The sequence below is a fragment of the Coleofasciculus sp. C1-SOL-03 genome, assembly GCF_040220555.1.
Lineage (GTDB): Bacteria > Cyanobacteriota > Cyanobacteriia > Cyanobacteriales > Coleofasciculaceae > Coleofasciculus.
Window position 1 is genome coordinate 1 of sequence record NZ_JAVJUO010000065.1, and the last position, 57,671, is coordinate 57,671.

42 protein-coding genes and 1 pseudogene (1 of these 43 running past the window's edge) are annotated in these 57,671 nt (G+C 45.4%); 18 read left to right on the forward strand and 25 right to left on the reverse strand.

Going from position 1 to position 57,671, the window contains the following annotated elements; translation table 11 throughout:
* Positions 1-893 precede the first annotated feature (893 nt).
* The gene (locus RIE73_RS10055) at positions 894-2,948 is read left to right on the forward strand and encodes a PAS domain-containing protein (RefSeq protein WP_446401059.1); all 2,055 of its coding nucleotides are present in this window, start codon (positions 894-896) and stop codon (positions 2,946-2,948) included.
* Positions 2,949-3,035: 87 nt separating this feature from the next.
* On the opposite strand, the gene RIE73_RS10060 is transcribed toward RIE73_RS10055, so the two are convergent.
* Together RIE73_RS10060 and RIE73_RS10065 are read right to left on the reverse strand one after the other, a co-directional pair.
* Positions 3,036-4,388 (reverse strand): radical SAM/SPASM domain-containing protein, encoded by a 1,353-nt coding sequence (locus tag RIE73_RS10060; protein WP_446401060.1) that lies wholly within the window; start codon positions 4,386-4,388, stop codon positions 3,036-3,038.
* A 263-nt stretch (positions 4,389-4,651) separates the two neighbouring features.
* Complete coding sequence (locus tag RIE73_RS10065) at positions 4,652-5,380, reverse strand: PEP-CTERM sorting domain-containing protein (protein WP_446401061.1); 729 nt, start codon at positions 5,378-5,380, stop codon at positions 4,652-4,654.
* A gap of 371 nt (positions 5,381-5,751) precedes the next feature.
* Between RIE73_RS10065 and RIE73_RS10070 the strand changes: the two genes are divergently transcribed.
* From RIE73_RS10070 to RIE73_RS10095, 6 genes are all read left to right on the forward strand, one after another.
* Positions 5,752-6,378: a sigma factor gene (locus tag RIE73_RS10070; protein ID WP_446396444.1), complete on the forward strand. Its 627-nt coding sequence runs from the start codon at positions 5,752-5,754 to the stop codon at positions 6,376-6,378.
* A 48-nt stretch (positions 6,379-6,426) separates the two neighbouring features.
* Complete coding sequence (locus RIE73_RS10075) at positions 6,427-7,428, forward strand: DUF1822 family protein (RefSeq protein ID WP_446396445.1); 1,002 nt, start codon at positions 6,427-6,429, stop codon at positions 7,426-7,428.
* 334 nt (positions 7,429-7,762) lie between these two features.
* Positions 7,763-9,544, forward strand: a complete 1,782-nt coding sequence (locus tag RIE73_RS10080) for a CHAT domain-containing tetratricopeptide repeat protein (RefSeq protein WP_446401062.1) — start codon at positions 7,763-7,765, stop codon at positions 9,542-9,544.
* Between the two features lie 25 nt (positions 9,545-9,569).
* On the forward strand, positions 9,570-9,881 hold the full coding sequence (locus RIE73_RS10085; protein ID WP_446401063.1) for a hypothetical protein: 312 nt from the start codon (positions 9,570-9,572) through the stop codon (positions 9,879-9,881).
* Between the two features lie 161 nt (positions 9,882-10,042).
* Positions 10,043-11,344 carry a tetratricopeptide repeat protein gene (locus RIE73_RS10090; protein ID WP_446401064.1) on the forward strand — a complete coding sequence of 434 codons (1,302 nt, stop codon included), beginning with the start codon at positions 10,043-10,045 and terminating at the stop codon, positions 11,342-11,344.
* A gap of 148 nt (positions 11,345-11,492) precedes the next feature.
* A complete protein-coding gene (locus RIE73_RS10095) occupies positions 11,493-16,739 on the forward strand; it encodes a CHAT domain-containing protein (RefSeq protein ID WP_446401065.1) in 5,247 nt (1,748 codons plus the stop codon).
* A gap of 255 nt (positions 16,740-16,994) precedes the next feature.
* Here RIE73_RS10095 and RIE73_RS10100 read toward each other — a convergent pair whose 3' ends face one another.
* Positions 16,995-17,741 carry a DUF4058 family protein gene (locus RIE73_RS10100; protein WP_446401066.1) on the reverse strand — a complete coding sequence of 249 codons (747 nt, stop codon included), beginning with the start codon at positions 17,739-17,741 and terminating at the stop codon, positions 16,995-16,997.
* 149 nt (positions 17,742-17,890) lie between these two features.
* Between RIE73_RS10100 and RIE73_RS10105 the strand changes: the two genes are divergently transcribed.
* Positions 17,891-18,766 carry an alpha/beta fold hydrolase gene (locus RIE73_RS10105; RefSeq protein ID WP_446401067.1) on the forward strand — a complete coding sequence of 292 codons (876 nt, stop codon included), beginning with the start codon at positions 17,891-17,893 and terminating at the stop codon, positions 18,764-18,766.
* Between the two features lie 387 nt (positions 18,767-19,153).
* Here RIE73_RS10105 and RIE73_RS10110 read toward each other — a convergent pair whose 3' ends face one another.
* From RIE73_RS10110 to RIE73_RS10120, 3 genes are all read right to left on the reverse strand, one after another.
* Positions 19,154-24,484 carry a CHAT domain-containing protein gene (locus RIE73_RS10110; RefSeq protein WP_446401068.1) on the reverse strand — a complete coding sequence of 1,777 codons (5,331 nt, stop codon included), beginning with the start codon at positions 24,482-24,484 and terminating at the stop codon, positions 19,154-19,156.
* 108 nt (positions 24,485-24,592) lie between these two features.
* The gene (locus RIE73_RS10115) at positions 24,593-25,045 is read right to left on the reverse strand and encodes a Fur family transcriptional regulator (RefSeq protein WP_446401069.1); all 453 of its coding nucleotides are present in this window, start codon (positions 25,043-25,045) and stop codon (positions 24,593-24,595) included.
* A gap of 44 nt (positions 25,046-25,089) precedes the next feature.
* Entirely contained in the window at positions 25,090-25,239 is a 150-nt protein-coding gene (locus tag RIE73_RS10120) for a hypothetical protein (protein WP_446401070.1), read from the reverse strand.
* Between the two features lie 223 nt (positions 25,240-25,462).
* Here RIE73_RS10120 and RIE73_RS10125 point away from each other — a divergent pair, with 223 nt between their 5' ends.
* On the forward strand, positions 25,463-25,954 hold the full coding sequence (locus tag RIE73_RS10125) for a CRR6 family NdhI maturation factor (protein ID WP_446401071.1): 492 nt from the start codon (positions 25,463-25,465) through the stop codon (positions 25,952-25,954).
* Positions 25,955-26,354: 400 nt separating this feature from the next.
* On the opposite strand, the gene RIE73_RS10130 is transcribed toward RIE73_RS10125, so the two are convergent.
* Positions 26,355-27,317, reverse strand: a complete 963-nt coding sequence (locus RIE73_RS10130; protein ID WP_446401072.1) for a glycosyltransferase family 9 protein — start codon at positions 27,315-27,317, stop codon at positions 26,355-26,357.
* Between the two features lie 260 nt (positions 27,318-27,577).
* Here RIE73_RS10130 and ispD point away from each other — a divergent pair, with 260 nt between their 5' ends.
* Together ispD and RIE73_RS10140 are read left to right on the forward strand one after the other, a co-directional pair.
* Positions 27,578-28,273 (forward strand): 2-C-methyl-D-erythritol 4-phosphate cytidylyltransferase, encoded by a 696-nt coding sequence (ispD, locus tag RIE73_RS10135; protein WP_446401073.1) that lies wholly within the window; start codon positions 27,578-27,580, stop codon positions 28,271-28,273.
* Positions 28,274-28,353: 80 nt separating this feature from the next.
* Complete coding sequence (locus tag RIE73_RS10140) at positions 28,354-29,238, forward strand: sulfotransferase family protein (RefSeq protein ID WP_446401074.1); 885 nt, start codon at positions 28,354-28,356, stop codon at positions 29,236-29,238.
* Between the two features lie 254 nt (positions 29,239-29,492).
* Here RIE73_RS10140 and RIE73_RS10145 read toward each other — a convergent pair whose 3' ends face one another.
* Positions 29,493-31,382: an ATP-binding protein gene (locus RIE73_RS10145; protein WP_446401075.1), complete on the reverse strand. Its 1,890-nt coding sequence runs from the start codon at positions 31,380-31,382 to the stop codon at positions 29,493-29,495.
* A 1,124-nt stretch (positions 31,383-32,506) separates the two neighbouring features.
* A complete protein-coding gene (locus RIE73_RS10150) occupies positions 32,507-34,987 on the reverse strand; it encodes a tetratricopeptide repeat protein (RefSeq protein ID WP_446401076.1) in 2,481 nt (826 codons plus the stop codon).
* A 599-nt stretch (positions 34,988-35,586) separates the two neighbouring features.
* On the opposite strand from RIE73_RS10150, the gene RIE73_RS10155 reads away from it, so the two are divergent.
* Complete coding sequence (locus RIE73_RS10155) at positions 35,587-35,793, forward strand: hypothetical protein (RefSeq protein WP_446401077.1); 207 nt, start codon at positions 35,587-35,589, stop codon at positions 35,791-35,793.
* 291 nt (positions 35,794-36,084) lie between these two features.
* Positions 36,085-36,543: a dTDP-4-dehydrorhamnose 3,5-epimerase gene (locus tag RIE73_RS10160; protein ID WP_446401078.1), complete on the forward strand. Its 459-nt coding sequence runs from the start codon at positions 36,085-36,087 to the stop codon at positions 36,541-36,543.
* A 44-nt stretch (positions 36,544-36,587) separates the two neighbouring features.
* Here RIE73_RS10160 and RIE73_RS10165 read toward each other — a convergent pair whose 3' ends face one another.
* The gene (locus RIE73_RS10165; RefSeq protein WP_446401079.1) at positions 36,588-37,961 is read right to left on the reverse strand and encodes a cytochrome P450; all 1,374 of its coding nucleotides are present in this window, start codon (positions 37,959-37,961) and stop codon (positions 36,588-36,590) included.
* Between the two features lie 131 nt (positions 37,962-38,092).
* On the opposite strand from RIE73_RS10165, the gene RIE73_RS10170 reads away from it, so the two are divergent.
* The gene (locus RIE73_RS10170; RefSeq protein WP_446401080.1) at positions 38,093-38,719 is read left to right on the forward strand and encodes a restriction endonuclease subunit R; all 627 of its coding nucleotides are present in this window, start codon (positions 38,093-38,095) and stop codon (positions 38,717-38,719) included.
* A gap of 298 nt (positions 38,720-39,017) precedes the next feature.
* Here RIE73_RS10170 and RIE73_RS10175 read toward each other — a convergent pair whose 3' ends face one another.
* From RIE73_RS10175 to RIE73_RS10220, 10 genes and pseudogenes are all read right to left on the reverse strand, one after another.
* Entirely contained in the window at positions 39,018-39,821 is an 804-nt protein-coding gene (locus RIE73_RS10175; protein WP_446401081.1) for a M48 family metallopeptidase, read from the reverse strand.
* 60 nt (positions 39,822-39,881) lie between these two features.
* A pseudogene (locus tag RIE73_RS10180) lies at positions 39,882-40,172 on the reverse strand (transposase); the annotation flags it as partial.
* A gap of 68 nt (positions 40,173-40,240) precedes the next feature.
* Positions 40,241-40,939 carry a TIGR00266 family protein gene (locus RIE73_RS10185; protein WP_446401082.1) on the reverse strand — a complete coding sequence of 233 codons (699 nt, stop codon included), beginning with the start codon at positions 40,937-40,939 and terminating at the stop codon, positions 40,241-40,243.
* A 78-nt stretch (positions 40,940-41,017) separates the two neighbouring features.
* Entirely contained in the window at positions 41,018-41,695 is a 678-nt protein-coding gene (locus tag RIE73_RS10190; RefSeq protein WP_446401083.1) for a TIGR00266 family protein, read from the reverse strand.
* A 24-nt stretch (positions 41,696-41,719) separates the two neighbouring features.
* Positions 41,720-42,382, reverse strand: coding sequence for a TIGR00266 family protein (locus RIE73_RS10195; RefSeq protein ID WP_446401157.1), 663 nt, complete (start codon positions 42,380-42,382; stop codon positions 41,720-41,722).
* A 203-nt stretch (positions 42,383-42,585) separates the two neighbouring features.
* Entirely contained in the window at positions 42,586-43,614 is a 1,029-nt protein-coding gene (locus RIE73_RS10200; RefSeq protein WP_446401084.1) for a serine/threonine protein kinase, read from the reverse strand.
* 210 nt (positions 43,615-43,824) lie between these two features.
* A complete protein-coding gene (locus RIE73_RS10205) occupies positions 43,825-44,901 on the reverse strand; it encodes an MAE_28990/MAE_18760 family HEPN-like nuclease (RefSeq protein WP_446401085.1) in 1,077 nt (358 codons plus the stop codon).
* A 3-nt stretch (positions 44,902-44,904) separates the two neighbouring features.
* Positions 44,905-46,080: a DUF262 domain-containing protein gene (locus RIE73_RS10210; protein WP_446401086.1), complete on the reverse strand. Its 1,176-nt coding sequence runs from the start codon at positions 46,078-46,080 to the stop codon at positions 44,905-44,907.
* 130 nt (positions 46,081-46,210) lie between these two features.
* Positions 46,211-46,420: a helix-turn-helix transcriptional regulator gene (locus tag RIE73_RS10215; RefSeq protein WP_446401087.1), complete on the reverse strand. Its 210-nt coding sequence runs from the start codon at positions 46,418-46,420 to the stop codon at positions 46,211-46,213.
* A 48-nt stretch (positions 46,421-46,468) separates the two neighbouring features.
* Entirely contained in the window at positions 46,469-46,681 is a 213-nt protein-coding gene (locus RIE73_RS10220) for a helix-turn-helix transcriptional regulator (protein WP_446337038.1), read from the reverse strand.
* 175 nt (positions 46,682-46,856) lie between these two features.
* Between RIE73_RS10220 and RIE73_RS10225 the strand changes: the two genes are divergently transcribed.
* The gene (locus tag RIE73_RS10225) at positions 46,857-47,057 is read left to right on the forward strand and encodes a hypothetical protein (RefSeq protein WP_446401088.1); all 201 of its coding nucleotides are present in this window, start codon (positions 46,857-46,859) and stop codon (positions 47,055-47,057) included.
* Between the two features lie 165 nt (positions 47,058-47,222).
* On the opposite strand, the gene RIE73_RS10230 is transcribed toward RIE73_RS10225, so the two are convergent.
* Positions 47,223-47,444 (reverse strand): helix-turn-helix domain-containing protein, encoded by a 222-nt coding sequence (locus RIE73_RS10230; protein ID WP_446341286.1) that lies wholly within the window; start codon positions 47,442-47,444, stop codon positions 47,223-47,225.
* A 114-nt stretch (positions 47,445-47,558) separates the two neighbouring features.
* Between RIE73_RS10230 and RIE73_RS10235 the strand changes: the two genes are divergently transcribed.
* Together RIE73_RS10235 and typA are read left to right on the forward strand one after the other, a co-directional pair.
* On the forward strand, positions 47,559-47,996 hold the full coding sequence (locus tag RIE73_RS10235) for a hypothetical protein (RefSeq protein WP_446401089.1): 438 nt from the start codon (positions 47,559-47,561) through the stop codon (positions 47,994-47,996).
* Between the two features lie 283 nt (positions 47,997-48,279).
* Positions 48,280-50,070: a translational GTPase TypA gene (gene typA, locus RIE73_RS10240; RefSeq protein WP_446401090.1), complete on the forward strand. Its 1,791-nt coding sequence runs from the start codon at positions 48,280-48,282 to the stop codon at positions 50,068-50,070.
* Between the two features lie 259 nt (positions 50,071-50,329).
* Here the strand turns inward: typA and RIE73_RS10245 are convergent, their stop codons facing one another.
* Together RIE73_RS10245 and iscB are read right to left on the reverse strand one after the other, a co-directional pair.
* Positions 50,330-51,406: an ATP-dependent 6-phosphofructokinase gene (locus tag RIE73_RS10245; RefSeq protein WP_446401091.1), complete on the reverse strand. Its 1,077-nt coding sequence runs from the start codon at positions 51,404-51,406 to the stop codon at positions 50,330-50,332.
* Between the two features lie 107 nt (positions 51,407-51,513).
* Complete coding sequence (iscB, locus tag RIE73_RS10250) at positions 51,514-52,821, reverse strand: RNA-guided endonuclease IscB (RefSeq protein ID WP_446401158.1); 1,308 nt, start codon at positions 52,819-52,821, stop codon at positions 51,514-51,516.
* A gap of 666 nt (positions 52,822-53,487) precedes the next feature.
* On the opposite strand from iscB, the gene RIE73_RS10255 reads away from it, so the two are divergent.
* The gene (locus RIE73_RS10255; protein ID WP_446401092.1) at positions 53,488-54,261 is read left to right on the forward strand and encodes an HAD-IIA family hydrolase; all 774 of its coding nucleotides are present in this window, start codon (positions 53,488-53,490) and stop codon (positions 54,259-54,261) included.
* A 177-nt stretch (positions 54,262-54,438) separates the two neighbouring features.
* On the opposite strand, the gene acs is transcribed toward RIE73_RS10255, so the two are convergent.
* Positions 54,439-56,409, reverse strand: coding sequence for an acetate--CoA ligase (gene acs / locus RIE73_RS10260; RefSeq protein WP_446401093.1), 1,971 nt, complete (start codon positions 56,407-56,409; stop codon positions 54,439-54,441).
* A gap of 175 nt (positions 56,410-56,584) precedes the next feature.
* Positions 56,585-57,671, reverse strand: the end of a protein-coding gene (locus tag RIE73_RS10265) for a WD40 domain-containing protein (RefSeq protein ID WP_446401094.1). 2,798 nt of this gene lie beyond the right edge of the window; only the last 1,087 of its 3,885 coding nucleotides appear in the window; the start codon falls outside the window, past its right edge — the gene reads right to left on this strand; it ends in the stop codon at positions 56,585-56,587.

Consider the following 57,671-nt stretch of genomic DNA (forward strand, 5'->3'; position numbering starts at 1 on the left):
AAGGCTGGAACCCTTACTTAATAAGAGATCCCCCCTAGCCCCCCGATTAGATCCTCATAAGGGTAGGTTTTTTAAGATTGGGGTTGAGGTAAGACTTAGAAGACAGGTAGACCAGTAGACAAGGAAGAGTGAGAACGAAAAATCGGGCGTTTCGGCTTTTAGAAGTGAGTTTGACCGAACAAGATTCTGTACGGTTTTCCTTCCTTGTCCTCTTGTCCACCTTGCCCTCCTTGTCTTGCCCTAACCGCACAGTAAAAAACCTACACCTGTCAGGTGGGGGGTAATACCCCTCATCGACTAAACTAAGATAGAGTAATGCACCCTAGACCAGCGCCCAGCCTGGGCGTTTTTCGTGGTCGGTTGGCGAGGTTCAACCCAAAATTGTGACGAATCATTACGCTAATCCACGTAAAGATTTAAGACATATTGCTGAGGCATCTTAATAGACGGAGAAAAGAAAATTGAACAAGAGCACCGAAACCCATTCTCAGGACTTACGCACAACCTCGCTTAGAGGGTTAACCATGAATCCTGCATACGAACAAAACAGGATATCGGTAGCACAAAAGCGTAAGTCCTGTTTTTTTGGAAAGCATCTATCCTTACCAATCCTTTCAGGGTGTATCTGTAGCCAACTAGGAGATTGATCAACTCTAGTAATGGTGTAATACTGTAATACCACAGATGCCGAGAACGGCTATAGTGGAAGCAATGGGCAATCCTGGTTAGCTCGACCACTCCGAATCAAAATAAAAAGCGGTTTTGGGAATTCAAGGAGTTTAACCCACGACATTTGTACAATCAGCTAACGCGAAAATTTCTCAATCAACAGCAGAAATCCAGCGTCCCGCCCTTGTACAACGGTAAACTCGATAATTTAAATCGACTAAAAAATGGTCAGTAAAATAGCAACATTTAGACTTCCAGAACAACTAAGTCAGGAAATTCGGTCTCGGGCTGAGGCATCAGGTCGCGATCGGACGGCGGTTGTGATTGAGGCACTCAAGCAGGCATTTGGTTTCCCGCTTGAGGAATCGCACTCAACCACGATTGAGGAACTTCAGGAACAACTCAGTACATTAGACAAAAAATACAAGCAGTTAAAAGAACAGCTTCATCAACTCAGCCAAAAGACTCAGACAGCAAATCAACCCGATCAAGGGGTTCAGCAAGCCATCCCTGGCACGTTGGTGACAGGAACGATTAATCATCAAATTGGGGATACGGATCAAGCCTGGAACACTCCTAGCCAAGTCGCCCAACTGGATCTGAATGATCCGATCATTGCCCAGGAACAGGATGAGTCAGAACTGCGGGAACTGGCGACGCGAATTCAGCAGCAAGCGCGAATCTTTGACCAAGTTCTCTCGGCGTCTCCTGATCCCATCTGCGTCTTGGATCGCATGGGACGATTTACCTACGTCAATCTGGCGATCGCGCAACTGTTTGGCTTATCCCAAGCGGAAATTTTGGGCAAAACGGTACAGCAGTTAAACCTACCGCCTGAGGGACTCGAACTATTTAATAATCAACGGGAAGTCGTCTTTGCCACTCGACGCCCTTTGACCGATGAAATCAGTTATCCAACTCTTGGCGGTGTGCGTCATTACGAGTACATCCTGAGTCCGATTCTAGGGAACCACAATAGCGTGGAAGCGGTAATCTGTACGGCGAGAGACATTACCGAACGCAAACGAGTTGAAGAATCGCTGCGGGAATCGGAAGCGAATTATCGTCACTTATTTGAATACGCCAATGATTCCATCTTCATTATTGACCTATCTACCAGTCGCATTTTAGATGCCAATCAGAATGCCTCCAGACGACTGGGATACACCCGCAAAGAACTGCTGAATTTGAAGACTCGCGATATAGATGTGCCGATTGGGGAGGATCGCCAACGCACCATCAGTCAACGGATGCAAGCAACGGGGAGTATTATTTTTGAACATGCGCTGCGGCGTAAAGATGGGTCTCCGGTGCAGGTAGAAATTAGTTCGCGGGTGATTGAATATCGCGATCGCTTAGTGTCCCTGAGTTTTGTCCGTGATATTACCAAACGCAAACAAGCCGAGGAACGGTTGCGGTTATTAGAGTCGGCGGTATTCAATGCCAATGACGCGATCGTGATTACTGAAGCCCAACCCATTGACAAACCCGGTCCTCGGATTGTCTATGTTAACCAAGGCTTTACTCGGATGACAGGGTATACGGCGGATGAAGTAATTGGCAAAACACCGCGCTTCTTACAAGGTCCCAAAACCGATCGCGCCCAAGCGGACAAAATTCGCGATACCCTATGCCGATGGGAACCCGTGCGGGCGGAATTGATCAACTATCGCAAAGATGGTTCCGAGTTTTGGGTGGAACTAAATATTGTCCCCGTGGTTGATGAGAATGGGGACTATACCCACTGGATGGCGATCGAGCGAGATATTAGCCAGCGCAAGCAGCTAGAAACCGCCTCAGCTAAACGGGATCAGGAACGAACCGCTCAACTGTCTCAAGCCAATACCTTGCTACAAGAACAATTGGCGAAACAGGAGCAAATGGTTGCCAATCTTCGCAGCCATGAGGAACGCCAAGCGATCGCCTTAAAAGCGGGTAACGTGGGAATTTGGGATTGGAATCTGGAGAATGATGAATTCTATCTAGCGTCCAATTTGAAAACCATGCTGCGCTATGAGGATCAGGAGATTGCGAATAGTAAAGCGACTTGGTTAGACCTGATTCATCCCGATGATCGCCAACAGGTTGAAAATGAAATCAATGCTCATTTAGAGGGGTCAACCACTCACTATGGCATGGAACACCGGATGGTGCAAAAAGATGGCACGATTCGCTGGTTTCTTTCCCGTGGTGTAGCGGTGCGAGATGATCAGGATAAGCCTTATCGTTTGATTGGTTGTAGCGTTGATATCACAGAATATAAACAGATAGAAGATTAAGTCTCCCTATTTCCGTATCTCCCAACTAAAACCCCGACGTCTTCAAGACCTCGGGGATTGGGTTGCCACCCGCCTTAACTACTTTTGCTAGCATCGGGTCATATCTCTTATCGGTTTATCTAAACATGAAATGTACTCAACTGAGTTGCAACCTGCTAGATTTCCCAGGGAGACGAGAGCTTCCTGCTCGTGCCGACGAAAACAGTACGACCCAGGAATTATGCGCCCGATTTCTTCAGCGACTTTGTTCGCACGAGACCACAAAGTCGCTAGTCCCTCTTCATATATGCTGCCATAGGTATTTTGGGCGAAGGGGCAAGGTGAGAATGACCCATCGGCGTGAATCACACAAGACGAGCGTCCACAGCTACATTCTGGAATGTGAATAACATCAAGATCTGAATTGCAGCAAGAAGCAATTTTGTCTCTCAACTGGCTCTGCTGTTCACGGGTCATTGTTGCCAAACCGGGTACAATAGAGGTGTTGGCAGTTGCCCGTAAAGGCGAGATATAGACCTCACGTATTTGTAGTTGCTGACAAAACTCTGGCAAATAATCTAGCTGTTCAAAGGTTCTGTGGGATACAGTAAGGCTGAGACTTACTAGCGGCACCCGTTGCTTTAGCATATCAATCGCCATAAGAGTCTGATCAAAAGCCCCTTCACCCCGGCTCAAGTCATGTGTTTCTCGGTCTAGTCCATCAAGGGAAACGGCAACCTGATTTACACCCGATTCACCAAGCTGCGCGGCATTTTTTTCAGTGACAAGTATGCCATTGGTAATCACTTTAACAAAAATACGATGGGAACGAAGTTTACGAATAATATCCATTAACTCGCTGTGGCATAATGGTTCACCACCAAGTAAAGTTACCCAAGGTATCTTGTTGGTAATTAATTCATTAATAATGTATTCGTACTCCTTAGAACCCGGATCATTAATAGCAATCTCATCCGGCTGATAACAAAAGAGACACCGCTTTTTCAGGGGACAACGTTCTGTTATTTCCCACAATACAAACCACGGAGATTTTAGAGTCAGCTTATCGAATTGATACTGCCAAGGGTCTTGGTATAAACCGATACTCGCTGCATCAAGGATTGGCTCGATCTTCACAGGTGGATGACATTGAATGAAGCCATTATGTAGCATGTATGCAAAGGTCGTTCGCAATCTGTTGTCCCAGTCATCCCTGAAAATATCATCAAGTAACGCTGGATTCTCGATTCGATTCCATAATGAGATGGCGGGTTTGTTTAAAAGCTGTACGATAGGTTGTTGTCCCTCGTTTGGCTTTAGAAGAAACAGAAAATCATCACTTTCAAGCCTAGAAAAAACATCCTGAGAGCGGGAAATTATTGATTGCATAGCTTTCTCATCCTTTTTATGGTGGCGTTGATGAACTTGGCAAATCTCTGCTGAGATATCGGCGGCATTCACCAAAGTTTCGCAATCCCAGCAAAATCGTTACAAACCTTGACATAAAATCCCAAAGGGTTGAAGATATCGTTGAATAAACCGGATTCCGTAGGGGCACGGCATTGCCGTGCCCTACATAAAAATGTCAGACTAACAATAATTATGTGTACTATTGATGCGAGTAGGCATTTTCTATTAAAACTGAATTTATTTCATTTAACAATTAGATCGACAATGCCTACTATACGGAGGCGGCGATTGCTCAAGCAGGTTAATTGTTTGCCTCAGCTTTTCTTCTGCTTTCGGGACTGTTGCCGCTTGAACAAAGCACCAAAACCTAGAGCTGTGGCTGAACCGAGAATTGTTAGAGGTTCAGGAACGCCTTCTATCTCTAAGGTGGCATTATAATCTACCTTGATCGGAGTGAAATCATTCGATGAAGAGCCAAGCTCAGGATAAGCACCACCAAAGTAAAGTAGATACTCCCCAGCGCCCAACTGTGTTTCCTGAAGTTGCAGGCTGACTGTTAAATCTTGAGATACAGGAGGTAAAGGTAATACCTGTTTAGGAGGTAAGGGAACATCGAAATATTCGGTCTCACTAAAGATAAGGTTTCCTTCTCCCGCCAGACTAATGAGACTGACGTTTAAACCAACTTCTCCCGACTCTATGTCAAACAATTCTTCAGGTAATGAAAATGTAATGTTTGACTGGAATAAGGAAGACCAAGGCAGCGTAAACTTGTACACATCCGCTTCATCTCTATCAGGATGGCTAGGCATAAAACCTGGGTTATAATTAATATTCGACAAAGATCCTTGTACCGTACTGATTTTTGTCTGACCCGGTTTAGCAATCGGCAAATCTAAATATTGAGCCTCTTGTGTTGTCTCTCCAGCGTCACCTATTTCTGTAAAAGTGGCAGCTTTGCCAGAGTCAGTGAATAAGGGTAAAGACACAGTAACAGCAGTGCTGATGGCTGCAACGGCTAATTTGCGGAGAATGCTAGTCATTGGTTTATCTCCCATTTCCTATCTGTGTTGCGTGGATGAACTTTCTAAATCTCTGTTGAGGTATCGGTGGCATTTCTCAAAGTTTCGCAATCCCTGCAAAATCGTTACAAACCTTTACATAAAAGCCAAAAGGGTTGAAGATATCGTTGAATAAACCCGATTCCGTAGGGGCACGGCATTGCCGTGCCCGATATAAAAATGTCAGACAAGATGAATCGAACGAAAAATTGGGAATTTTGCGAAAAACTAGAGAGTTGTGGCGATAACTGAGTGCAAGACTCAATTGGCGTAATGTTCAAGGATGAGTTTAACCGAGGATGAAAGGGTAACAACCCACTCCAAAACCAATAGCAAAGAGTTCAGGTGATTTCATGGGTGTGGATATTGATCAACAACTGCGTCAGCTTGTCGCTCAAACCTGCCAGTATCCCCGTCGCAGCCTGCAACGGCGTCGCTGCTTGGATCAACTGATTCGCGCGATCGCCCAATCGGGGAAACTCTGGCGGGAGCATAGCCCCGATTATGAAGAAGCACTACAACTCACCTGGTTGTATTTGTGCCGCAATATCGAGAACTATGATCCAGCCCAAGCCACGGTGACAACCTGGTTGGATGCCTATCTCAAACAACGACTGAAGGATTTATTCCGAAAACGATGTCAACAACTACATCATGAAGCTCAACCGCCTCCAGACTCGGAATATCCAACTGATCCGATTGATAATTTACCGGATACCCACCCTGATATCCCGCCGATTCTGGCAGAAACTCGACAGTGGGCAGAATCCGATCCAGATGGGGAATTATCCAGCTCTCATATTAGAGGACGTCCTGATATAACCTGTCAAGTTTTAATCTTACGTCGCTTACCACCAGAGACAGAATGGAGAAAACTCGAAGCAGAATTTAATTGTAAGGTTTCCACGTTGGCAACATTTTACCAGCGTCATTGTGTTCCCTTATTACGCAAATTTGGTGAATCGCAAGGATATTTATAGGCAATCATTAATTGAAGTTGTAACAATAACTGGACTGGAAAGGAGCGAATGATGACTAGCGTAGAATTACTTTTAAAGAATGCTTTCCCTATGCCCATTATGCCCAAAGTTATCCAAATGGCACAAGGGTTTGCCCAGAAACAACCGACAGCAGAAAAAGCCGAACAAGTTTATTTGAATACGTTGGCAGTTTGGGCTGTCCGGGATTATTTGGCACTTATGGAGATCGATACCGAAATTGATCACAGTGATTTTGCCAATCCTGTCGTCTGCTTAGGGGCAGATGTGGCAGATCTTAAGGTTAAAGGGTTGGGGACGTTAGAATGTCGTCCGGTGAAAGTATTCGAGAATCATTCAGGCTCTGAAAACCATCGCTGGATTCCCGAATTTGGCTCGATTCCACCAGAGGTTTGGCAGGAACGCATCGGCTATGTTTTTGTGGCGATTGATCCGAAGCGAAAAGAATCCAAACTATTAGGATTCACTCAAACGGCTGGCACAGGTCAGGTATTCTTGCCCCAGTTGCAACCCTTGGATGCGTTATTAGAGGATCTGGAGCAATTAACCAACCCAATTGTCAATATTAATCAGTGGTTTGCGAATCAGTTTGCGGCGGGTTGGCAACAACTTGAAGACTTATGGGAGTCTGATCGTGAGCCGTCGATGCCAGGGCAAACTGTACCTGCATTGCGTCGATTTGGAACTGAAGTTCAACTGTTTCCAGATGTCGATATTATGCGAGCTAAATTAATCGATTTGGGTATGGAGTTGGGATCTCAACGTCTTGCTTTAGTTATGGCACTGACTCAAGAGAGCGATCGCAAGGTGAGTGTGTTCGTTCAAGTCCATCCTACGGGAGGCGATCGCTATTTACCTGGAAATCTGACATTGGCTTTACTTTCAGAGTCTGGGGATAGGTTGCAAGCGGTACAATCGCGAGGGTTAGATTTATGGGTTCAACTCCGACAATTTCGAGTTGAACCAGGAACCAATTTTGGTTTGCAGGTTGTGCTAAATGGTATCAGTGTTACCGAATCCTTTATACTCTAATTGGTTATTTGTCATTGGTCTTTTGTCATTTGTAAGGGTTTGTAGTGAGAACTTTAGTTCTCGTTCCGCCTAGCCGGAGAGGGCTGAAGCCCTCACTACGTACCCAATCTATCCCACAATTTTAGCTATGTGAGTCCACTACAGTTTACAACTTTAATGATATTCGTAAAAGTTATAGTATAATTTGAGTAAAATAATTAATGAATCGGTAGAGTAAGTAGGTTTAGGGAAAGAAACTTAACGAGATTAAGTTTTGTCAAAGAACCTCAAACCCTTACAAAGGACAAATGACGCTCCCTACCTGTTCCCGAACCCATTCATCAAAGGAGTCGCTATGAGTAAAATCGTTGTTTTAAATCTCGGCTCAGGCAACTTCAGCTCTGGATTTACTTCTGTGACAGCACAGTTGGGAGAGGTGGGGAATCTGTATATGCAATTCACGGGGAGTTTGCCAACAGCCCCCGATATTCCTCAACTCCTCAGAGATTGGCGGCTCCTCTATACAGCACTGTATCAAAGTCATGGTTATCGGGGTGGGATAGATATTGTTGAATCAGGGATCACCCATTGTTCTGAGGGAGATTTTAATCATATTTCTCAGCAGTTAAAAATCCAAATCAATACCTGGTTAAAGAGTGAAGGATTTCGCAAAATTGAATCAGAACTGAGAACTCAATTAAACCCCGCTGAACCCGTGCGGGTCATTATTGAAAGCGATGATCCAGAAGTCTGGAAATTACCGTGGCATCTTTGGGACTTTTTTGCCGAGTATCGCTTAGGAGAATTAGCGTTCAGTACACCAGATTATCCCCCACCTGCCAGTTCAGTTATTCCCCACCGCCGCAAGGCTAATGTCAAAATATTAGCGATTTTAGGCAACAGCGCCGGGATTAATTTGGAGAAAGATCGGGAATTACTGAAACGATTGTCAGGAGCTAAAATTACCTGGTTAGTTGAACCGGAACGGCAAGAATTGACTGACCAACTTTGGCAAGCTGGCTGGGATATTATTTTCTTTGCTGGACATTCCCAAAGTGAGGATAATATCACCCATGGACGATTATACATTAATCAAAATGAACAGAATAATAGCCTGAGAATGGGTGAAGTCAAGGAAGCGATGAGAAAAGCCGTTGACAACGGATTAAAATTAGCCATTTTTAATTCCTGTGATGGGTTGGGATTAGTCCGAGACTTGGCGGCGGATCAGATTCCGCTTCCGCCGATGATTGTCATGCGTGAACCCGTAGCTGATCCAGTGGCACAAGCCTTTTTGAAATACTTCTTAAAAAACTTTGCCGCCGGAGAACCGTTTCATTTATCGGTACGCCAAGCTAGAGAACAACTGCGGGGATTAGAACATGAATTACCGGGGGCAAGTTGGCTACCTGTCATTTGTCAACATCCGGCTGTAATTCCCTTTAGTTGGTCTACAAAACCACCCGATTCGAGTTCAATTCCTGTATTAAAATGGGTGGCGATTGTTTTAGTGGGAGTGATTACCAGTTACCTATTCTCCAGTTCAAATTTAGCAATTTTGGCAAACCAACGAGGAATCAAAAATCAAAATCAAAATCAATTATTACGGGCGCAACTCTACTATCATCTTGCCACTTGGCTCAATCCAACTTATCCTCAACCCTATTACAATTTAGCCTGGTTATGTGATGAGAGTCTTGATGATACAGCTTGTGCTGAACAACGGTTTCAACAAGCGGTATTGCGGGGACTTCCTGATGCTTACCCGGAGTTGGCTCGCTTGCATTTGCAGCAGGGAGATCTGGAAGCTGCACTAAAAGAAACCTGGGCGTGTTTAGAACATAGCGATTATGATGGGGTGAAAGCTGCTTGTTTAAAGAATCTGGGTTGGGTACGATGGGAACAACAACGATTAGAGGAAGCTGAAGCCGATTTACGGAATGCGATCGCCCTTGCACCGGATAGCCCTCATGCTTATTGTTTATTAGCTCAAGTTCTAGAAACTAAAGGAAACAAACAAGAGGCAAAAGTGGCTTGGCAAAATACACTGAAATACTCTGAGTATAACGTTCCCGAACAAGATAAATGTATGGGTTTAGCCAGAAAAGATTTATTAATGAAAGCGGGGGAGGAATAGTATCACTGATGTCTAGAAGTTGGTGATGTATTTTAAAGTCCAATCAGAAACAAGGTTTAATCATATCGCCGAGTTTATCTTACGGGATGGATTAGGTGTTGAAACTGTGGAACAATTGTCCCATAGCGATGAACAGATCAAGAAAATCCTAGAAGGATTAGCCAAGCAGCATTGTTTGCTAGTCTTAGATAACCTGGAAACCATTTTATATCCCGCAAACCATACTCAAGCTAGACAGGCTATTTCCCCAGATTGGAATAAGTTCCTGAATGCTTTAGCCTATCAGCAGCATAATTCACAGATCATTTTAACCAGTCGAGAAGTACAATCGTTTTAGAGTAAATAGCTCTCTATGTTGAAAGGCTTACTAGAGCGTGTTACAGCATATTACGATTCGTTGCTTGGCTTGAACTAGACAGACAGAAAGTAGTATAAATTGTACTTGGGGTGATCTGAGCCATCGCAATATTGACACCAGGTTAAAGGAGTAGATGTATCATGTACTGGAAACTTGTGACGTTTATAAGTTTGATTTTCCTTCTCCTTGATGGGAATGCCTTGGGTGTCGGGAATGAGGGAGTCAGAAAACAGGTGGAACGCCGACAAGGTTTGGAGTATCAACAATTTTTATCTCGTTGGATTTTGGGGGGGCAGACTGTCGCTAATATTAGCTTTTATCGTCAGGGCGTTGGTAATTCTGGCACTAAAGTGCCGACGACGAACAGGGAAAAACGGGTAAGGGATCAAGGGAATATTGAATCGGTTCCCAGATCTCCCCTACACTCTGCGTTAAACCTGCCATCCCAACCCCGTAGAAATGGACAAATTCTTCAGATAACAGGTGATGTACAAATTCAGCGTAGTGGACGTAGAATTGAACCGCAAATTGGTACAGACATTTATCCAGAGGATCAATTATTCATCGCCAACGCATCCGAAGTAATCTTGCAATGTGCAGACTTATCCAGCCAAACCCTATCCCCTGGAAACAATCGCCTCAATCCTTGTCCCGCCGCTACTGAACAAACCGAATGTAGTCCGGGTACTTATAAATGTCCCCATCGTGGCGATATCGCTTGGAACAATAGGATTCCCTACATTATCACTCCCCGTCGCACGGCGATTCTTACCGATAAACCTCTCCTACGCTGGAATGGGATACCCGAAGCCCACCACTATACCGTAACCCTAGAAGGAGATGGAATCGAATGGACAACCCAAGTCAGGGATACGCAAATCACCTATCCTGGAGAACCCCCACTGCAACCGGGTGGTGATTATATGCTAATTATTGAAGCCGATACCGGGGAATCTTCACTGGATGAACCGCCACTACCCGGCGGACTTAATTTCAGCCGACTTGACGAACAACAAGCCCAACAGATTCAGACTCAAGCCAACCGAATCACCCAGCAACCCTGGAATCAAACGGCTAAAGCTCTAGCCTTAGCCACACTATACAGTAAACATAGTCTTCATACCAAAGCGATCGCCACCCTAGACTCCCTCATCGCCGACGGAGTAGAAAGTGCAGCCATCTACCGTAAAATAGGCGATCGCTACTTCTATCACCTCATCCTCCCTGCCCAAGCCAAACCCTACTACACCAAAGCCATCGAACTTTCCCACACCAACGACATCGAAGAAAAAACCCACGCCCAATATCACCTAGGGCGCATCGAAACCGCACTTGGTAATCCCAACCAAGCCAAACACTGGTTTAGCCTCGCCCTCCAAGGCTATCAAACCCTAGGCTATTCTGAACAGATTCAGGAACTTGAACACCAATTAAACCGATAGGGGTGGATTTTACCGATACCCTTTCCCAACAACCAATCCCTGAACTAAACCCACCCTCCAACCCCTCTGCGCCCTCTGCGCTTACCTCTGCGTACCTCTGCGTTAAATCAACATTAATTAATAGCTACTCAATCAAAAAAAATTCATCATGAAACCCCATTTTCTCCCCCCAACAATTCTCCTCGCCCTCTTAACCCTAAACCACTCTCCCCCTAGCCACGCCCAACCCATAATCCCTGCCAACGACAACACCGGAACCGTCGTCAACCCCACAGGCGATCGCTTCGACATCACAGGTGGCACTTTGTCCCCAGACAACACCAATCTCTTCCACAGTTTTCAGCAATTTGGATTAGACTCTGAGCAAATTGCCAACTTCCTCTCCTCGCCCAACATTCAGAATATTCTCAGTCGAGTTACTGGCAATAATCCCTCTATTATTAACGGCTTAATCCAAGTTACCGGGAGTAACGCCAACTTAATTTTAATCAACCCCTCCGGAATTATCTTTGGCAGTAACGCCCAATTAAACGTCCCCGCTGATTTTACCGCCACAACCGCTACAGGAATCGGATTTAGCCAGAACCATTGGTTTAATGCCTTTGGCGACAATACCTACTCCAATCTCATCGGCACACCCAATCAATTTGCCTTTGATTCCTCCAATTCTGGCAGTATTATCAACGCGGGCAACTTAGCCGTCACTTCGCAGCATAACTTAACCTTATTAGCAGGACAAGTGATTAACACGGGTCAATTAAGCGCACCAGGGGGAACCATTACCGTTGCTGCTATACCTGACTCTAATTTAGTCCAGATTAGGCGATCGGGAAACCTCCTCAGTTTAGAACTAGAACCGCCCCGAGATACACAGGGAAATATTCTCCCCGTCACTCCCTTAGATTTAGCCGAACTCCTCACAGGAACAGCACCTGAATTAGATACTAAATTAACCGTTACTGAAGATAAAACGGTTCAGTTATCCAATTCGGGGATAACCTTACCCAATCAACCCGGAACCACAATTATTTCTGGCACTCTTAACGTTGCTAACACTTCCCTAATTTCCGCGAATCAGTCGATTAATATTATCGGTGAAAACGTGGGACTGATCAATGCCACGATGAACGCATCAGGTAATCATAACGGGGGTATTGTCCGGATTGGTGGGGATTATCAAGGTCAAGGTTCTATTCCCAATGCTAAACAAACGTTTGTCAGTTCTAATTCGATGATTAATGTCGATAGTATCCTGAATGGTGATGGCGGTAAAGTAATTGTTTGGGGAGATAATACTACCACATTTAACGGCACGATTCTCGCTGGCGGCGGTAATGATTCAGGGAATGGGGGATTTGTTGAAGTTTCCGGCAAAAATAATCTAATTTTTCGCGGGAATGTCGATGTTATGGCAGACAAGGGTCAAGCCGGAAATCTACTGCTTGATCCGGTCAATATCACGATAGTGGATCAGCCCAATCCTGCGCCTGATGATGGTGAATTGAATGATAACACAATTCTCTTTCCAGACGGAATCCTTGATGATTTCACCATTTCTAAAGGAAAACTGGAAAGCTTATCTGGCAATGTTACCTTAGAAGCAACGAATAATATTACCATTGATGATCTCGCCAGTGACAACTTAGGTTTGAATACAGGTTATGGTCAAACAATCACATTTAGGGCTGATGCCGATGGTAATGGTGTCGGTGATTTCGGGATGAATCCGGGAGATACTATCGCCACAGGAGGAGGGGCGATTACCATTACCGGCGTTAACGTTAATGTAGGCAATATTAATACGCTTAACTTCAGCAATTCTCTGGTTACTCATGGTGGCGATATCACTATTGTGACCGATGGCGGTAATATTAGCACGGGTGATTTTCGAGCATGGGGAAGGGCAATTATAGGAGATAGTGGCACGATTACCCTCCTGGCTAATCATGGCGACATCCGTACAGGTAAAATTGAATCCCAATCGACTGCAAATTTGGGAAATGGTGGCGATATTAACCTCACAGCTAATCGTGGCAATATTGAACTCGTCGGTTATATAAATAGTAGCGCTGAAGGTATTGGTCATGCCGGAAATATTAACCTAACCGCTAACGGGGGTGATCTTAAACTAACAGCCACAGAACAGAATAATGCTATCTTGTCGTTGACCCCTGTGGGAAATGGGGGTGATATTACAGTCCAAGCGACAGGCGATATTGAAATTTTAGGAAATATTGGCTCTTTTGCCGGATTGGGTAATACGGGTAATGTCACGCTTACCAGTGATCAAAGTAATATTTCTATCGGTAGCCTTGGTGCCGCTGTTTTCAGTGGAACGAGTGGTAAAGTTACTATTAATGCCCCAAATGGCAGCATCAATGCCGGTAATATTGGTTCATTTTCTCCAAGTGGCAGAGGTAATGATATTACGCTTACGGCGAGGAATAATATGATGACAGGTGACATACTGTCTTCAGGTGAAGTTGGCAGTGGAACAATTAATTTAACGGTTACTAACGGTTCTATCAATATCCTCCACTCTGATTTATCTGATGATTTGTCGGAACTCTCCAGTTTTAGGGATTTATTGCCGATTAATGATGATGATCCGCAACTTGCTGCTTTAGTAGAGATTATAAACCAGTTACCTACCCATGCTCTCGACACATCTTCATCATCAGGCTCAGGCGGTGCAGTTATACTTAATGCCCCAAATGGGGATATTATTACTGGAGAAAAAGCAATCAATTCCCAGGGTTCCGTTAATGCTGGAAATATTACCCTCACCAGTGGGGGAAGGATTGATACAACTGGCGGCATAATTAGCGCTCCCGGTGGGATCAAAGGCGGTGATATCACTCTGCTTGCTCCCGGTAATATTGATACGGGAACAATTACTGTATTTTTAAGTGGCTTTAATGGTGATAGTGGCGATATTCGGATCACCAGTACCGAGGCAAATATTAATACTAGCAGTGGGGCATTGATTACGGCATCTGGAGAGGGTTTAGGTGGTAACATCACCCTTGATGCGGCGAATAGAATTACTGTTGGCGAAATGAATGCTTTATCGTTTGTGGAAAGGGGAGGCAAAATTGACCTAAATGCAGATAGTAATATTAAAATTGGCGGAGATATTCAAACCAACCAAAATAATATTACCTTGAATGCGCCTGTCACGTTAGTGGATAATGTCGCGTTGACGACATCAGACCAGGGTGATATTATCTTTGATGATATTGTCAACGGTGGCTATAATTTAATCCTAAATTCAGAGCAAGGACTTGTGCAATTTAACGATCGCGTGGGTCATTTAACCCCCTTAAATAACCTACAGGTTCAAGGTGAGATCACCACAACCAATCCATCGGGTATCGATATCACCACCTTAAATAGGATTGAAACCCAAGATATTACTTCACCTAGCGGGATTAGCCTCACCAGTCATCAACGAAGTATTACCACCCAGCGTCTAAATACCTCGGCATTCAATGATGGTGGTAATATTACCCTTAAAGCACCGGGTAATATTACCGTGAGTCAAATTGATAGTCAAAGTTTAGGGAACGGTAATGGCGGCGCAGTTGACATTACCACGGGCCAATTTTTCCAAGCTACGGATACATTCCGGGATCAAAATGGAACTCAGACAAGTATTTCTACGGCTGGAATTACCGACGGTGGAACAATTTTTATTCGTCATGGTGGGGAGGGGATTACCCCATTTACTGTCGGGAATGCTGATATCAATGGTACTCAAGGCGCGATATCGCGAGGAAACGATACTCCCGAAAGCCAGATTCTACCCAGACAAACCTATCTACATACTCACAAACAAGACCGCGATCGCATTCAAATTATATCAGTCTCTCCGGCTTCACCCCCGCCACCTGATCCCAATCCCCTTCCAGCCGAACATAATCCTACTCCTCAATTAACACCTGCTTCTCCATCCCCCTCTAGTTTGAATTCTGAATTAACTCCAGAAACTCCATCGCCAACCAATCCCCTAGAATCTCTCGCCTTTCTTGTCGGCGATACTCTCGATGTCAATCCTCAAATCCATCAAGATGCTGAAACCGGAAACTACACCTTTACCTGGAAGATTCCCAATCAACAAATCCTATCACTCAATGTCCCCTACGTTCAAGACTCTCCCCGCCAACTCGCAATTAATCCCAGCGATGATATTGTCACGTTAATTGACCAATCCTTAGAAGCGCAATTTGAAGACTATTTAGGCGAAGATATTACCCAGAAACAAGTCACTACCGCTTCCCTGCAAAACAGGCTAAAAACCATGGAAAGCCAAACTGGAAAACGCGCCGTAGTAATTTACGCCCTATCTCATCCCGATGGATTACAACTCGTCCTCGTTCCACCCGAAGGTTCTCCTATTTCTAAACAGGTTCCCCAAGCCAATCATCAAACTCTACGACGGGAAGTGAATAAATTTTATCACACGCTCAATGATTATACGAATGATAGGTATTTATCCAGTTCCCAACAACTCTATCAGTGGCTAATCAAACCCTTAGCAACGGAACTAGATGCCCTCAATATTGATACACTAATTTTCTCAATGGACGCGGGATTACGCACGCTTCCCCTAGCAGCATTACATGACGGACAGCAATTTCTGATCGAAACCTATAGCGTCGGTTTAATCCCCAGTGTCAGTTTAACCGATACCCGTTACCAGAGTTTAAAAAACGCTACTATCTTAGCCATGGGTGCTGCCGAGTTCCCTGATTCAACCCTTTCTCCATTACCTGCTGTTCCGATTGAATTATCCACAATTTTAGCTGAATTTGGGCAAGGCAAATTATTGCTAAATGACCAATTTACTTTAGAGAATTTAAAGACTCAGCGCCGAGACGCCCCCTTTGATATCGTACATCTGTCTACCCACGCCTCATTTCCCCGCGATCGCAACTATAATCCCTACATTCAACTGTGGCAACAACGAGTCGGATTAAACGAATTGCGACAAGTGCAATGGTACGCCCCGCCAACGGTAGAACTCTTAACTCTGAGTGCTTGTGAAACCGCTGTGGGGAATGAACAAGCCGAAATGGGGTTTGCTGGATTAGCTGTACAAGCGGGAGTAAAATCAGCTTTAGCCAGCCTCTGGAAAGTTGATGATTTAGGGACGTTAGCAGTAATGACTGAATTTTATCAGCAACTCAACAGCGAAAATGTATCAATTAAAGCCGAAGCATTGCGACAAGCCCAACTTGCCTTGTTACGTTCTCAAGTGCGAATTGAATCGAGTCAGTTAGTTGGGACAAGTCGGAATATAAACGTTGCTAAAAGCTTAGTGAATAACTCAGAAAGTAATTTATCTCATCCTTATTATTGGGCGGGTTTTACTCTAATTGGTAATCCTTGGTAAAACCAATGAATGCATTTTCATTTTTCATTTTCCTGTAGGGGCGGGTTTGACTATTATCCTTTCTCACTCCACCCCAATATAACTAAACCCGCCCTGACTAAGGTTTAAAACCACGGCGATTAAAATCGCTGCTACACAAACTTGCATCTGCCTGCGCGGACTAAATTATTCTGTTCAGAGGACGTTAATTGAAATTCCGTGATCGCGTTGGCTTGTAGTAAGGGAACCTTAGCCCTATATTCTGTTGCCTACAATCTATTTCACAATTTTAGCTGTATCAACCTCAATTCGCTGTTCCCGACAAGTCCGCAGGTAGGTGGCATTCAAATCCACAGGTAAGCAAAGTTCACCGCGCAACCACAACGGCATTATAGGCAAGGGACTTGCCACCGCCAAGGCTTCTTGCCAAATGTCTAAATTCGGCTGTCCCTGACGTTCCACAACTCGATAGGCGGCGGCGTACAGTTGGGTATTTAGAGGCATCATTCTAACTGCCAACTGATGTAATAATTCCTCATGTAAATTCGCATTTCGTCCCGTCACCACATCCACAATGACTAATCCTATTCCTTGCTGTAAGTAGGTTTGACACTTGGCGATAAAAGTATTACGATTCGCGGGTCTATCTTTATTGCCGGGACTCACCAACTCGATAGCTGCCATTAATGTTGGACCCGCTTCGCTATTGAAAATACTCACCTCCACCGCCTCGGTAGTCGGAGAAAATGGAACAGTTTGCGTGGGTGGCGAAGGTATCCATTCCTGTCGAGAGGAGGTTGGGAGTTGAACGATATTCTCAGATACTCGACTGGTTAGTAATGATATCTCTTCAAATGCTGCCACATCAATTTCAATCCCAAATTGCACATTGGGTTCAGCGAAGTATCCTTCTGGCAATTGACGGTTTAAATCGGACGCGATATAGGTTGCCCAAGCATTATGGAAAGCGTGCCAGTGACGACGATTACTTAACGGTGGGTGAAAGTGATCCAGTAATCCCATGATTTTTGACTTTAATGATTTATAGTGATTAAATTTATCGGGATAGTCTTTAAGCTTTTGTTTTTATTATACTTTTAAATGGCGATGCGCGTGTTTATAGCGCTAAAGCGCAACTACAAACTGTCGAGAACTATAATCAGGTAAACCCCATGTCTCTAATTACTGACTCCTGGCAAGCGGATTATATTATCACCAACGGTGTCAAACTCCACTACGTCACTCAGGGAGAAGGTAAACTGATGCTGATGTTGCATGGTTTCCCCGAATTCTGGTACTCCTGGCGGCATCAAATCCCTGAATTTGCCAGAGATTATAAAGTTGTTGCCCTTGATCTGCGGGGTTACAATGACAGCGATAAGCCCAAAGATGTATCAGCTTATCAGATCAGCGAGTTAGTTAATGATATTAAGGGGGTTATTCAAGGATTAGGCGATGAAAGCTGTATCTTAGTTGGGCATGATTGGGGAGGAATGATTGCCTGGTATGTTGCCGATACTTATCCCCAACTGGTTGATCAGTTAATTGTTATGAATATTCCTCATCCCGCCAAATTTACCGAAGCGTTACGCAGTAATCCGCAACAACTCCTGCGAAGTTGGTATATCTTTTTCTTTCAAATCCCCCTACTCCCAGAGTTACTGTTTCAGTGGGATGACTATCGACTGATTGCGTCGAGTTTTATCGATATGGCAATTGACAAACGTGCCTTTTCAGAAGCAGACTTAAACGCCTACAAAGATGCGGCGGCAAAACGGGGGGCTATGACTGCCATGCTTAACTACTACCGCAATGTCTTCCAGGGGATATTTAAGCAGCATCGGTGGGATGTTCTACCCATTCCAACTCTACTGATTTGGGGAGAAAATGATACGGCTTTAGGTAAGGAATTGACCTATAATACAAAGGATTATGTGCCAGATTTGCAAATCCGCTACATCCCAAATTGTAGTCACTGGGTACAGCAGGAACAGCCGCAGTTAGTGAATCAGTATATGCGCGAGTTTTTGGCAAAGAATGAGGGATGAGAGAGCAAGGGATGCGACTAAACCCACCCCGACGGAATCCCCGATAATTGAAAAAGGGCGGGTTTTGTTGAAATGGTATGGGTAACATCCTAATTAGGGTCTGCTGCACAAAGCCAAAACCGCAAAGCCCATCAATACTTTGAGCTTTATTGACAGAGGGTTGGATTCAAGGAAATCGGGTAGTATTCTTCATAAGAATGGCATCACCTTGCTCAGGAAAAATGTACCCTTGCTCCCCCAGCTCCCCCAGCTCCCCCAGCTCCCTCGGCTTCCCCCGCTCCCCCTCACCACAGCACTTATTCAGCAGCCCCTAATGATGTTCCTAAACCCGCCCCTACATAATCCTAATCAGAGCTGATCATTTCTGGGCGATCGCGCCTTCTGTTGCTACCAGGGACTCCCTATCATGGTAAATGCTGACCAATAATAGGGATGAGAAAGTTCTTTATCCCCTAACCTGGATAACTCTGGCGGTAAAGCTAGGTTTTCCCCATTCACTTGCAATTGTCCATCTTGTAGCTGAACCTTTCCTTGCAACATCGTGATTTGGGCTTGTCGTAGGGCGTCTGCTTTAATCGAGGTATTGTGTAACTGACTATAAAACTCAGTCATTAACCCTAACGTAGCTTCATCACTGACATACCACAAACTTCCCAACGCTGATTTTACCCCCGCTTGCACTGCTAACCCAGCAAAGCCTAATTCGGCATTTTCATCGCCCACAGCAGTGCGACAAGCGCTGAGAACTAATAACTCAACTGGGGGATTATTCCAACCTAATTGACGCAGTTGATCTAATTGCAATTTCGTATCAAATAGCTGAATATAGGAATTTTCGGGTTTTCCTGGCTTAAATTCGCCATGAGTCGCCAGATGAATAATCTGAAACGGTTGATTTTGGCGTTGGGATTTGAGATTATTCAACGTAAATTCAGTATTGACAAAGGATTTCCCTTGCCAAATTTGATTGGCAATTGTAGAGACTTCGAGGGGGACCGCAGGTAAGGGCGATTGATCCGTAAATTCAGACGCGCCCATGGCTAAAACTTGGGCATCATCAAGGGGTTGATATCGAGTATCGGTTAAATTAACACTGGGGATAAGTCCGAGACTATATTTTTGTACCAGAAACTGTTGTCCATCATGCAACGCGGCGACAGGTATTGCCCGTAACCCTGCATCCATGGAAAAGACAATTGTGCTAATTCCCTCTTTTTGTAACTCCGCTTCTAAGGGTGCAATTAACCATTGGTACAGTTGCTGGGCAGAATTAAGGTAACTATTGGTATTCCGTTTAATCGGATCAGTCACGTCTCGCCTAAACTCCGCCACGGTTTTCATCAGTACCTCACGGTGGGCGGCGGGAATACTTTTGTGAATCGGAATTCCTGAAGGTGTGACTAAGACTAAATCCAATTGTTCGGCGCGGGCAAATGTATAGAGAACCGCTGGTTTTTCTCCGGTGGCTTCTCCTGTCTGATTCAGACGTTCTTGGATATCGGCAAAGGATTTTAACTCTCGACTTACTCGTTGATCAATATAGGAACCAAGTTCTTCACTAAACAGAATATCGATAAATAATACGGCTTGGGGAATCTTATTTTCATCCAACAGACGGGCAATATCAATGCGATCAACGGTTCGCAGAACTAAATCCTCCGACTCTTCTTCTGGAATCAATGATGGGGGAGACGGTTGGATGTCTTGGAAATCTTTGACAATTTCATCAGGAATAGAGGGGGGTTCTGCTGGTGGCGGGGGTTCTGCTGGTGGATTTTGGGTAATAATTTGAATAGTGCCTTGGGTATAGGAACCGGGGAAGGATTGCGGCGGCAAAATTGAATTTGTTGAACTTGTCGTAATCGCCCCGGCTGTTCCATTAATTTGGGCATTTCCGACATCAAACGTAGTATTCCTCGCACCACCATCATGTCGGATAATAATGTCACCGCCGCCATTACCGCCAGCAGTAGAAATGCTGGCTGAGATCCCATTTTGGTCGGAAAATGTGCCTGTGGCTTGGAAAAATTGTTGCGTGGTAATGTCAACCTTACCGCCGCTACCATTGGTTCCCCCTTGGGCATTGATAGACTCAACTAAAATGCCATTGTCTGGGTCGAGAAAAACATCACCACCATCCCCCATCGTGCCACTTGTATCAATCTTACCTGTAATCATGCGATCGCCTGCTTCGATGCGAATGGTTCCACCCATTATCCCAGAAGCGTTTAAGTCACCCGTGGTGATGATTCCCAGTTGACTCATCAGCGTAATTCCCCCATTAGCGGTAATATCGCCTGTCGTGATATCGCCACCATCCAAACCTGTACTCAGGGAAACGTTACCCGCAAATGTCAACGATTCGCGAACCGTAATTTTATCGTTTTCTGCACCAGTATCTACGTCCAGATTTTCCAGGCTGGAGTCATAATTTACCGTTTGTGACTCCCGCGTTAACTGAGTGGCTGTAATTTCTACATTATCGGTTGTGTCTGTACCCTTAATCGCCAGCGTATCATTACCCGTTCCCCCGTCAATTCTGCCACTAATAGAAGCACTATTACTCAGTTGAAATTTATCATTCTCCGTACCCCCGGTCAGATTTTCGATGGCAGAGAAATCAGTAATTTCATTAATCGTTCCCGAATTCGCGGCGGTAATTGTCCAGGTATTAGCAGCGTTTGCCCCAATCAGACTATCATTACCCGTTCCCCCATCGATCCTACCACTAATAGAACCACGATTATTGAATCGAAAGATATCATTAGCCGTCCCTCCAGTCAGATTTTCTATTGAAGCGAAAGATAAGGATTCGTTAAATCCACTCACCTCACCTGCATCTGCACCTGTAATCTGATAGGTTGTATCACCATCAGATCCAATTAAGGTTGACCCGCCTGCAATCGTAACCGGATCATTGAAGTTGAAGGAATTAAGCTTAATTATACCTGTACCATCAGATCGTCCAATCGTAATCGAGTTAAAACCATCTTGTAGCGCTGTCAAATCCGCCGTGGAGAGATCTAATGCGGCTGTATCTGAATTATCCGCGACTATAATATCTTGGCTAGGTGTTCGAGGCTGAAGCTGTACATCTCCAATCCCGGTAACAGAATTCACGCCTCCCGCCAAATTAATTTCATCAGCGGTTAAATTAACCGCAGTTCCACTACTTGTCGTCACATCCTGAAGACTAATCTGATTAGCCGTCAGATCAATTGTATTCGCCTGAATTCCCTGATTCGCCGTAATCGTATCAGCATTGGTAACGATTAAACTACCCAGAGGACTGTTACCTGTTCCTCGACCTGCATTATACTGGTCTAAAATCTGCTGCTGGGATAAGACTGAATCGTAAACAGCCACTTCATCAATACGACCATCAAAATACTCTGGAAAATCAGGAGATGGATTATGTCCAATCGCAATGTCATTATCTCCAAAATAACCCACCGGAGTCATTGCATCATTAGTATCGTAGTCAATAAAAGGAATAGTTACAGATTGTCCATTTTTATAAAATGACACCCCGACTCCCGGCTGAAACACAACCGCAATATGCTGCCATTGATTAACATCTACTTGAAAACCGGGATATCTAATATCTTCACCCGTAAAAACCGCCCATTGGTTTCCTTCTCGCAGCATTGACCAATCAAAATATCCACTATCTGAACTAACGACTTGATATCGACCGTCACTTGTGCTACTTGGATTAACCCAAGCTGAAAACGTAATGGTATCGGGGGATGGATTAGATTGATTAATATCAATGGGAGTCGATACAAAACCTGTCGTTCCATCAAACAAAGCCGCCGTATTATTATCCCCAACTAATGCCCCCGGTTGACCTGAATTCACACCACCACTGTAAGTTCCATTATTACCATTCCCCGACGCATCCACAGCGGTTCCACCACTGTCACCTAAACGCCAGTATCCCAGTGGATCATCCAACAATGCCACTACATCATAAGGCAAAGGTCCTCCGACTAAACCCTCAAATGTCACATTTCCTGTACCTGCATCTAGAGTCAAGGTTGGCGGTGTTCCCCCACTCAAACCATGCAAACTACTATTAAAGATAATATCTCCCCCAACTGTAGAACCTGTCCTCAGGGTTTGATCGCTGCGAAGAATGACCGGAGATTCAAAGATAATATCTCCCCCATTCAAGCTAATCGAGGCATCTAAATTAATAAAGGCAGCTTCAAAGGTTAGACTATTGCTATTGGTGGAATTAATATCTTCGGTAATGTCAATATTTCTAGTGGCGGCAATGGAGACATCACCATTATTCAGGGCGGTTTCAATCGCTGTATTGGAAATTTGGAACGTGAGTCCAACGCCGTCTCCGGTTAAAATTCGATTATCATTAACAGCATTATCATTTGTACCTACTGTGCCAATAACAACTGTTTTCGGATCTAAAAATAACTGACCATTTTCACCCGCAGTCGCCCCGACATCAACGACTCCATCAAACGCCAGATTCTCTTTCCCCGACACCTCAACAAAACCGCCATCACCGGAATTTATTCCGCCACGGGCGCTAATTGTGCCATAAAATTGGGTGGTTTGATCTGCCCAAACAATTACCTCTCCCCCATCACCCCCATCCTGTGCATCAGCCTGAATCACGGAATCGTGGCTAACATAAGTATGGGAGGCATTGGGTAACGTTCCCTCACCCTGATACTCTCCACCAATCTTGACACTACCGCCGCCCTGAAGTCCTGTAGCATTAATAGTGGCAGCAATTAAGCCGACGCGATCGCCTAATACCTGCACATCACCGCCAACCTCTCCCGAAACATCCAGATCCCCAGCAATAATGGTTGTCCCTATCGTCGTGGGAATCTGCGTTCCTGTCTCTTCCAGGGTGAGAGTGCGATCGCTATTCACTGTAACACCGACTACCTCTTCCCTACTGCTATTTGTCAGCAACTCCGGTAACATCTGAGGTTCAATGGGTAATATATTCCCCTGACTATCCGCCATGGGTTGTATCTCCAAACTCAGAATTTGTCCGGGCTGACTCAACCGTACCCGACTGGTTCCCGGAACGGCGGTTACGGTAATATTACCCCCAGGTGCGGTTAAATTCCCCGTATTGAGTACAGATCCCCCAATTAACCCCAGATTCTGTCCGGCGGATACGGCTAAATCCCCCGCATTAATTATCGCTCCGGGTTGCACTGTATCAAAGGCAAATTGATTAGGATTTCCGACTAAATTACTGTAATTATTGCTACTAAATGCCTGAAACCAGCCTCCATCAAAGCCAATTCCTGTAGCGGTTGTGGCGATGAAATCACCGGGGACATTAAGCTGAGCATTTTGACCGAAAACGATGCCCGCTGGATTCATTAAATATAAATTCGAGTTGCCCCCAGTCACTTGAATGAGACCATTAATCATCGAGGGATCGCCACCAACAACCCGCGCCAAAATATTATGAATTGTTGGATTAGAGAGAAAATTAGCAATTTGATTGGAGGAGAGTCCAAATTGCTCAAAGCTGTGGAATAGATTTGCCCCATCCTCCGATAAAGAACCCCCGGTAATATCGAAGCGGTTCTCTTCTGGAATGACTATTGTACCTGTACCATCGCTGGGTGAGGGAATCGGTTGGGACTCAACTGGCTGGATGGCAACGGTACTGGCTAAGATTAGTCCTGCTAAAAGCCGCGTGTTTCTCAGATAAGCGACATTCATCGGGTAAAAGTCCCATACCAAACGATTTGATATAAGCTTACTGCATCAGAGCGCGATCGCAAAGAGGTTGGTGGGAAGAGTCATTTGTCATTTGTCATTTGTTATTCGTCATACCTGACTCTGTTTACCGTTGCGATAACCATAGAAGTCAATCCGATACTCAGTAATCTTAACGCCAGTTTGTTGCTCAATGTGTTGGATTAGTTCCTCTGGTAATTCTACATAAACATCCATGATCTGATTCGTATCCACACAATTAACGTGACTGTGTGCATCGCTGATATTCCCGTAAAGCCGTCCATCGGATCGTTCAATACATTCAATAATGCCTTGAGACGATAGCGCCTCTAGATTCTGGTAGACTGAGGTATGACCAATTTCTTTGCCTTGCTTATTCAGGCGATCATAAATGTCGCGTGCACAGAGATGCTCTCGATCTTGCCACAGTAATTCCAAAATTAAGCGGCGCTGACGCGACAAGCGCATTCCTAATGCTTGACATCGATTGAGGGCGTCTTCCAATGAGCGAATTGGTTTGACAACTGCCGCTTCTTTCTGCATGGTCGATATATTGAATGGGGTGGTTAGTTTGATCGGGAGTAGTCTCAAGCTCTACCCTTAAGGCGAGCCTGATAGAGATCCCATACTGCACTGGTTAAAAGTGCATCATCTTTGCGGATATAATCTTTTTCGCCAAGCTTTGCCCAAATTTGAGTTTGAATGACTTGGCATCTGGTACTGTAAGGCAAACTCATTACCACTTTACCTTAGATTGTTTAAGTCTGTCTACTGTGGACTGATATCAAGTCGGGTAGCATTGATTGTGTTAATGAAAACTAAGGTAAGCTTGATCCGAGGTTAAGCCTGGGGACTGGTTGACCCTTCGACTTCGATGAAAGACCGAAGTAATCCAGGCAATGTACAGACGATGTAACAGTGCGTCTCTATGTCCAAGTATTGTGGAGCGGATCAAGATTAGTGGCAATCACAATTAAACTCAATTCCCATTCCATCAATGATTTAGACCTATCGCCCGTCCAGACTGTGATTGATAAGTGGTTAACCGAGGGCGCGATCGCAAACTATGAGCAGCAGTTACGCTTTGAGTTTAACTACCCTCGCGAACCCAATGATCCACGGGAATGGTCAGAAATACCGGAAATACGTCTATGGTTTATCCGCTTGGATGTTCAGTATCCGTGGTTACCGTTTTTACTGGATTGGAAAGCTGGGGAACTCGCTCGCTACACGGCGATGCTTGTCCCCCATCAGTTTAATCGCACGGAAGGGATTCAATATAACCCAGAAGCCTTAGAAATTTTCATGATGCAAAAGGTTTTTGTGGTGAATAACTGGTTACAACAAATTGATTTACCCAACCAATCGCGCCTCAAATCCATGGCTCAAATGTTAGGGTATGAACTCGATGATACGTTGTTTGAGCTAATGTTCCCCCCAAAAAGAACTTGAGACTTAGAGGGGCTTACCCACAGACGCTGTATACAGATAGTGGTTCACCTTGGCGTTGGCTTTAACACACCATTGGGATCACGCCGTAGCGGATAAGGCTGTTTCGGCAATGACGCCCTAAATAGGGCTCAAAGTATTGATGGGCTTTGCGGTTTCGGCTTTGTGCAGCAAGCCCTAAATAGGTAGAAGGGTACTGACTGCCATGCTGGTGGGCAATGCCCACCCTACGGTATATCAAGGGTTTCGACGCTTCAAAACGGCTTATTTCAATGCCATTCCCTAGTGCAAGAAGGCAGAAATAACTGAACAGCTACTATCTCCCCCAGCTCCCTCAGCTTCCCCAGCTCCTCCAGCTTCATCGTATTTACGAAGCTGCTCAAGTATTTCCAAGGGCGCTGCACTAACCCCGCCAAACTTGTTTTAATACATCATCAGGCTGAATATCGGCAATCCAACGAGTGGGTGATTGAATGCCAATATAGCGTTCTGATGGGGGTAGGAGTTTGTCAGCCTCAGTCGGACCAAACAAGGCAATCGTATACGTTCCCACAGCAACAGCTAGATGCATCGACGCGCTATCTGTACATAACAGTAGGTTCGCCCCCGCAATCATTGCGGCTAACTTACCACTATCAGGGGGTGAGGTCATCTGTAAATTAGGACAGACTTGGGTGAGAGCCGCCACTAACTCCGTATCCTCCGAACCATGCAGCATAACCAGAGTCAGATCAGGCTGTTTTTGGTGGATGTCTTCAATCACTTTTTGCCATTTATGGGCGGGATACACCTTATCAATGTCCTCAGATTGATCCAGGTGATTAGAGCCGCCGTCGATCATAATGTAACCGCTTTCCGGGATACCCAGGCGGGCTTGTTCCCCTTCTGCCCAATCCAGATCGGATTTTGGCACACGAATGGCAAGTTCTGGACAGGGGGTATTCATCCCTAACCCGGTGAGCAGGTCATGATACATATACGCCGCATACTGCTCGGTTTTCAGCGGTACAGTGTTGGTGAAAAACCACTTACCCTGATTATTTTCGTAGCCCACACGGATGGGAATACCACTCATCCAGAGCAATAGTCCCACTGACCACCGACGCTCTAGGGCAATTGCCGCATCATATTCGCGATCGCGGATAATCCCCAATAGGTTACCAAAATCTGCCAGACCATTGCGGTCTTTATAGTCAAAGGGTAATACTTCATCGACTGAACCGGAAACCCGATAGGCTCCCTTGGCGCGGGGTTCCACAATCACATCGATTTCGGCGTCGGGGTAATTGGCTTTTAGGTCATCGAACGTCGGAAAGAGCAGCAGTTGATCGCTGATTCCTCCCGGAACAAGGGCTAATAGTCTCATCTGAATATAATTTAGAGCTTGTATATCAGCTCAATTTTAATGGACTGGTCGTTCCTAATTTCACGAAATTTTCCGGAAATTAGTTTGTCCGGATCACCGTGACAGGGTGAACTCCTACACCCCTGATCCCATTGCCATTTAGCTGATGGAATTACTGTACGCATGATATTATACCTACTGCTTTACTGGGATGAACCAGTAGTAGCATATTAGACTAGATGGATCGGGACTAGAGATTTGGCATCATCAGGCGGAAGCTCGTGCATTTATTAATTCCAGCAGCAGGAATGGGACGACGGATGGGGAGCGATCGCAACAAGCTATTGCTCACTTTACTGGGTAAACCCTTATTAGCATGGACGCTACTGGCGGCGGAAGCGGCGGCGGAAATTACCCAAATTGGCATTATTGGACAGCCTGGGGATCAAACCCATATTCAGGCAATTCTGGCGGATCTCGCCCTGACGAAAGCGGTACAACTGATTCCTGGGGGCACAACTCGCCAAGAATCCGTGTATAACGGCTTGCAGGCTTTACCCTCAACGGCTGAACGGGTACTGATTCACGATGGTGCTAGATGTTTAGCCACATCCCAATTATTTGATCGCTGTGCGGAACACCTGAGAGATTGTCCGGGTTTGATTGCCGCGATCCCGGTTAAGGATACGATTAAAGTCGTCGATGAGTCGGATATTATCCAAGATACACCCGACAGGCGACGATTATGGGCAGCCCAGACGCCCCAAGGATTCGAGGTGTCGCTTCTGAAGCAATGTCATGACCAAGGACGAAAATTACATTGGGACGTTACCGATGATGCTGCATTATTTGAGCGCTGTGGGCTACCTGTACAGATTGTGGCAGGGGAAGAGACGAATCTCAAGGTAACCACACCCATGGATTTAGCGATCGCGGAGTTTATTCTACGTCAGCGACTTGCAGCCAGTCATCAGTAAACCGACTTAAGTCACTTTTATCGGCGGGTTTAACTACAAACTGTTTATCAATTTTATTTTATCAACAAGGATGAACTGTGATGAAACTTCCTACTTTTCTGATTATCGGTGTTCAAAAAGCAGGGACTACCTCGATTTATAACTATTTGAAACAACATCCACAAATTTACATGAGTCCCGTTAAAGAAACAAACTTTTTAGAAAAGAACTGGGAAGAACTTGAAACTCAACGGAAAGCCAAGATTGACACCTTTGAGAAATATTGTCAACTTTTTGAAGGGGTAACCGATGAAATTGCGATTGGGGAAGCCTCTCCTAATTATCTGTTTCATTATCAGTCATCCTCAGAGCGGATCAAGCGTTATGTCCCCAATGCCAAGTTGATTGCCGTCTTGCGAAATCCAGTTGACCGAGCCTATTCGGATTATTTAATGCATATCCGAGATGCCATTGACAAAGGAAGGCGAAACAGCTTGTCTGACCAAATAAAATACCGGGCTGATAAATCGTTTATTTTGCTCAAGGGATTTTATTATCAGCATTTGCAGCATTTTTATAACGAATTTGACCGAGAGCAAATCCGAGTTTATTTGTATGATGACTTGGCGAAAGACCCGGTTTATTTTATGCAAACCATGTATCAGTTTGTTGGCGTCGATGATACCTTTTCGCCGGATGTCTCTAAAAAAGCTCAAGTTGCTCAAATCCCCAAAAATACGGCAGTGAATAAGATGTTACGCCAAGAAAATCCCTTGAGAACGGTAGTCAGGTCTGGACTTCGAGTAATTTTACCCCTGGAAATGAGGCAAACGATTCGTTCTCGCCTGATCCAAATGAACTCCCAAGATAAGAAAGCAGCTCCCCTGTCGCCAGAGGAACGCCAGCAACTGATCGAACTCTATCGAGACGATATTCTCAAGTTACAAGATTTAATTCAACGAGACCTTTCTCATTGGTTAACGTAGTCTTATGTCTTATGTCTTATGTCATACTCGCTCCCGAAAAGAAGCAAGTTACGTCATTTGTGATAATTGAACGGTTAGGTCGGGGCGGGTTTTGCAGCCAAGCTAGGAATAACAATCAATATTAGTTCCTAAACCCGCCCCTACAGACAGATGCTTCTGTTATCACCTCTGAAACATGACTCCCCCAGCTTCCAGACGTGCCATGGCACGTCTCTACATTGCTTCCCTTCCTCAGCTTCTCTGTTTTTGCTAGATTAAGCCGATATTGCCATCTCCGCTTCGGTTTGAATCGGTAGCGTAATTGCAAATTCGGTTCCTTTCTCAGCTTCGGAAGTGACTTCAATTTTACCCTGGTGTTTTTTCACAATCTGGTAACAAATGGCTAATCCCATCCCGCTTCCTTTGCCCACAGATTTGGTGGTGAAAAAGGGATCGAAGATCCGCTCTTGAACGTCATCGGGAATCGCTGCACCATTATTCCAAATTGACACGCGAATCCAACGATTATCGATGGTTTCACTACGAATGACGATTGTCGGGATAGCTTTACCCTGAACCTCTTCTAAGGCATCAATGGCATTGCTGATAATGTTGATAAACGCCTGATTGAGTTGTGCCGGATAACAATCAATTCGCGGTAATTGACTGTACTTTTTAACCAGGTTAATGTTGGGCTGGAGGCGATGACCGACAAGCAAGAGAGTATTCTCTAATCCTTCATGGATATCTGCCCGTTTTAACTGCGCTTCATCCAGACGACAGAAGTTTCGCAATGATAATACAACTTCCTGGATTCGTTCAGCCCCACTTTTTAAGGATGACAGCATTTTCGGCATATCGGCGATGAGGAAATCTAAATCCATCACTTCGCTTTGTTCTTGAATCGCGCCGTTAGGCTGAGGATATTCTTGCCGATACAGTTCTAGCAAGATCAGTAAGTCGTTAATCGATCGCTTGGCATAATCCAGATTACCGTAGATAAAGTTAATCGGATTATTAATTTCATGGGCAATCCCCGCCACCATCTGTCCTAAACTGGACATTTTTTCCCGTTGAATCAGTTGGGCTTGGCTGTGTTGGAGTTCTTGCAGCGCTTGCGTCAATTCTTGCGTCCGTTCCTCGACGCGCTGTTCTAAGGTTTGACGCGCTAGTTCCAAGTCTTGGGTTGAGTCGTCTACCCATTGGACAAGCTGATTGAGAGATGTGGCTAATGAACCAACTTCATCGTTGCTGGTGACGGGAGTGCGAATCTCCAGATTGGACTCGTTGACGATCGCACTAGCAACGTGAGTTACTGTTTCAATCGGATGCGCGATCGCACGGCTGGTAATCGTGGCTAAAAGTACCGTGATACCCACCGATAGCAGCAAACTACTGACGATGATTCGCAGGCGTAAGGCTTCTGCTTGTGCTAATTGTTGATGTACCTGAGACTGTTGCGCTTCAGCGTTAGTTTTGGCATCCTCGACATGATCGGATAGGTGATTGAATTGAGCCATCACTTGGCTGGTAGAGGGGTGATGCAGTGCCTTTAAGAGTTCTTGTTGTATCGCCGTAACCTCTTCTGGCTTCAGGTTCTCCGATTCACTGATCTGCCAGAGTGATTCAATCACTTGATTGTAGGCGTCTATATTCGCTTCATACTCCTGAAGCAGATGATGTAATTCAGCCGTGTTCACATCCACGCCATCGGGATAGTCTTGGATGAAGATATCTAACTCAGAGAGTAGACGTTTCATCCGATCCACATCGGCTAAATACTGATGCTTTTGGGCTTCAATCTGGCTAGGATTTACCGAGGCGGTGAGTAATTCTTGCGGATGCGATCGCACAACCAATGTCGCATTTTCCAGGTTACTGAGGAGATGGTGCTGCTGATCAGCAACCCGTTCTTGGTGTTGGGCTTGGTCTTGGTAATAATTACCGAGAATTAATCCTCCGGTTGTTCCCAGAATGGATATGCCAATTGCCAAGGCGTAGCCGTAACTAATTTTCTGAGATATGCTGAGGTTGCGAATCCCTTGTTTGATCCAGGTGAGAGGAAAAATATCGGATAAACTCTTATTCAGATTTAATGGGTTTTGCTGACCCATTAAGGCATTTTTGGGGGAGACTGGGGGATAGCGGGAATTGGAAAAAAGCATAAGATAAGCCAAAAAGTGAGATAGATCGTAAGGTTTCCAGGGGAAGTGATGCATGATTTGCGAGAAACGATTAATTATGCAATCGGTGTCATTGTTGACGAAAATACTTGAAGTTTGCGACAATTAGTAGATAGAAATTTTATTTTGCCTCTGTTCATCGATATACATTACCTTATTACACGCTCTATCTATTAATTGTAGGAATAAAATGATGAAGTTTTTAACAAGTTTTCATTTAGAATTGACTAAACAAATAAAGTTAGAGTAAAGATTAAAGCACAGAAGTGGGAAAAAGGAATTCCGCCCCAGGGCTATCAATGGATGGAATTGGCTACCAGCAAGAATTAGAGAGACAATGACAGAGTGGTAGCGGTCTGCCACAATCATAAAGTAATGTGAAGATATTTCATAAAATCCATCAATGAATTAAAAAATATTAAAAACGTCCTGATCAGACTGGAAGTAAACCCAGACATTTGTTCGTTCAAGACTGTAGGGTGGGCAATGCCCACCTTGCCCCTATCAATAGGGTTTGCATCCTCAAATTGGGTAAGTTCTATCTTTTTGATGTGCAAGGAAGGAAGCACATTAGTGCTGTGATTTGGATCATCCCAATTCGCCAAAATGATTGGTAAGAGGAATATTTTGAGCGCAGGAATCGATATGAATTTATACCTAGAAAGGATAGAGAGAATTAGTTAACCGCCGAAGTCAAATTGTAGTGGCTCGGCATACCTAATTTGATGGATTAGCCGCACGCTTTTGTTGTTTCCCCCTCATCCCCTAACCCCTTCTCCCACCGGGGGAGAAGGGGAACCATCACTCTCAGAGGTGAAATCATGTTCACCTAAACAGTTATTATCCCCTTGAAGCCTTACAACCTGACTGAGATAACTAAGCTGTTTTGCATTTAAACCTTAATGTCAAGAATGGCGCAGTCTTTGTAGGGCGAGCATCTTGCTCGCTACTAAGTAGGTTGGTGGAAATAGACTTAACTAGATTAAGTTATATAAAAAAGCCTCAAACCCTTACTGTTCCCTGTTCCCTGTTCCCTGTTCCCTAATCTCCACCGCTAACTTTAATTGTCCCCACCTACTTAATACCCAATTTCAATGCATGACTGATTACTTAACCGCCGACGTGTCCGCTATACCCAGCAAAGGTTCTAGCAGCTTGCGTTCTTCAATGGGTAGGCTAAACAAAACACGCTTATTGCCTTTTGTTTGCTTATAGCCAACCGCAGCCTTGAGAAGACGGAGAGGGATTTGAAATTCAGGATAATCACTCGCCAATTCTTGCCACACCTCCAGCCAGGTTTGTGCGGCTTTGTCGCTAACCATTTCTGACATTAGTGTGGGAACGCTTTTCACAAGCCCCTGTCCTAATGTAGAAATAACCTGGTGTTTGTGGTAAAGTTCGATGAGGGTTTTGATGCGCGATCGCCATATCTCCACATTGTTACTGCTGTTGAACAAGATGTGCATAATTAACTTGGCATCATCTGCATCAGCTTCATTGTCAAGGGTAAAACGTTGGAATGCGTTCTCTAGTGCAGCAATCCCTTCATCCCAGCGATTTAATCCCAAAATGGCAATAGCACGGTTCAAGAAAACAGAGGAGTCTTGATACCCCAGTTCAATGGCTTTGTCACAGGATACTAAAGCTTCCTCGTAGCGTTCAAGATCTGCCAGCACCACGCCTCGCATTCCCCAAGCTCGTGTATCATTAGGCTCAAGCTCAATTATTTTGTCACAGGATATCAAGGCTTCTTCATAGCGTTTAAGATCTTCCAGCAGTGTGCCTCGTAGTTCCCACGATGGTGCATAATTAGGGTCAAGCTCAATAGCTTTGTCACAGGATACCAAGGCTTCCTCATCGCGTTTGAGTTTGTCTAGTACCCAGCCTCGTAGTCCCCAAGCTGATGCATCATCAGGCTCAAGCTCAATGGCTTTGTCACAGGATACTAAGGCTTCCTCATAGCGTTCAATAGTTGCCAATACCGCGCCTCGTAGTCCCCAAGCTGGTGCATAATGAGGAGCAAGCTCAATAGCTTTGTCACAAGATACCAACGCTTTCTCATACCGTTTAAGATTGCTCAAGCACAATCCCCGTTTCAACCAATCCTCTGCTTGACCGCGAATTTTTACCAATTTCTCGGCTAGTTCCAAAGCAGTCACATAATCTTCCTTCTCAAAACAATTCTCATACTCTTGCAAACACGCAGCGATGCGAGGATCTTCATCTTCATTGTCCATCGCTTCAAGTGCATACAGAATATATTCTCGTTCTAAAACAGCATCAGAGGGGAGGGGTTTTAAGCGTTGTTGATACTGGAGATAATTATCTTTGCCTAAATCATCAAAAACTCTATTCTTCCTAAATTCTGCAACTGTTAATCCTAATCGCTGTAATAACTCTTCCTTCGTATACCAAATCCGTAAAAAATCCACAAATAACTGTATCGGTTCCCCCCGTTGCTTCTTCACCTCCAGACAAAAGCGCATCAAGGTTTCCCGCATCTCATAAAAAGACTCCCGCCCGATCGCGTCAGATGTGACATACCCTTTCTCCCGCAAATCCTTAAGCTGACTGGAGGTGGTTTGATGCGTCAGAAAACAGCGCTGGGCAATTTCTTTGACTGGAACCGCATGGCGGCGATCGCACAAAAACTCAACAATCTTCCGTTGCTGCGGCGAAAGAGACGCCATCCGCGCTTGATAATAGGGCGTCAAATCATCTAGCATCCGCATAAAGGGTTCCACTAATTCATCCAGAGACTGGCGAGTGAGGAACTCTGAGAAAATCACATAAACCCGGTGATTTCCCCCAGCCAGATGATGAACCGCCTCGATGCGATCGCGTCCCCTGGGCTGTCGGATAAACGACTCTAATTCGCGATCGCCTCTAACTCTGGCAATATTGGCTAATAACTGTATCGCTTCCTCAACGGTTAAATCTTCTAAGTGATTAATGTGGAAAAAGTCATAAAACGGAGATTTCTCTTTTTTTACCTCATCGAATAAACTCTGGGACGTTGCCAAAATCGTACAGCCGGGATTCTCTTGCAAAAAAGCATAGAGTTGTTTTTGCCCTTGTTTACTCAACCCAGAAAAGATATCATCCAGGTTTTCTATAAGTAGGAGTAAGTGATTATCGCCGATGATTTCCTTTAATAATTCTGTCCCAGCCTGTTCCGCCTCATCCGGCGACAATTCATAAAGTGATTCAACCCGCTTAATTAACCCTTCTCGTTCTCCCTTTACCTGGATTTTGGCAAAATCTCCATCATTTTCCTGAAGCGCCCGAAATATCCGCAACAGCAAATCCAGAAACGAGGTAACGCCCCATTCGTCCTCTCGTAACCAGGCGATTAACAGGCGATTTTGCAACGCTTCCCGCTTACGAATCCGGTGATACACCAGCGAAACTAAATGCGTTTTGCCAATACCCCGTGGTCCAATCAGCAAGGTGTGATGGGGCGACAGCGTAAGCACACTATCGCTAATGCGTTCCACAATATCTTCGGCTAACTGATGACGCTGCACAAAGATGGCTTCTAAATCTTCAGGCTGCATCAAACTAGGAGTAAAACGAGATACTTTCATATCAGGAAGTAGTCGGACAAAATAAGGTTGGCGATTGAGATTTAAGTTATAAGTGGGAGATTATGTAGGGGCGGGTTTCACTACTATCTTTTTGGTTGCACCCAGATGTGACTAAACCCGCCCTGACCGAGGGAAAGTAGGAGATTATGTAGGGGCGGGTTTGACTATTATCTTTTCGGTTGCACCCAGATGTGACTAAACCCGCCCTGACCGAGGGAAAGTAGGAGATTATGTAGGGGCGGGTTTGACTATTATCTTTTCGGTTGCACCCAGATGTAACTAAACCCGCCCTGACCTAACGGGATAGATGTGATGATTGAATCGGGCGCAAAGCTTTGCGCCCCTACAGTTCTCGCACCATCATTCAACCTGGCTGATTTAATTGTATGTCATCTTTGACGTACTGAATATAAAAATACGTCAATTTTATTGTATATTTTTAAGAGAGCGTGCTATCCTTACCCTATAAGCAGTTGAGCGCCCCTAGCTGGAACTAGAGACGCTCTCGATTGCTTACAAATTTACTTGAGCGACTGGCTGGAACCAGTGACGCTCTTTGATTGATGTAGTTTATGGTCTAACAAGACCAAGGAGTTGTTATGTCTAATCATAACAAAGAACAGGTCATCCTAGTTACAGCGACTCCCCCTGACCCGCCTCTACCCTCTGAATCCGGGAATATCAGTTCCCTGATGGTGTATGGCGGAGTAGCGGTTGCTGTAATTCTGGCAATGGCGTATTTCTCGCAAACTCAGCTTAAATCCATTGCTGAGTTGCTCAAAACGGTAAACAAGCCCAGGAAATAGGTCAAACTGTCTTACTGTTCCCCTCTTGCTCGCCTCTTGCTCCCCTCTTGCTCCCCTCTCCCAAGCTTGGGAGAGGGGCTGGGGGTGAGGGCTGGCTTGGGAGAGGGGCTGGGGGTGAGGGCTGTAGCGTCACCTACAGATGCTGGTGCAACGGTAAAGCCAGGGTGTGCGATCGCGTAAGACCCAAACCCCAACTATCATGAATTAGCGCATTTTGTCAATTTAGCCACAAAAATTAACATAGTTACCCTCTATATTAACAATAGAGATAAATAAAGAGGGATAGTGATCATGGGCTTAATCAACAACATCGAAGTTCGTCCCTTGGAATCGGTCAAAGGCGGAACAGTCGATTTTTACACCCCCCAATCGAGTCACGAAACCATGCTGGTGCAGATTCCACCTGCTACCGTGGAAGATCTATTTGTTCACCGATTTCAAACCGATCAACTTTTAGTAGTGCGGGGAAGTTGTGTCTTGGTGGTGCTAAGAAATCGTCAGTATGATTATATTCCTTTAATTGACGCCCAGCCAACAGTGCTTAAAGTGCCAGCCGGGATTCTTCATGGTGCGATTAATCTCAGTTCCGAAACTTGTGTGGTGGTGAATGCTGTCTTACGTCACGGTACACCCCATGAACGAGATTATCAGCCAATCAAACCACCGTTCCCTTACAATTTAGAATTGGCTCAAGCTAAGTTAACAGAAGTCAATTCTTCGACTAACCCCCAATTATTACCAGTAGGTTAATTAAACCCTTGCACAATTCAGCCAGGAATTGGCAACAGATGAGATTAAACCATCACAGGTTTTTTCTGAGTCCGACGCTGCTTAGGAACCATTCGTAGGTTGCCAGGAGGCGCAATTGTTAAACCGCGACGCATCGGTTTCACTGGACGATTATCGGTTAATGCCAGTTCAAACTGTGACAAAACAGTCGCCAACACCAGCTTCATTTCCAACAATGCCAACGCTGAACCAATACAGCGACGGTTCCCGCCACCAAAGGGAAAATATTCGTAAGGGGAATATTGCCGTTCTAGAAAACGTTCGGGTTTAAATTGCTTGGGTTCTGGATAGAGATCCTGCCGATGATGAACTAAATAAATAGAAGGCATCAACGCTGTACCCGCTTCAAATTGATATCCCATGATTTCTATGGGTGATTTGGGAATCCGAATAAAGGTACTCGGAGCAATGGGATAAATTCGCAGGGTTTCTTGACAAACGGCTGTCAGATAGGGAAGCCGAGATATTGCCATCGGATCGCCCTCTGCATCCAAGGTTTCTAATTCCTCAAGCAGCTTTTGACGCACGTCTGGCAGATAATGAATCCAATACAATGCCCAAACCAATGCAGACGCCGTGGTTTCATGACCCGCAATTAGGAGTGTCATTAACTGATCATGTAATTCCTCATCCGTCATCGGCTCACCTGCTTCATCTCGCGCCGATAGGAGTAAGGTTAAAATGTCGGTTCGTGACTCATCCCCTTGCTCCCGACGTTCGCGAATTTCATCAAAAATCAACTGTTTGATCTGTTGCTTTAACTGCAAAAAACGCCCCCAGGGACTCCACGCACCCCAATCCTGTCGCAACCACGGGAAAAACAGCAGAGTGGAACTTAGGGGAGAGTCAAAGGATGCGAGGAGGGTACTCAGCAGTTGTCTCAGTTGGGTGTAACGTTCTCCGTGATTCAAGCCAAATACAGCTTGTAAAATCACCCGCAGGGTAATCTCTTGCGTATAGGTACGGATAATCAACGGTTGACCCACTGTCCATTCTGCTGTTACCCTTTCCGTAATATCGCAAATAAGCTGACTATACTCTCGCAAGCGATCGCCATGAAAGGGAGGCATTAGCAGGCGGCGTTGGCGCTGATGGGGTTCACCATCTAACATTAGCAGTGAGTTATCCCCGACTAAATAGCGTAACACCCCATTTCCTCGACCCGATTCAAATAACTCTGGATCAGCCGTAAAAATCTCTTTAATCGCCTGGGGATTGCTGACATAGACAAAGGGAGGAGTGTTATCCCCGCCAATTTTGATCATATCTCCATACTGTTGAGCATAATTCTCTAGGTAGTCCAAGGGGCGAAAAATCAGCTTGATAATCCGGAAAATTCTCAGATATCGGGGTGTGCGCGGACCTGTGAGTGGTTTCATAGAGTTTTGCTGTTAGCGGCTACTCTTTTTATCTTGCCTAATTTTTCCCGATACGTTGCTCTAAAATCATCAAATTAAGTTATTGTACTTATATCTTAGGCAACCGCTAGGACAAGTCAAGAGCGGCACTAATGACTCAAACTGTTCAGGCTTCCACTATCCAAATCGATGAATTAGAATCGAGTTTTGGTTTACAAGAAATCGTCGATGATCAATTTTTTCGGGAATGGCAAGATAACTTACCAGAGATTGGCGCATGGGAAAAAGAATCATTAGATAGACTGAAAGCCGGATATCTGAATTTACTCAAGAAACCGCCATTCGCCGAAAATGCGATCAGAATGGCGGTTCTTCATCCCTTGCTATTCATCGCTGGATTTTATCTATCGCCGTTTACCGTCAAACCGGAAAAATCAATCACCATTGCTTTAAACGATGAAGATGGCTTAATTATCGAAGGACGCATTGATGTTTTAGTTTTAAAAGAGCAGTTTTGGTTAATGGTAATTGAAACGAAACGGGCAGGAATTAGTTTGGAAGCGGGAATGGCTCAACTCTTGGCTTATATGCTAGGAACACCTAATCCGGAAAAACCTGTATTTGGTCTGTTAACGAATGGGGGTCATTTCCTGTTTGCAAAATTAGTTCACGGAGAACCCCCTCAGTACGCTTTATCGGATGAATTTGTGCTGCGCCGACGGGAGAATGAGTTGTATCGTGTCTTAAGTATCCTGAAACATTTGGTTCAATTAATTTGATTTGATCCGTTAAAATGAAATCAGGTATACCTTACCCACCCGCCGTAAAATATGATCAGGATTACACTTGAACTTTCATCCGAAGTGGAAGCGAAATTTGAATTAAAGAGTATAAACGCGAACAATATCTGTTCCCTGTTCCTTTATAATCTAAACCATCAACTTTAATTTTGTTCGACTACTGGACTGACACAGCTAAAATTGTGGAATAGATTTGGCGTTTATAAACTGGGCGCAAGCCTTGCGCCCCTACAATTCTCATCTACCATTTTAGGTGTGCCACGACACTACTTATCGTTCATTTCAAGGTTTTTGGTAAAGGCGATCGCGTCCCGATTTCATACCCTTGCTTTTCAATCAAACGTTCCAACTCTTCCACCCGTTTTTTGGGTGCGGGATGGGTTGACAGGAAGGCAAAATTGGCTCCGGGTTTCTCACTCATTCGCTCAAAAAAGTCCGTAGCCCCGGCGACATGACCATAAGTGTCATCTAATAACATTAAACCAAACGCATCCGCTTCCCGTTCCTGAGACTGAGAATACTGCGATCGCGCAATGGCTTCCACCGCCCCCGAAGCCGCTGATTGTAAGGCGCCTGCATCTCCGAGGAAATAGGCTAAGGCTACCCGTACCAGCAATATTCGTCCCAAACCCCGCAGGTGATCTCGGTGAGCAAAATGACCCAACTCATGGGCTAAAACCATCATCAATTCATTCTCAGACTCTGCTTGTTCCAGTAAACCCTGATAAATAACAATAGCATCTCCCGGTAACGCGATCGCATTCACCGTAGACTCTGGCAAATACAGCACCTGATAATCCCGCGCTTTTTGTTGTTCAGGGGGAAGTTCCTGTTCCAAACGATCTAATAATTGGTTCAGAGTATCTTGCGTTGGGGACGGTTTAGCTTGTTTCTCATAAACTGGCACAATTACTGCCCCCAATTTTTGCTCCACACTTGGCGGAATCATCCCAATTAAACCATTGACCAGCAGATTCAACAGCCAGAAAACAGCCACAATAAAGCCGATAAATAACCCCAATAAAATTAGGAGTTGGCGATTACTCGGCGGCGGATTGCGATTCGTTGGAGCATTATGCATAGAAAATTCGTTCGTAGTGAGCGCTTTAGCGCTCCGTTCTGTAGTAAGCGCTTTAGCGCTCTAATAATGACCATCTTCCTCAAAATCATCCCAATCTTTACCGTAATCACGCACAGGATATTCAATCCACGCATCTCTCAACCACTGGCGTCCGAAATTTGCCAAATACCAATGAACGCTACTTTCACGCCAATCATAAGGAGATTGGCTCCAGCCATGTTTAACTGGATTGTAATGGAGATAGTTTAAAGCAGCAAAATAATGTCGTTCTGAGCGAATAGCGCGATCGGTATAACGATACCACACCTTACGACTGGTTACATTATCGTCCCGATTCCATTGATAAGAAGTAATTTGTACCTATGTATGTACGTAGTCGGCACTTTAGTGCCTAGAAGCGCTAAAGCGCTCACTACATACTAATTATTACTCTTCGTCGGGCGGAAGGGATTTAAGAAATTAATCAAACTATAGAGTTCTCTCGACTGCACCCATAACCGCCCTTCTCCATTAAACCGACAAACCAATCCTTCACCCCCCAAAATCCCCGTTCTTAATCCACGAAACGATAACCCGCCCAGCATTTCTACGTTATAATTCAACGTATCTTCAAATGCCACAATATAACTGGTATCTACCACATAATCCCCAGCTACGGGAATTTCCACAATTGCCCCATAGGAACTAAACCAAATATCCCCGACTCCCGTTGCCCGAATTAAAAACAAGGACTCGCCACTAAAGAAGCCTTTAAACCCTTGAAACTTGGTATCTATCTCTACCGTGGGACTGGCGGCGACAAATCCAGAGGATTGAATCATTAAGCCATTCCCCTGCAAATAATAATGACAAATATCTCCCGGTACTCCAGGGGAAACATATAATTGTCCTGATTTGCCCTCAGCCGTAAACTCACTGATAAAAAAGGACTCACCACTTACCATTCGCCCAAGTCCTTTCATCAAGCCCCCCTTAGACCTGGACTTCATTTTAATACAGGTATCCATTGCCGCCATAGCACCGGATTCAACTAAAACCGTTTCATTGGTTTTTAAGTTAAGCACCAAAGACGCATAAGACGGTGAATGCTCTATTTTATAAGAAATTTGCTGACTCATGATGATTTATCCTTTATTTATTTTTCCCACCATTTAAGTCCACTTGCTGTGAAGGGACGAGACTCAACCTAAACCCACTCATTGCGGCGGGAGTTGAGAACCAACCTGAGAACCAAAAGCACCAGGATTGTGAGTTTGGCAATAGACGTTTCCTTGTCCTTTAAATCGACAAACCAGCCCTTCTCCGCCCAAAAAGGCACTCAGCCAACTCGATCCGGCTTTGGTAATATCAAAATTCAGACTTTTTTCAAAGGCGACAATATGACCTGTATCAACAACATATTCCCCATTGACGGGTATTTTATAAATCCCACCAAATGAGGTTAACAAGACAACCCCATAACCGCTAAGACTCAACCAAAAAATGGATTCACCCGAAAACAGAGATTTAAACCCTTGAAAGCCGAGATCAAGATCAACGCCTGACTCGCTAGCCAAATAGGATGTCGCCTGAACCACTAACTCTTGACCCTTCATCTCATAGACGAGAAGATCACCCATGAGTTTAGGTGCGAGAAAGACGTCTCCCCCCGCAATTGGTGAACGGAACACACTTAAAAATAGCGATTCCCCCGTCACCATGCGTTTGAGTCCACCCAAGATCCCGCCACCTTTTCCCTGGCGTAATGTGGTACTCGCGTTAATAGAACCATTCATGGCAATCATACAGCCAGCTTGCGCCACTAACTCTTCATTAGCCTCCAGAACAATACGCGCGATCGCACTATCGGGTTGATGCAACAGTTCAATATTCATTGTTAAAAAATTTAGGATTTTATATTAACGCAATTTGGGCTGTAAATAGCTGACTAAACCACTAATACTGCGAGACTGGAGATAAATTTCTCCTGTCCCCGTCAGTCGATTAATGAATCCTTCGCCAGAAGTCATGGAACCCAATAAACCGCCCGCTAAACCAACATTCATCTGAATCGTTGGTTCATAGGCGACTAAATGACCCGTATCGACAACAAAGTCACCATTAACCCGCTTTTTCGTCAATCCACCATAGGCACCAAAGAATACCTTCCCTTGACCCCTCACTTGAAGTTTGAACAATCCTTCTCCAGAAAACCAACTCTTCAAACCCGCCCATCGCACCCCCAGTTTGACGCCAGGGGTATGGCAAATATAAGCGCCGGGTTGAAAGCAGAGAGAATTTCCGCGCAAGTTCACACCAACAATGTCACCAATGGTGGATTGGGTGAGAACCAAAGTTAAAGATTGTTGCGTTTGATTACGAAAGGTATTAACAAATAACGATTCTCCGCCAAAGAACTTTTTGAGTAAGCCTGGGATAAAGCCACCCGAAAACTCAGTCTTCACGGTGAGTCTACCATCCATACTGGTCATCGCACCTGCTTCTGCCGTGATTCTGTCACCGGGATTGAGTGTCAGAAAAATAGCGGCAAAGGCTGGCTTGTAGCGAATTTCATACTCCACTGCCAACTCTCCTCCAATGTAGAGATATTATTTAGTTTGACAGTAATGGTACCAATGTCCAGTTTTCTTAAAAAAAATAAACCCTGGTTAAAAAAATATAATCAGGCAGAGGGCAGAAGATGCCACAGAAAAAGTACCCACGGGAGAAGGGGGGTTACTTAAGCGGACTTGGTATCATCCCTGACGAAGACGGAGGGTGTCCGTTAGACGTTTGACCAAAAGGTGATTGGGGAAACGCTACTGACTGGCGTATGCATCAGCGAGGAGATCGGTGTTTGCACAGGTGTGGGTTGTTGAGGGACGGCTGTAGGTTTGAACAAGAACCAAGCCGCAATTAAACCTAACACGCCCACGATGGCGATGATCGCGCCGATTAAAATCATGGGTGACTTCTGGCGTTTTGATCCAGGAATTTGGCGCTGCAATCCCAGTAAATCCAGCCATTCCTGTATGGTTTGAGGCCGTTCCTCAACCTGTAGCGCCATCCCGATCAGGATCACTTCATTGGTGCGATCGCTAATTTGTTCGTTAATCTGTTTTGGCGGAATTAATCGCGCTTTCGACAGACAGCGATCCATTGCCTTGGGCGGAATTTCTCCTGTGACTAAAAAGTATAGCGTTGCCGCTAATGAATAAACATCCGTATAAGTTCCCAGAGGAGTCTCTACATCATAAAGCTCTAAGGCATCAAACCCATCGGCTGTATGCGTATCAACCGTGGTTGACGCATCCTCACATCCTCGCGCTAACCCAAAATCAATTAACACGGCTTCTTGGTTATCGGTGCGTAATCGAATATTACTGGGTTTGACATCTCGATGGATTAACCCCGCCTCGTGAATTACTTTCAGCGCTTCGCCAATTTGTTGGATATAAAGCAGCGCTTCTGATTCCGGCAAACCCTTTTGGGCGTGGCTGGCTAAATCGGCACCATCCAGATACTCCATGACAATGCCAACCTGATGTCCTTCAACCAATGGTTCTTTAACTTGCACCAGATGGGGATGTCTGCATTTTACCAGCTTGACGGCTTCGCACAAAAAGGCTTCCTGAATTTGATCAACTTCCGGTTGGTTGAAGTCGTGGATTAGCTGATCACTCAGGGTTTTGACCACCCATTGATGTTTTTTGCGATCGCTCGCCAGATAGGTGACACTAAATTGTCCGCGTTTTAATTCTTTTTCCAGAATATAATTGTTGCCGTGCAACTTCTGTCCAGAAGACCAAGTCATTGCTCAAAATTGGTGAAACATATCATCGATTTTGGCATAGTCTGAAGAGAATGTGCTATTCGCTAAATTTTACAATAACTGAGGGTATCGACGGGCGGTGATATGACTCATTAATTTATTACTCGGAGAATAATCTGGCTCTTTTGGGTTGAGATTAGGGGCGCGATCGCCCTTGCTCAAATTGTCCTAGTTGGACAGACTCGCACTCGCTTATTTAACCAAATATAAACGTAATTTTTTTCGGGCTTTGACATTAAATTTTAATCCCAGTTCCATGCCACTGCTTGTCTGTACTGACTCCTGATCAGCATCATTAATGCGAATACTTTGAATCGTGGCTACTTGACAGTAGGCTTCACCCATCAGAAAAACACTTGTTCCAACTGATAAAGTTGTTTCCTCTACCTTTTCCTCTACCTTTTCCTCTACCTTGACAACTGCCGCCTGGGATTTTTTAAACCATTCTGTAATTCGACCAATTTCTTGAGCTTGACCTGTTGATGTTTGCTGCTTAATGATTTGACAAGTGACTAACTCAGCTAACGCTTGACACAACGCTTCAACAAAATCACATAATTCTAACAGTGCATTTGAACTTAATATAGTATCGATGAAAGCACCGTGGGCAGCATCATTTCGATAGCCAATAAGTTCATTGAGTTCTCCCTCTGCTGTATTTTCACTCCCTCGAATTTCTTCAACAAAATACTTAATTTTTCTATGCTTTTCAACCCAGCTCCAAGCACTTAAAATACCAGCATCAGCGAATAATTTATCTAAAGTATCTTTGCGTAAGTTCTGCTCGTGCAATAGAAATGCATCCGGGAGGAGTTCATACTTTTCTCCAGTACCACTAGCTCCATAAAATAATCCTCTAATAACCTCTTCAACAGAAAGATGTCCAAATCTATTTTTGGTTATATCCAACAGTAACCGAGCTACACCTATTCGATGTGTATTACAAATTCTCTCTTCCAAATCTGCATAAACTGGAAATAAATCTGGCAAAACTTGTATCCATTCTCGAATTAAGTCTTCAACAAAACGTTCATAAATAGCGTATAACCGTGTTACTACAGAACAATGATCGTAAATTCGCCAATCCCGTGGTTCTGGAGCATCCTGTGTTAGTTGGGCAATGATAGAGTCTGCTTCCGTTCCCCATTCCTGTGGGAGTATACTCTTATCTCCAAAAGCAGCTCTTATGAGTTTTTCGTTAACTTGGATAATAGAACGGACAGTCGAAATATTTCTCTGTACTGTCTTCAGACGCTCCTGAAACATCATGACTTATTTGTTGATGACTTGATTAAGCATATCATCGAATAGTTCCAGTCGTTTCTGAATATCCGCTTTCGCTTTTCCTTTACCTGTTAAAAGCCTATTTTTGTCTTCTTCAAAGAGTTTTTGGGTTGCTTCAATTATTTTTTGTTTCCGAGCAATTAAGACATCCTCACTATCTAAATGATTGCTAAACCCTACCATTACAGCTTCGTAATAAGTTTTATATGCCTGATTCTGAAAATTCATGTTTCGAGGTTCAAACGGTTTGGGGTTAAATAAATTGTCTCCGTAGATCCGATAAACAATGTCAATTGTTTTCAAAAATATGTCTCTCAACATAGCAATATCTTTTTCAGCAAAATTTAAGCTTTTAATCATATATTTGTCAAGAAACTCTTCTAGTTTTCCATGAAATTTATCAGTATGTCGCAGGGCAAAGAAGCGAAGAACAAGTTCCACATCTTCCATTTTTTTGTATAAACTGTTTCTCTCAAGTTCTTCCTTGTCGTCAATAGGTATTCCCCAAGCTTTTGTAAATATAGGATTTTGAGCCAGTTCAAGTAATAGTTTGTTAAAGTCTCCGTAGTATAAACAGTTTCGCACCTCTTGGCGACTTAGATCTACTCCTCCGGTATTCAGGCGTTCAAAGGCAAGCTGTTTTAAATAAAGTGCTTCTTCCTGATTAGGTGCTGACTCTGTGATCAGCACTATAGATGAAATAGAGCGACGATCAATCCCTGCCTTAATTTTTTTGGGAAGTTGATTATAAGTGCGTCCTTCCAGTTCGGGCCAAAGTTCTAAATCTGTCAATTCTAGTTTGTTGTCGTAAAAATCTTGAATGGTAGTGATTCTCTGTTGACCATCCATGACTTCATAGGAGTTATATTCCTTTTCATACAGAATAATGGGTGGAACAGGAATGTTGATCAGAAATGACTCAATTAGGCGCGATTGCATTTTTTTATTCCAACGAGGTCTACGCTGGAAAAATGGTCTAATCTCCATATAGCCAGGTTTTTTTAGCGCATCGGCAAAACTGGGCAGCTTCTCACGATTCATTTCCGTAAGTATTCTTTTTTCTCGTTTCTCGTACTTGGCATTAATTTCATCGTCAGACATTTTCTTGGGATCTTTCGCTGGGCGAGTTTCCCACATTGTTTTTTCGGCTGGCGCAAGTTGCATTAGCGATATACTCCAAAATGGCGTTTATTATCAATTATAGAGATACTGAAAACTAGGAGGCAGCAAACTCCAGTGCCAAGCCGCCATCGTGTGTTAGCGGAGCGTAACGCACCACCTATTCATGTATTTACTAAATATGCCACTCCGCTAACTCTTCCAAGGTAAGGTTTAGCAAATCACACAATATTTTCATTTGTGCTGGGTATAGCTTGGGAATGTGCCTGCCAGCTTCCCAGTTTTTCACCGTTGTTATCGTTACATCTAGTTCATGAGCCAGTTGCCGTTGCGTCAAATTCAACGATTCTCGTCGTTGTTTTAGCTTTTCTCCCAAATTAGCCATTTTTAAGCGATCGCGTCTTGCCTTTACCTACATTCCTTTCCCAATCAGTTACTCACGTTTGCTGTCTGACTCTTGGGCATCATTAAAACTAGGAAGTTCCTCTAAAGGACATTGCAAGATGCTACATAAAGCCTGTGTCTGACGAATCGTGAGTCGAGGTTCAAATCTGCCAGCTTCCCAGTTGCTGACAGTCTGATCCGTGACGCCTACCGCATCCGCTACCTGTTTCTGAGTTAGTCCCAACCGTTTTCTTAGCTTCATCAGCTTACTTCCTGAACTCATCGCCTCCTGATTGCCTTAACTTTAAATTATTTTATCTAAGTAGACAAAACCCTAAAATTGTTTGTAATATAGGGTCAAGTCATGAGCCAGCGCACGAACTTTCCACGGAACGACGCTGGCTCTGGCTCCAATTTCAGATGGAGACAAGTCAATTATGCCTTACAAACAACGCCTTTATCCTTGGGTGCTGGTTCGCCTGCTACCCAAAATGCAAGGAGTCACTGTAGCACAGTATCGTAGCCGTTCCGATGCTGATGGTCATCTTTGCATACTCCGCCGTCTGATGCCGAATGCCCAATTTGTGGTGATGTTTAATCCGGGCTTACCACCAGAGAATCAGCTAAACTCGCGTTAGCACGTCGGTGGAAAGGGCGCACGTCTGTGCGCCCCTACGGTTTCCGGGCATGGGCTAATCTATAAAATATAAATATTCCTCAAATCCTTACATAGGACATAAGACGTAACTTGCTTCTTTTCGGAAGCGAGTATAACAAATGACAAATGACAAATGACAAATGACCTACTCTTGCACAATCTCAAACAAATCCTCAATCAATACATCAAATGTCCGTGCTAACTTCAGCAGCGCCCCAATATCTACCATCGTCATTCCCGGCGATCGCGCGTAGGTTTTGATGGTACTATAGGGGACTCCAGACCGTTCAGCGACATCCAGCAACGTCCAGTTCTCCCTAGCCGCTAGTTCCCTAATCCGCAACCGAACTCGTTCGCCTCTTGACATAAAGTTTAAATTTCGTCTACATTAAGCAAATTAAAAGCGATCGCACCAATATATAGCCAGATAGCGATCGCCATATCATAAATCTACAACCCCATGATTTGGGGCGCATCTCCTATGTTATCAACACTTCCGCTAAAATCAAGAGCCACTCATCCGTTACAGCGATTTGTTAGCCGAGAAGCCATTGCGCTTCTGCTCAATCTCCATCCTGACGAGATTTATCGCATTGACTGCTGGCGATATGTGATTCACGTTGTTGGCAAGGGAATCAGTACGTTTGTCAGTTATGCTGATATCCCGCCAATTTTAGGGGTAGACTCGCCCACGCTGAAAGATACCCTTTGTTGGCGTAGGCGTTGGCGCAAGCATCGATACAAAGCGCCGGACTTTTGGGCGACATTTTACCAGCAGAAGTTCGAGCAATCCCTGTCTCTATCAGAACTGTATCAATGGGGAGAGTTGGTGAACCGGATTCAATTTGGACTGTCGGGCGCAACTCTAGAGTGGCTGCGAAACATATACAAAAAGGAGAGAGAGTCATTCAACTTCTGAATAAAACTCTGATCCAGTCAGCTTTAGCTGACTTGAGCTTTCAGCCTTGGGTTTAAACCCAAGGCGGTTGGCTGGTGCAAGATGTGAATAAAACTACAATCCCCCACTCCGCACCCCAAAAAGGGCGGGTTTAGTTCAGTTAGGGGTTTCTGCAAAACGGTATTGGTAAAACCCGCCCCTACAACCTCGCCCTACCGCCCCCCGCTCCCCCTTTGTGTAAGCTACAATTATTAAGAAATCTATAGTAAAATCAACCTCTCTCAAATCACTCCCTAACGCCTTTATGACTCTTCCGATTCGCAACGTTGCCATTATTGCCCACGTCGATCACGGCAAAACCACCTTGGTTGACGCCCTGCTTAAACAATCCGGTATCTTCCGTGAAGGGGAAGAGGTTCCTGATTGCGTTATGGACTCCAATGATTTGGAGCGAGAGCGGGGAATTACGATTCTGTCTAAAAATACAGCGGTTCACTATAAAGATATCTTAATCAATATTGTCGATACTCCCGGTCACGCCGATTTTGGTGGGGAAGTGGAACGGGTATTGGGGATGGTGGATGGTTGTATCCTGATTGTGGATGCCAATGAAGGACCGATGCCCCAAACCCGGTTCGTCCTCAAGAAAGCCTTGGAAAAAGGACTGCGCCCGATTGTAGTGGTGAATAAAATTGACCGCCCTCAAGCTGATCCCTACGGTGCTGTGGATAAAGTCCTGGATTTGTTTATTGAGTTGGGGGCGGATGATGATCAGTGTGAGTTTCCCTATCTGTTTGCCTCTGGGTTACAAGGGTACGCCAAAGAGGATTTAGATGGCGAAGGCGTGGATATGCAACCCTTGTTTGAATCCATCCTGCGCCATGTGCCGCCGCCTGTGGGTGATGTGAGCAAGCCTCTGCAATTGCAAGTGACGACGCTGGATTATTCGGATTATCTGGGTCGAATTGTGATTGGCAGAATCCATAATGGTGTAATTAAAGCCCGTCAGCAAGCGGCTTTAGTTACAGAAAGCGGGGAAATTGTCAAGACGAAAATTAGTAAACTTATGGGGTTTGAAGGACTCCAGCGGGTTGATTTAGAGGAAGCCTCCGCCGGAAATATTGTCGCCGTGGCGGGGTTTGCGAATGCTAATATCGGTGAGACGATTACCTGTCCCAATGAACCTCAAGCCTTACCGTTAATTAAGGTAGATGAACCGACATTGCAGATGACGTTCTCGGTGAACGATTCGCCGTTTGCGGGTCAGGAAGGGGATTACGTCACTTCCCGGCAATTACGCGATCGCTTGATGCGAGAATTAGAGACGAATGTCGCCCTGCGTGTGGATGAAACTGATTCTCCGGATAAATTCTTAGTCTCTGGGCGAGGGGAATTACACCTGGGTATCCTAATTGAAACCATGCGCCGCGAGGGGTATGAGTTTCAGGTGTCTCAGCCGCAGGTGATTTATCGGGAAGTGAAAGGTCAACCCTGCGAACCTTACGAAGTCTTGGCGCTAGATATTCCCGAAGACGCCGTGGGTGGCTGTATTGAACGGTTGGGTCAGCGCAAGGGCGAAATGCAGAATATGCACGTTAGTGGTAATGGTCGCACGCAATTGGAATTTGTGATTCCCGCACGGGGTTTAATTGGCTTCCGGGGTGAGTTCATGCGCCTGACGCGGGGGGATGGGATTATGAATCACAGTTTCTTGGATTATCGTCCGATTTCCGGTGATGTGGAAACCCGCCGCAATGGGGTGATTATTGCCTTTGAGGAAGGGGTGGCGACATTCTATTCCTTGAAAAATGGCGAAGACCGAGGTGCATTCTTTATTACACCGGGAACCCGGGTGTATAAAGGTATGATTGTCGGCGAACACAACCGTCCTCAAGATTTGGATTTGAATGTTTGTAAGACCAAGCAGTTAACCAACCATCGTTCCGCCACGGGGGATGAATTGGTGCAGTTGCAAGCGCCAGCTGAGATGAGTTTAGAACGGGCGTTGGAATATATCGGACCGGAAGAGTTGGTGGAAATCACGCCCCAGTCGGTGCGGTTGCGGAAGGTGACGAAGAAGTTGGTGAAGCGTTAACAGTAGGGGCGCACGCTCCGTGCATCCGTGTCAATTTAAGACTTTGTATTACTAGCGCTCAAAGTTTAGGTTTCGGCGTCAACATCTTAAACACTTGCTTGCAACGTTATTTGTCATTCATCCTTTGTTCATGGTTCATTGTTGATTGTTCATTGGTAATCCGCTTCCCCAGCTTGCCCAGCTCCCTTTAACGGTACTTAGACAAAATGAAGTAAAAATTGTGCCAGAAACTGTCTAAGTACCGCCGTGAGGGTGTCAATTACAAGTCGCCAACGTAGGTATCGAGGGCTTTCGCTGTTTCGACTAGGGGATGATGACTATCCACTAAAATCGGACTTTTGCTAGTCACCTCATCAATGGGAATGCTGACAACGACTCCATTTTGCCAAGCAACCATTTTTTGATAGTCATCCTTGGCAATTAAATCGACAGCCGTTTTGCCAAAGGAGGTGGCGAGTAAGCGGTCTAAAGCCGAGGGCGCCCCCCCCCGTTGAACATGACCTAAGACTGTTACTCGTGCTTCGATTATATTCCCGCTAACGTGAGAAATCTGATCGGCGACATAATCTCCGATCCCCCGTAGCCTGACCTCACCTAGGGCGTCTGTGTAGTAGCGTTCTTGACCCTCAATGGTTTTCGCCCCCTCAGCCACAACCACGATCGCAAAGCGGCGATTCCAGCGATCGCGCAGTTCGGTGATATGGTTACAAACACCGCTAATGGAATAGGGAATTTCCGGGATCAGGATCACATCAGCACCGCCAGCAATCCCTGCATTTAGGGCTAGATGTCCGGCTTCGCGCCCCATCACCTCAACCACCATTACGCGATCGTGACTGGCGGCTGTATAGGAAAGGCGCGATAGGGCATCAACAATGGTGTTCACCGCCGTATCGAAACCAACGGCTAAATTCGTGAATGCCACATCATTATCAATCGTCTTGGGAACACCCACAATTTTCATATTCCCTTTATGGGCAAGCTGGTTCATAATCGCCAGACTCCCGTCACCCCCAACAACAATCAGGGCGTCCAGACCTAATTTCTGATAACCAGCGATAATCTGCTCAGCTTGAGCCTCAGTATCCCCTTTATTAATTGAACCGAGGATAGTACCGCCCGTACTCAGGAGTGGGTCGATTCCCCGGCTATCTAGACCATGAACATTCAGTGAGACTGATTTGCCTTCCAATAACCCTTGGGTGGCGTAGGGAATGCCTAAAAATTCCCAATCATAGCTCAAGGTAGCATGTCTAACGGCAGCGCGAATGACCGCGTTTAATCCGGGACAGTCACCGCCACTGGTGAGTAGACCAATCCGTTTGCGAGTTTCCATAGGTCAATCTCAAGTTGTGTTCTATTGTGGATAGTTTTTAACGAAGGCTGTTTGATGCATCACATCCAGCAAAAATGCGGCGAGGGTCCCACGCTTGTACCGATAGGTCAAGCGCTGGAGGAATCGCCGCCAACAAATGAAAAGGCGAAGCCATCCGCTTTATGAATAGTGTTGAGATATTTGCAATGAGTATCAAATTGTTTACCTCCATTTTTTGGATACAATGCGAAACTTGGCTTGGTTCTAATGGCTATACGCAATCCGTCATAATGCCCCGCATATTTACCTTTGGGAATACTGGCTTTGACAATATCTCCGGTCTTAAAACCGTGAGACAGCTTGAATCGACCCCGATGCTGTTTTGGTAACCCGTATTTGTCTGTTATCACTCGCTGTCTGACCCCATGACCTTTAGCGGTAATCAGCAAAGGATTATTGGTTAGAAACTGCAATTGAGGCGTTTCTCCCACAAGAGCCGCATCGTGCCAGTGGGTTTTACTGACTCCCTGTACGGCTCGGTTGTACTTAGTTTGTCCACCCGTCCCTGTGGTGACAGGTAAACCTAACTTCTTTAAAGCATTAAGTAATGCATATCGAGTTGAATTGACGGCGGCGGCATCAGCTAAAGGACGCTTGGCTTGAGACAAAATTCGTTTTAAGAGGTCAGGTTTTGAACTAAGGAAGTCTCGGATATCTTGATTTCCTTTAGCCTGATTACAAGGTACGCAAGCAAGCGTCAGATTACTGGGTCTATTAGAGCCACCTCGACTACGGGGGTGAATGTGTTCGACTTCAAGCGGAACATTTTTAACACCGCAGTAAGCACATTTTCTACCCCATTTTTCGAGAACATATTCACGCACCTCATACTGATAAAGGGTTCCTTGTTGGTAGCCTTCTTTTTGTCGGGTGGGGTCTTGCATTAGCTGCGTATTAAATCGCACTAATTCCGACACGATACTTGACACAGGGCAGAACTTAATTAACCGTTTCACCCAAGTCAAAATGTTTTCGACTCGACTTAGTAAACTAGGGGGCAACCAACCTTGGGGGCGAGTTCGATTAAGGAATCTCGCCTGTCGATATCTTGTCTTGCGACTTCTGCGACCCCTGCGGAACGATCCACGAGTCAAGAGCGCGTCTCGAATTGCAAATCCGCGATGGGTAAGCTCGGCTCCCCAGATAACTTTGTCACCTTGCAGGAGTGCCAACCCGGTCACTTTTGCGCCTGGATCAATCTTGATTTGACTTGGGGTAGAGTTAGGTTCAAGGGACAGATGCTTGAGAATAATAGTAAATGGATACCTGCGATACACGGCAGCTTTTTTACTACTGAGTAATCGCCTAGCTTGCCCTGGATGTATCGGGTCAAGTGGCTGTTTATTGGTATCGAGAACGAAAACAAAGTTAGACAATTTGTCCTCCGTTAAACGGGTAATGTGAGCCTCGCCAAAGTTATTGAAGTTTGTTATGCCTGCCACACTTCCTCAACCCAACTCGGATGTTTAATGACAAGCCACAGAGCTATAAACTGGCTCAACGCATTCATAGGTGTGATGCCCTCAATAACGTAGTCATTTAAGACTTAGGCTGGTCAACTCTGGGCGTTTTCACGCCCCGCTTCTATCCCCAAAGGGATGAAGCGTTGGTCGTTGACACAGTCTGACAACACCCTGAAACCACAACTACAGTTTTGCTGTTACGGGATTAGGATCAAGCTGAATTAGGATTGAGCGCCAGTCCGATTGAGTGATGCAGTTGTGGCACTCGTCTCTTGAGAGTCGTTTGCCTCAAAAACGCTTGATCAGGGGTAAGTCTAGGGTAGTCAGCGTCAACCCCTGTTGGCAAATATGGTTCTCGATCCCTTCATGGCAAAAAATCTCAACCCTTGCTGGTCTGTAAACATCTAGTCCAAGATAGCCAATTTTCTTTGATCTGAGAGTATCAAGCAGCACTGCGGTGGGAAACATGGTGATTGAGGAGTCGTGATTGGTGATGGGGAAGACCAATATCTTTTCTCCACCCAGGCTGGTATCATCGTTGTTGATTCTGACGTCAAGGCTTTTGAGTCCCTTGTTTCCATGAATGAGCTACGCGGCAAACAGGCATTTATTTGTGATATGGATGGCGTGATTTACCACGGCAACCGTTTACTGCCAGGAGTGGAGGCATTTTTGGACTGGTTAAAGGCGTCGGACAAGAAATTTCTGTTTCTCACCAATAGTAGCGAGCGATCGCCTCGGGAGTTGCGGGAGAAGCTGAAGCGGTTGGGCGTCGAAGTGCCGGAGGAGAATTTCTACACCAGCGCCTTGGCGACGGCGGCATTTTTGGCTCAACAATGTCCCGGAGGAAGTGCCTTTGTGATTGGGGAAGCAGGGTTGACAAATGCGCTGTATGATGCTGGGTTCTCGATGAACGATACTAACCCAGATTATGTAGTGGTGGGCGAGACGCGCAGTTATAGCTTTGAGAAATTAGAACATGCAGCGCAGTTAGTGATTAACGGGGCAAAACTGATTGGTACAAATCCCGACTTAACCGGACCGAGTGAAAAAGGAATTGTCCCCGCAACAGGGGCGTTAATTGCCCCGTTGGAACTGGCGACGGGGGCGAAAGCCTATTTTGTCGGGAAGCCGAATCCCTTAATGATGCGCCATGCTCTGAAGAAGTTAGGCTGTCGTCGCGAGGATACAGCCATCATTGGCGATCGCATGGACACCGATATCATCGCCGGGATTGAGTCAGAAATTGAGACGGCGTTGGTGTTATCTGGAGTCACACGCCAAGAGGATTTAATCCGTTTTGCCTATCGTCCCCACTATATTTTGTCAGGAGTGGGGGATTTAGTCCCTTGACTGATGTGATATCTGCTAAGTCTGATGCTTCTATTGTAGAAGGTGATCGCTTGAGCGAATAGGTTTCATGCGTCAACTGGGTAAGGGCGCAAGCCTTGCGCCCCTACCTACATTGATCAGCTACAATCTCACCTGCTTCCAGACGTGCCATGGCACGTCTCTACAAGATCCTCCGCATTAAGCGCCACCCCGTAATTTGTCGAGGACGCTCCGATCTTCTAAGGTCGAAGTATCACCTGTTACCTCTTGACCCGCCGCGAGCGATCGCAACAACCGCCGCATGATTTTACCCGATCGCGTTTTGGGTAATCCTTCGGTGAATTTGATTTCACCAGGACGCGCTAAGGCGCCAATCTCTTGTCCAACGTGCTGTTTTAATTCCTTGGCTAAGGTGTCACTGGCGGTGTAATTTTCCTCTAAAGTGATAAAGGCGACAATTTCTTCCCCTTTCACCTCACTGGGTTTCCCGACTACAGCAGCTTCGGCGACGGCGGGATGAGAGACGAGGGATGATTCGACTTCCATCGTTCCCAAGCGATGTCCGGCGACGTTAATCACGTCATCAACTCGACCCATGACCCAGAAGTAACCGTCTGGATCTCGCCGAGCGCCATCCCCACTAAAGTAGAGATAGTCTCCATCTGTGGGCGGGATATGCTCCCAATAGGTGCGACGGAAGCGATCGGGGTTGCCGTGAACCATACGAATCATACTGGGCCACGGCTGTTTAACCACTAAATAGCCCCCTTGGTTATCGCCCACCGGATTGCCGTCTAAATCCACCACATCAGCGACAATTCCGGGGAAGGGATAAGTAGCAGAACCCGGTTTTGTGGGTGTGGCACCGGGTAGAGGCGTGAGCATGATTCCCCCTGTCTCGGTTTGCCACCAGGTATCCACAATCGGACAGCGTTCGCCGCCAATGACGCGGTGATACCACATCCAAGCGGCTGGGTTAATTGGTTCACCGACGCTTCCCAGTAATCGCAGCGAGGATAAGTCTCGCGCTTTGGGTAAATGTTCCCCCATTTTCATGAATAGCCGAATCGCGGTGGGGGCGGTATAGAAAATGGTGACTCGGTATTTTTGCACCACGTCCCACATACAACCGGGATTCGAGGAACGGGGCGCCCCTTCATACATAACGGTGGTGGCACCGTTGGATAAGGGACCATACACAATATAACTGTGACCCGTAATCCAACCAATATCAGCAGTACACCAGAAGACATCCGAGGGGTGCAGATCAAAGACCCATTTTGCGGTGATATGAGTATAAAGGTTATACCCACCTGTGGCATGAACCACACCTTTAGGTTTACCCGTGGTGCCGGAGGTATAGAGAATGAAGGCGGGGTCTTCACTGTCCATGGGTTCGGCTGGACAATCCGCAGAGACACCCGATCGCAGATCGTGCCACCAGTGATCGCGTCCCGGTGCCATACCGATCTGTTGACCTGTGCGTTGCACCACCAGAACGCTGTGGACGCTGGGAACGCTATTCCCGGCTAAGGCTTTGTCTACTTGTTCTTTCAACGGGACGATCGCATCCTTGCGCCAACCGCCATCCGCCGTAATCACTACCTTAGCTTCGGCATCTAAGAGTCGGTCTTTGAGGGCTTCAGAACTAAACCCCCCAAACACCACCGTATGCGGTGTGCCAATTCGCAAACAAGCCAGCATGGCGATCGCCGCTTCGGGAATCATCGGCATATAAATCCCCACGCGATCGCCTTTTTTCAAGCCCAGTTGTTTGAGAACATTTGCCATTTGACAGACGTCCCGATGCAACTGAGCATAAGTGAAGCTCCGGGAGTCTCCGGGTTCGCCTTCCCAAATCAAGGCTAATTTGTCCTGTCGTTCAGGAGTCAGGTGGCGATCGAGACAGTTATAAGAAATGTTTAGTTTACCGCCGACAAACCACTGAGCAAACGGGGGTTGCCAATCCAGCACCTGATCCCATTTCTGGAACCAGTGCAGTTCTTGTTCTGCCAGTTGACCCCAAAAGGCTTCTGGATCAGCTTTCGCTTGGTCATAGAGGCGCTGATACTCCTCCATGCTCTTAATATGGGACTCTTGGCTAAACTGACTCGGTGGATTAAACAGACGTTTTTCTTGAAGGACGGATTCTATGGTCGCTTGTGACATCGTTTTTCTCCTTAAACGAGACGATAATCGTAGCGGTTAATTAAAAAACTGATAATCATATCATACGCAAAAGCATACACTTTGATGCATCTGCTACATCTGCTGTAACAAATAGAATTGTTAATTCGTGTAAGCGGGTCGCCCCTACACCAAACTGATAACTGTTATTCCCCAATCAATCGTTGCACATAGAGCGATCGCGCTGTTCAACTTCCGGGCTAGTCTGAATATAATCCCGTATCCAGTCACACCCCTGTTGGAGAACAGGGTTGACATCCACCACCTGATCCAATTTCCAGAGAATCACCGTATGGTCTAAACTGGCAGAGGCGAGAATCTGACCATCGGGACTAAAGGCAACATCAAAGACACGATCCGGATGACCCGGTAATGTGGTGATTAACGTGCCATCACTGCGCCACAGTTTAACCGTGTGATCCCAACTGGCTGAAGCCAGAAACTGACCATCGGGGCTATAGGTAACACTTTGGACGCGATCGCTATGTCCTGCTAAGGTTTTAATTAACTGCCCGTCTCTTGTCCATAGTTTAATTGTGCGATCGGCACTGGCTGAGGCAAACTGCTGACCATCGGGACGGAAGGCGATATCCCAAACTTGATCACTGTGTCCCCTCAATGTTTGTATCGCATCCGAGGCAAATCCCCCAGAACTATTCCGTTGCCAAAGTTTAATCGTTTCATCGGAACTGCCAGAGGCGAGGAGTTGACCATCGGGACTGAACGCCACCGTGTTCACCTCATGCTTATGTCCCAGCAATGTGGTTAATACTCTACCATCAATCCGCCAGACTTTAATCGACTTGTCCCAACTCGCTGAAGCAATCAACTCCCCATCCGGGCTGAACGTCACCTCAAACACGGTATCTTGATGTCCCTTCAGGGTTCTCAGAGGTGCACCCTCTGCCCCCCATAGTCTAACCGTTGTATCCTCTCCGGCTGAGGCAATCAAGGAACCATCAGGACTGATATCAATCCCCCACAGTTGATTCAAATCTCCCTTCAGGGTTTTAATGGGCGTCCCATCAGGTTGCCAAAACTTGAGTGTCGTATCGCTGCCAACGGACACTAATTTCTGAGTGTCGGGGAAGAAATCAATACCCCAAACTGACCTGGAGTGACCTCGGAGTCGGGTTAAACTAGACGGGTTGAACCGCCACAGGCGTAGTGTCCCATTGACCCCGGATGACATCAAGGTTTGACCATCGGGACTAAAGCTGATCTGCCAAATTCCTTCTTGATTT

Coding starts and splice junctions, on each gene's coding strand:
- RIE73_RS10055 (WP_446401059.1), top strand. CDS start 894: ATGGTCAGTAAAATAGCAACATTTAGACTTCCAGAACAACTAAGTCAG.
- RIE73_RS10065 (WP_446401061.1), bottom strand. CDS start 5,380: ATGACTAGCATTCTCCGCAAATTAGCCGTTGCAGCCATCAGCACTGCT.
- RIE73_RS10070 (WP_446396444.1), top strand. CDS start 5,752: ATGGGTGTGGATATTGATCAACAACTGCGTCAGCTTGTCGCTCAAACC.
- RIE73_RS10075 (WP_446396445.1), top strand. CDS start 6,427: ATGATGACTAGCGTAGAATTACTTTTAAAGAATGCTTTCCCTATGCCC.
- RIE73_RS10080 (WP_446401062.1), top strand. CDS start 7,763: ATGAGTAAAATCGTTGTTTTAAATCTCGGCTCAGGCAACTTCAGCTCT.
- RIE73_RS10085 (WP_446401063.1), top strand. CDS start 9,570: ATGTATTTTAAAGTCCAATCAGAAACAAGGTTTAATCATATCGCCGAG.
- RIE73_RS10090 (WP_446401064.1), top strand. CDS start 10,043: ATGTACTGGAAACTTGTGACGTTTATAAGTTTGATTTTCCTTCTCCTT.
- RIE73_RS10095 (WP_446401065.1), top strand. CDS start 11,493: ATGAAACCCCATTTTCTCCCCCCAACAATTCTCCTCGCCCTCTTAACC.
- RIE73_RS10100 (WP_446401066.1), bottom strand. CDS start 17,741: ATGGGATTACTGGATCACTTTCACCCACCGTTAAGTAATCGTCGTCAC.
- RIE73_RS10105 (WP_446401067.1), top strand. CDS start 17,891: ATGTCTCTAATTACTGACTCCTGGCAAGCGGATTATATTATCACCAAC.
- RIE73_RS10110 (WP_446401068.1), bottom strand. CDS start 24,484: ATGAATGTCGCTTATCTGAGAAACACGCGGCTTTTAGCAGGACTAATC.
- RIE73_RS10115 (WP_446401069.1), bottom strand. CDS start 25,045: ATGCAGAAAGAAGCGGCAGTTGTCAAACCAATTCGCTCATTGGAAGAC.
- RIE73_RS10120 (WP_446401070.1), bottom strand. CDS start 25,239: ATGAGTTTGCCTTACAGTACCAGATGCCAAGTCATTCAAACTCAAATT.
- RIE73_RS10130 (WP_446401072.1), bottom strand. CDS start 27,317: ATGAGACTATTAGCCCTTGTTCCGGGAGGAATCAGCGATCAACTGCTG.
- RIE73_RS10140 (WP_446401074.1), top strand. CDS start 28,354: ATGAAACTTCCTACTTTTCTGATTATCGGTGTTCAAAAAGCAGGGACT.
- RIE73_RS10145 (WP_446401075.1), bottom strand. CDS start 31,382: ATGCTTTTTTCCAATTCCCGCTATCCCCCAGTCTCCCCCAAAAATGCC.
- RIE73_RS10150 (WP_446401076.1), bottom strand. CDS start 34,987: ATGAAAGTATCTCGTTTTACTCCTAGTTTGATGCAGCCTGAAGATTTA.
- RIE73_RS10155 (WP_446401077.1), top strand. CDS start 35,587: ATGTCTAATCATAACAAAGAACAGGTCATCCTAGTTACAGCGACTCCC.
- RIE73_RS10160 (WP_446401078.1), top strand. CDS start 36,085: ATGGGCTTAATCAACAACATCGAAGTTCGTCCCTTGGAATCGGTCAAA.
- RIE73_RS10165 (WP_446401079.1), bottom strand. CDS start 37,961: ATGAAACCACTCACAGGTCCGCGCACACCCCGATATCTGAGAATTTTC.
- RIE73_RS10170 (WP_446401080.1), top strand. CDS start 38,093: ATGACTCAAACTGTTCAGGCTTCCACTATCCAAATCGATGAATTAGAA.
- RIE73_RS10175 (WP_446401081.1), bottom strand. CDS start 39,821: ATGCATAATGCTCCAACGAATCGCAATCCGCCGCCGAGTAATCGCCAA.
- RIE73_RS10185 (WP_446401082.1), bottom strand. CDS start 40,939: ATGAGTCAGCAAATTTCTTATAAAATAGAGCATTCACCGTCTTATGCG.
- RIE73_RS10190 (WP_446401083.1), bottom strand. CDS start 41,695: ATGAATATTGAACTGTTGCATCAACCCGATAGTGCGATCGCGCGTATT.
- RIE73_RS10200 (WP_446401084.1), bottom strand. CDS start 43,614: ATGACTTGGTCTTCTGGACAGAAGTTGCACGGCAACAATTATATTCTG.
- RIE73_RS10205 (WP_446401085.1), bottom strand. CDS start 44,901: ATGATGTTTCAGGAGCGTCTGAAGACAGTACAGAGAAATATTTCGACT.
- RIE73_RS10210 (WP_446401086.1), bottom strand. CDS start 46,080: ATGCAACTTGCGCCAGCCGAAAAAACAATGTGGGAAACTCGCCCAGCG.
- RIE73_RS10215 (WP_446401087.1), bottom strand. CDS start 46,420: ATGGCTAATTTGGGAGAAAAGCTAAAACAACGACGAGAATCGTTGAAT.
- RIE73_RS10220 (WP_446337038.1), bottom strand. CDS start 46,681: ATGAAGCTAAGAAAACGGTTGGGACTAACTCAGAAACAGGTAGCGGAT.
- RIE73_RS10225 (WP_446401088.1), top strand. CDS start 46,857: ATGCCTTACAAACAACGCCTTTATCCTTGGGTGCTGGTTCGCCTGCTA.
- RIE73_RS10230 (WP_446341286.1), bottom strand. CDS start 47,444: ATGTCAAGAGGCGAACGAGTTCGGTTGCGGATTAGGGAACTAGCGGCT.
- RIE73_RS10235 (WP_446401089.1), top strand. CDS start 47,559: ATGTTATCAACACTTCCGCTAAAATCAAGAGCCACTCATCCGTTACAG.
- typA (WP_446401090.1), top strand. CDS start 48,280: ATGACTCTTCCGATTCGCAACGTTGCCATTATTGCCCACGTCGATCAC.
- RIE73_RS10245 (WP_446401091.1), bottom strand. CDS start 51,406: ATGGAAACTCGCAAACGGATTGGTCTACTCACCAGTGGCGGTGACTGT.
- RIE73_RS10255 (WP_446401092.1), top strand. CDS start 53,488: ATGAATGAGCTACGCGGCAAACAGGCATTTATTTGTGATATGGATGGC.
- acs (WP_446401093.1), bottom strand. CDS start 56,409: ATGTCACAAGCGACCATAGAATCCGTCCTTCAAGAAAAACGTCTGTTT.